The sequence below is a fragment of the Pseudomonas sp. PI1 genome, assembly GCF_000812405.1.
GTDB lineage: Bacteria > Pseudomonadota > Gammaproteobacteria > Pseudomonadales > Pseudomonadaceae > Pseudomonas > Pseudomonas citronellolis.
In genome coordinates, this window is record NZ_JWMC01000041.1 from 1 (window position 1) to 55582 (window position 55582).

Consider the following 55582-nt stretch of genomic DNA (forward strand, 5'->3'; position numbering starts at 1 on the left):
TTTGGGGCGCGGAAAGCCGGGGTGATCCCATCCACGCCATTGCATTCCCCTTGTAGGAGCGCGCCCTGCGCGCGAATCGCGGGCAGGGCCCGCTCCTACACGTGAAGCATGGCCATGGCGATGGGTATCGCTTCGCTCAACGCCATCCTACGAGGGTACGTCCTGCACCCGTAGGAGCGGACCTTGTCCGCGATTGCCGGCGGTCCCGGCGCGATTCGCGGATAAGATCCGCTCCTACGCCGCACCACTTGCGCCATTCCCTCTGTAGGAGCGCGCTCTGCGCGCGAATCGCGGGCAGGGCCCGCTCCTACAGGTGGGTTCAGGCCTCGAAACCCATCCTACGGGGCGTTTCTTCGGCGCTCGTTGCGATTGAAATATTCCGTAATAAATACCGTCACATTTCTTCTCCGAGCCTGTCGGTTTTCATCTGGCTGTCACATTGCTTTCATAGAGTCTGCTCGCGCCCCATGAGAGCGGCGCCGAATTCCAGCCAGTCGGCCTTTCCCCAAGGAGCAAGGCATGAAACTCAAGCGTTTGATGGCGGCGCTGACCTTCGCCGCCGCCGGCGTGGGCGCTGCCAGCGCTTTCGCCGCGATCGACCCGGCGCTGCCGGACTACCAGAAGACCAGCGGCGTCTCGGGCAACCTCTCCAGCGTGGGCTCCGACACCCTGGCCAACCTCATGACGCTGTGGGCCGAGGAGTACAAGCGCCTGTACCCGAGCGTGAACGTGCAGATCCAGGCCGCGGGCTCCTCCACCGCGCCGCCGGCGCTCACCGAGGGCACCGCCAACCTCGGCCCGATGAGCCGCAAGATGAAGGATGTCGAGCTGCAGGCCTTCGAGCAGAAGTACGGCTACAAGCCCACCGCCGTGCCCGTCGCGGTCGACGCCCTGGCCGTCTTCGTGCACAAGGACAACCCCATCAAGGGCCTGACCATGCAGCAGGTCGACGCTATCTTCTCCGCCACCCGCCTGTGCGGCGCCAAGCAGGACGTGAAGACCTGGAGCGACCTGGGCCTGGGCGGCGACTGGGCCAACAAGCCGGTGCAGCTGTTCGGCCGCAACTCGGTGTCCGGTACCTACGGCTATTTCAAGGAAGAGGCCCTGTGCAAGGGTGACTTCAAGCCCAACGTCAACGAGCAGCCGGGTTCCGCTTCGGTGGTGCAGTCCATCAGCCAGTCGCTCAACGGCATCGGCTACTCCGGCATCGGCTACAAGACCGCCAGCGTGAAGACCGTGGCCCTGGCCAAGAAGCAGGGCGACCCCTACGTCGAGGACAACGAGCAGAACGCCCTGAACGGCACCTACCCGCTGGCGCGCTTCCTCTACGTCTACGTGAACAAGGCGCCGAACAAGCCGCTGGACCCGCTGGAAGCCCAATTCCTGAAGATGGTGCTGTCCAAGACCGGCCAGGAAGTCGTGGTCAAGGACGGCTACATCCCGCTGCCGGCCAAGGTCGCGGCGAAGGCGGTCAAGGAACTGGGACTCTAGGTAGCGCCCCCGCCGGCCCCATGGGCTGAGCGGTAGGTGACCCAGCCCGTTGGCAGGCAACTGCCGACGGGCTTCGTCTCGTCATCTCTGTGTCATGTTTCTGTCATAGACTGCCGCAAGCGTGTCGCCCCCATGAATGACCTGGCCACTTCGTCGATGAGTAATTCCACCCCCGAGCGGATCGATTTCAATACCCCGACCCTGCGTCGCAAACGCCGCATGCGCGCCCTCAAGGACCGCCTGACGCGCTGGTACGTGCTGGTCGGCGGGCTGTCCGTGCTGGTGGCCATCACCCTCATCTTCTTCTACCTGGCCTATGTGGTGCTGCCGCTGTTCCGCGGTGCCGAGCTGGACGCCCGCGCGCCCCTGGCCCCGGCCTGGCTGAAGGAAGTACAGGCGCCCCTGCTGCTGAGCATCGAGGAGCAGAACCAGGTGGCCATGCGCGTGGCCGCCGACGGCCAGGTGCTGTTCTTCGACCTGGACAGCGGCGCCGAACTCAGCCGCCAGGCGCTCAAGCTGCCGGCCGGCAGCCAGGTGGTGTCCATCGCCGAGGACCAGCCGGGGCACCCGATGGTGGCGCTGGGCCTGTCCAACGGCCAGGCGCTGGTGTTCCGCCACGCCTACAAGGTCACCTACCCGGACAACCGCAAGACCATCACCCCGCAGATCGACTATCCCTACGGCGAGGCCCCCATCAGCCTCGACCCGCAAGGCCGCGCGCTGGAGCACGTGGCCCTGGCCTCGGACGACGACGGCCTGCTGCTGGCCGGCTCCAGCGGCAGCCAGATGCTGCTGCTGAGTTTGACCAGCCAGGAGAACATGCTCACTGGCGAGACCACCCTGGAGCAGGAGGCCGTGAACCTGCCGCAGATCGCCGACCCGGTGAAGGCGATCTACATCGACCCGCGCAAGCAGTGGCTGTACGTCATCAACGGCCGCGCCCAGGCCGACGTCTTCGACCTGCGCACCCGCCAGCTCAACGGCCGCTACAAGCTGCTCGACCATGCCAACCGCGAGGTCACCGCCAGCGCCCAGTTGCTGGGCGGCATCTCGCTGATGATCGGCAACTCCGACGGCGGCATCAGCCAGTGGTTCATGGCCCGCGACACCGACGGCGAACCGCGCTTGGCGCACGTGCGCGACTTCCAGCTGGGCAGCAAGCCGATCACTGCCATCGTTCCCGAGCAGCGTCGCAAAGGCTTCGTCGCCCTGGACAGCGCCGGCGAACTCGGCGTGTTCCACAGCACCGCGCACCGCACTTTGCTGGAACAGCAGGTGGCGCCGGGCAGCGGCGTGCTGGCCCTGTCGCCGCGGGCCAACCGCCTGTTGCTGGAGCAGGCTGGTCAACTGCGCGGCTTCGATCTGAGCAACCCGCACCCGGAGGTTTCCTGGAGCGCGCTCTGGGGCAAGGTCTGGTACGAAAGCTACGACAAGCCGCAGTACGTCTGGCAGTCCACCGCCGCCACCACCGACTTCGAGCCCAAGCTGAGCCTGGCGCCGCTGACCTTCGGCACCCTCAAGGCGGCCTTCTACGCAATGATCCTGGCCGCCCCGCTGGCCATCGCCGCGGCCGTCTACACCGCCTACTTCATGGCCCCGGCGATGCGCCGCAAGGTCAAGCCGGTGATCGAGCTGATGGAGGCGTTGCCGACGGTGATCCTCGGCTTCTTCGCCGGCCTGTTCCTCGCGCCCTACGTCGAAGGCCACCTGCCGGGGATATTCAGCCTGCTGCTGCTCACCCCGCTGGGCATCCTGCTCGCCGGCCTGCTCTGGAGCCGCCTGCCCGAGCGCATCCGCCTGGCGCTGCCGGACGGCTGGGAAGCGGCGATCCTGATTCCCGTGGTGCTCGGCGTCGGCGCCTTCGCCCTGTGGCTCAGCCCGCACCTGGAAACCGCCTTCTTCGGCGGCGACATGCGCCTGTGGATAAGCCATGACCTGGGCATCACCTACGACCAGCGCAACGCCCTGATCGTCGGCCTGGCCATGGGCTTCGCGGTGATCCCGAACATCTTCTCCATCGCCGAGGACGCCATCTTCAGCGTGCCCCGCAGCCTCACCTACGGCTCCCTGGCCCTGGGCGCCACGCCCTGGCAGACGCTGACCCGCGTGGTGATCCTCACCGCCAGCCCGGGCATCTTCTCGGCGCTGATGATCGGCATGGGCCGCGCCGTGGGCGAGACCATGATCGTGCTGATGGCCACCGGCAACACCCCGGTGATGGACATGAACATCTTCCAGGGCATGCGCACCCTGGCGGCGAACGTGGCGGTGGAAATGCCCGAGTCGGAGGTGGGCGGCACCCACTACCGCGTGCTGTTCCTTTCGGCGCTGGTGCTGCTGACCTTCACCTTCGTGATGAACACCCTGGCCGAGCTGATCCGTCAGCGGCTGCGGAAGAAATACGCGTCGCTCTGAACGGCGTCTGAAGAGGCACTTTCCAAGTGAAACAGAAGCAGGAAACGCTGAAAGCCTGGTTCGCCAGCGGTTCTCCCTGGGTGTGGATGAACGCCGGCGCGGTTTCCATCGCGGTGATCATGACCCTCGGCCTGCTGGCCGTCATCGCTGTGCGCGGCCTCGGCCACTTCTGGCCGGCCGACGTGCTGGAGGCGCGCTACAGCGTGCCCGGGCAGGAGGCGAAGGTGCTGATCGGCGAAGAAGTGCAGGTCGAGGAAGTGCCGCGCGAACGCCTGCGCGGCGCCGGCCTGCCAGTACCGGCCGAAGGCCCCGAATTCATGACCCGCGAGCTGCTCAAGCTGGGCAACCGCGACCTCTACGGCAGCGACTTCTCCTGGGTGATCGGCGACTGGCTCGCCGAGCGGCGCTGGCCGCAGGAGCTGGTGACCCTGGAGCGCCGTGAGTGGGGCAACTTCTACGGCTACCTGGTCAGCGTGAAGCAGGACGGCCAGGTGGTGGCCCAGGGCGCCGCTGCCATGCCTGAACTGCAGCAGCGCCTGCGGCGAGTGGAAGGGTTGTACGACCAGCTCTATCAGCTGGAGAAGAAGGATATCGGCAGCATCAACCACGAGCTGGAGCGCCTGCGCCTGAAGGAGCGCCGCCTGCAACTGCACGGCGAGCTGGATGCCACCGCCCAGGCCGACCTCGCCGCTGCCCGCGCCGAGCTGCAGGGACGCTACCGCGAGTACGAAGACCGGCTGGGCGAGCTGCGCCAGCAGTTCAACCGCGACAGCGTGGTGATGCGCGAGGCCGGCGGCCGCGAGACCGAGATCAGCCTCGGCAAGCTGGTCCACGCCTACCAGCCCAACGCCATGGGCTTCGGCGCTAAGCTGTCGTTCTACTTCAAGAAACTCTGGGAGTTCCTCAGCGAGGACCCGCGCGAGGCCAACACCGAGGGCGGCATCTTCCCGGCGATCTTCGGCACCGTGATGATGACCCTGGTGATGGCGGTGATCGTCACCCCGTTCGGCGTCATCGCCGCGGTCTACCTGCGCGAGTACGCGCGCCAGGGCCTGCTGACGCGGGTGATCCGCATCGCCGTGAACAACCTCGCCGGGGTGCCGGCCATCGTCTACGGCGTGTTCGGCCTGGGCTTCTTCGTCTACGTGCTGGGCGGCTCGATCGACCGGCTGTTCTTCCCCGAGGCCCTGCCGGCGCCGACCTTCGGCACCCCGGGGCTGTTCTGGGCCTCGCTGACCCTGGCGATCCTCGCCGTGCCGGTGGTGATCGTGGCCACCGAGGAAGGCCTGTCGCGCATCCCGCGGGCGATCCGCGAGGGCTCCCTGGCCCTGGGCGCGACCAAGGCCGAGACGCTGTGGAAGATCGTCCTGCCCATGGCCAGCCCGGCCATGATGACCGGCCTGATCCTCGCCGTGGCCCGCGCCGCCGGCGAAGTGGCGCCGCTGATGCTGGTGGGCGTGGTGAAACTGGCGCCGTCGCTGCCGGTGGACGGCAACTACCCCTACGTGCACCTGGACCAGAAGATCATGCACCTGGGCTTCCACATCTACGACGTCGGCTTCCAGAGCCCCAACGTCGAGGCCGCGCGGCCGCTGGTGTACGCCACCGCGCTGCTGCTGGTGCTGGTGATCGCCCTGCTGAACTTCTCCGCCATCGCCATCCGCAACCGCCTGCGCGAGAAGTACAAGGCGCTGGAAAACTGATCCGCGGCCTCCGCCTGCGCAGGCGGCGGCCCGAACCTCCAACGGGAGAGACGAGATGCAACAAGAACCCCATCGCCATGGCATCGACCTCGCCGCCCTCGGCCGGCCGATCCGCGAGGGCATGCGCCTGGACAAGGAGACCGTGGCCCTGGAAGTGCCCGGCCTGAACCTGTTCTACGGCCAGAAGCAGGCGCTGTTCGACGTCGCCATGCAGATTCCCAAACAGCGCGTGACCGCCTTCATCGGCCCGTCCGGCTGCGGCAAGTCGACCCTGCTGCGCTGCTTCAACCGCATGAACGACCTGGTCGACGACTGCCGCGTGGAAGGCGAGATCCGCCTCGACGGCCACGACATCTTCGCCCGCGGCGTGGACGTGGCCGAACTGCGCCGCCGCGTCGGCATGGTGTTCCAGAAGCCCAACCCCTTCCCCAAGACCATCTACGAGAACGTGGTCTACGGCTTGCGCATCCAGGGCGTGAACAAGAAGCGCACCCTCGACGAGGCCGTGGAATGGGCGCTCAAGGGCGCGGCATTGTGGGACGAGGTGAAGGACCGCCTGCACGAGTCGGCCCTGGGCCTGTCAGGTGGTCAGCAGCAGCGCCTGGTGATCGCCCGGACCATCGCGGTGGAGCCGGAAGTGCTGCTGCTCGACGAGCCCTGCTCGGCGCTGGACCCGATCTCCACGCTGAAGATCGAGGAACTGATCTACGAACTGAAATCCAAGTTCACCATCGTGATAGTCACCCACAACATGCAGCAGGCCGCGCGGGTCTCCGACTACACGGCGTTCATGTACATGGGCAAGCTGATCGAGTTCGGCGACACCGACACGCTCTTCACCAACCCGGCGAAGAAGCAGACCGAGGACTACATCACCGGGCGCTACGGCTAAGGGCCAGGCGGCGGTCGCATCATAAATCTGCAACCTTCGGCGCGTAGCCTGCAGCTTTCGCGGAGCGAAACCACATGATCAACAAAGAAAGTCTCAGCCATCACATCTCCCAGCAGTTCAACGCCGAGCTGGAAGACGTGCGCAGCCACCTCCTGGCCATGGGCGGGCTGGTGGAGAAACAGGTCAACGACGCGGTCACCGCGCTGATCGACGCCGACTCGGGCCTGGCCCAGCAGGTGCGCGAGATCGACGACCAGATCAACCAGATGGAGCGCAACATCGACGAGGAATGCCTGCGCATCCTCGCCCGTCGCCAGCCGGCGGCCTCCGACCTGCGCCTGATCATCAGCATCTCCAAGTCGGTGATCGACCTCGAGCGCATCGGCGACGAAGCCTCGAAGATCGCCCGCCGCGCCATCCAGCTGTGCGAAGAAGGCGAGTCGCCGCGCGGCTACGTCGAGGTGCGCCACATCGGCGGCCAGGTGCGCAAGATGGTGCAGGAGGCGCTGGACGCCTTCGCCCGCTTCGATGCCGACCTGGCGCTGTCGGTGGCGCAGTACGACAAGACCGTCGACCGCGAGTACAAGACCGCCCTGCGCGAACTGGTGACCTACATGATGGAAGACCCGCGGGCCATCTCCCGGGTGCTCAACGTCATCTGGGCCCTGCGCTCGCTGGAGCGTATCGGCGACCACGCGCGCAACATCGCCGAACTGGTGATCTACCTGGTGCGCGGCACCGACGTCCGCCACATCGGCCTGACGCGCATGAAGGAAGAAGTGCAGGGCAAGTCCGATAGCTGAGCCGCACCTGGGCTCATGGCGGCGCTCGCCGAAACGCCAACCCTGCTGCGCCGAGCCGCTTTTCGTAGGATGGGTTGAGCCTGCGAAACCCATGCGGTGGTGGCGATGGGTATCGCTTCGCTCAACACCATCCTACGAGGGGCCGTGCCCGTCCGTAGGGGGTAGGAGCGGACCTTGTCCGCGATAGCCGGGCGTCCCGGCGCGATTCGCGGATAAGATCCGCTCCTACGCTGCCCCGCCCGCGCCATTCCCCTGTAGGAGCGCGCCCTGCGCGCGAAATCGCGGGCAGGGCCCGCTCCTACAGGTTGCCGGGAGGCACGGTATTCCTCCTCCGTAGCGGACCTTGTCCGCGATAGCCGGGCGTCCCGGCGCGATTCGCGGATGAGATCCGCTCCTACGCTGCGCCACCCGCGCCATTCCCCTGTAGGAGCGCGCCCTGCGCGCGAAATCGCGGGCAGGGCCCGCTCCTACAGGTTGCCGGGAGGCACGGTATTTCTCCTTCGTAGGAGCGGACCTTGTCCGCGATAGCCGGATGTCCCGGCGCGATTCGCGGATAAGATCCGCTCCTACGCTGCGCCACCCGCGCCATTCCCATGTAGGAGCGCGCCCTGCGCGCGAAATCGCGGGCAGGGCCCGCTCCTACAGGTTGCCGGGAGGCACGGTATTTCTCCTTCGTAGGAGCGGACCTTGTCCGCGATAGCCGGATGTCCCGGCGCGATTCGCGGATAAGATCCGCTCCTACGCTTCGCCACCCGCGCCATTCCCCTGTAGGAGCGCGCCCTGCGCGCGATTCGCGGGCAGGGCCCGCTCCTACAGGTTGCCGGGAGGCACGGCATTTCTCCTTCGTAGGAGCGGACCTTGTCCGCGATAGCCGGGCGTCCCGGCGCGATTCGCGGATAAGATCCTACGCTGCCCCACCCGCGCCATTCCCATGTAGGAGCGCGCCCTGCGCGCGATTCGCGGGCAGGGCCCGCTACGAAATCGGTCTTGGCCCCTCCCTCAGAAACTCAACCTCACCATCTCCGCCAGCTGCCGGCCCGCGGGATCGCGGGCGCGGCTGTTGTCTTTCAGCGCCTGCTGCAGGCAGTGGATGAAGTGCCGGGAGGTCGCGTCCAGCCCTTGGTCGCGCAGGCGGATGATGCTGATGTCCCCATCCGGCAATGGCTCCTCCAGCGCCAGGGCCCGTGCGCCGCTGCGCAGCGGTTCGCAGAGCATCATCGGCTGCGGCGCGTAGCCGAGCAGGCCGGCGTCGACGATCAGGCTGCTGAGCATGCCCGCGGAATGGGCGCAGACGATGCGTTCGCGGGCGATCTGCAGGCCATGCTGGCCGAACAGTTCATGGGTGGTCTCGGCGTAGCGGTCGGCGGTGAAGTTCATCGTCCAGTCGTGCTCCAGCAACTGCCTCAGCGAGCGCGCCGAGGCCAGCGGGTGGCCGTTGCGGGCCACCACCTGCATGCGGTAGTGCGCCAGCGGCTGGTGCACGAAGTCCGCGCCCTGGAGGATGCCCGCCGGGCCCAGGGCGAACTGCATGCGGCCCGTGCGCAGCAGCGGCAGGATCACCGCCTGCAGCCCCTCGTACAGCTCCAGGTGGACCTGCGGCATGTCCCTGCGAAAGGCCTGCAGGGCGTTGCCCAGCAAGGTCTGGCCGAACCAGGGGGTGACGCCGACGCATAGCGTCGCCGCGCCTTCGCCACGCAAGGCGGCCAGTTCCTGGCGGGCGCTGTCGAGCTGGGTGGCGATCTGCCGGGCGCGGGGCAGCAGCACCTGCCCGGCGGTAGTCAGCCGGGCGCCGCCGGCGTGACGCATCAGCAGCGGCAGCCCCTGTTCCTCCTCCAGCTCGCGCAGGGCACGGGTCACCGCGGCCTGGCTGAGGCCCAGGCCACGGGCCGCGGCGCGGATGCCGCCGCCGTCGGCCACGGCTATCAAAGCCTGTAACTGATGCAGTTTCAACGCTCGCCTCCCCTCCGAACACCGGAGGTCGTCACGACAACATTTTTTTGGCTTATGCGCATGCGGCGCCGACGCTAGGGTAATCCACGCCCAGCATACCGGCCGGTCACGGGCATCGATCCAGTCCAATCCCACAAGAAAAACAGGAGCGAGCCGATGAACAGAGCCTGCATAGCGCCGGGCATAGCCGCCATCGTCCCGGAAATGGTCGAACTGCGCCGGGCCATCCACGCCGAACCCGAGCTGGGCTTCGAAGAGTACTCCACCCGCGAGCGCGTCATCGAACGGCTGCGCGCCTGGGGCTATGAGATCGCCGAGATGGCCGGCACCGGGGTGATCGCCACGCTGCGCAACGGCCCCGGCCCGGTGCTGGGCCTGCGCGCCGAGCTGGACGCGCTGCCGATCCACGAGCAGAGCGGGCTGCCCTGGAGCAGCCGGGTGCCCGGCAAGATGCACGCCTGCGGCCATGACGGGCACACCGCCATGCTCCTCACCGCGGCCTGCGAGCTGGCCCGCGAGCGCAGCTGGCGCGGCACCCTGCACCTGTTCTTCCAGCCCGCCGAGGAAGGCCATGGCGGCTCCGGGGCCAAGCGCATGCTCGACGAAGGCCTGCTGCAACGCTTCCCCTGCGACGCCCTGTTCGCCATGCACAACCTGCCCGGCCTGGCCGAGGGGCGCTTCATGGTCATGCCGGGGCCGTGCATGGCCTCGGCCGACGACGTGACCATCCTCATCCACGGCCGCGGCGGCCACGGCGCCATGCCCGAGCAGACGGTGGACCCGATCCTGGCCGGCGCCGCGCTGGTCAGCGCCCTGCAGAGCCTGGTGTCGCGCAACGTGCCGCCGTCCGAGGCGGCGGTGCTGACCGTGGGCGCCTTCCTCGCCGGCGACGCCAGCAACGTCATCCCCGACAGCGCCGAGCTGCGCCTGAGCGTGCGCGCGCTGAGCCCGCAGGTGCGCGAGCTGCTGTTGCGGCGCATCCATGAGCTGGCGCAACAGCAGGCCGCCAGCTTCGGCGCCCGCGCCGAAGTCCTGGTGGCGGCGGACGGCTATCCGGTGCTGGTCAATGACCCCGGCTGCGCGGGGCTGGTCCGCGAACTGGTGCTCGACTGGCTCGGCGACGAGGGCCTGGAGCCCGAGCCGCGGCCCATCCATGCCAGCGAGGACTTCGCCTTCTGGCTGGAACAGGCGCCCGGCTGCTACCTGATGATCGGCAATGGCGACGGCGAGGGCGGCTGCGCGGTGCACAACCCCGGGTACGACTTCAACGACCGCATCCTGCCGCTGGGCGCGACCTTCTGGGTCCGCCTGGCGCAGCGCTTCCTGGCCTGAATCCTTCCCGCGGGGAATCCCAGCATGACAACAAGAACGACATCCTTCGCTGCGAGTGCCGAACCTTCCCGTGCCGGGCGCACCCGCGCCATCGCCGCGGTGTGCCTGGGCAACGCCCTGGAGTTCTACGACTTCCTCGTCTACAGCCTGCTGGCCACGCTGATGGCGCGGCTGTTCTTCCCCTTCGGGGAAAACCCGCTGACTTCGCTGATGCTGTCCTTCGCGGTGTTCGGCACCGGCTTCATCATGCGCCCGCTCGGCGGCCTGCTGATCGGCCTGTACGCCGACCGCGCCGGGCGCAAGGCGGCCATGCGCCTGACGCTGTGGCTGATGGCCCTGGGCGCGCTGCTGTTCACCGTGGCGCCGACCTATGCCCAGGCCGGGCTGGTCGGGCCGCTGGTGATCATAGTCGCGCGCCTGCTGCAGGGCTTCGCCGTCGGCGGGCAGGTGGGCACCGCCACCACCATCCTGATGGAATACGCCGGCTCGGGCTCGCGGGCCTACTACTGCAGCTGGCAGGTGTTCAGCCAGAGCCTGGGCACCATCATGGGCGCGCTGGTGGTGCTGACGCTGAGCAACCTGCTGAGCCCCGAGGCCATGGACAGCTGGGGCTGGCGGGCGGTCTTCGCGGTGGGCATCCTGGCCATCCCGGTCAGCGAATACATCCGCCACCGCCTGGAGGAAACCCTGCCGGCCGCCGCCCAGGGCGACAGCCGGCAAGCGCGGGAAGGCGGCCTGGCGCTGCTGTGCCGGCATCCGCGGCAGCTGGTCACCGGCGTGCTGCTGGTGATCGGCGTTTCGGTGCCGGTCTACATCACCCAGTTCTACCTGGCCAACCACGCCATCAGCGTGCTGGGCATGCCGCTGGGCGTCGCCACCTGGGCCGCGGTGGTGAGCAGCCTGCCGTCGCTGCTGCTGGCGCCCCACGCCGGGCGCTTGAGCGACCGCATCGGCCGGCGCCGCTCGATCTTCTGGCCGCTGCCGATCCTGCTGCTGGCGACCTACCCGGCGTTCCTGCTGCTCAACCAATGGCCCAGCATCGGCCTGCTGTTGCTGATCGTGGGGTTGCTCAACATCCCGCTGACGTACGGCATGGTGGCGTCCCTGGCGATCCTGCCGGAGCTGTTCCCGGCGGCGATCCGCGCCACCGGCCTGTCGGTCACCTACTGCGTCGGCGTCGCGCTGTTCGGCGGCTTCGCGCAGTTCTTCGCCGCCGGGCTGATCGACCTCACCGGCAGCCCGAACGCGCCGGCCTGGTACCTGGTGGGCGCCATCCTGCTATGCCTGGCCGGGTTGCGGATGGCTCCGGAAACCGTAGGGCGAACGCTGGATTGATTGACGGATGTGTCCGACCGGTCACGTCGGCATGGCATCCTGCCAGTGCCCGAGGCTATCCTTCGCCTTGGCGTTCCAGGGAGTCGACGATGAGCAAGGTCAGTGTTCTGGTCGTGGATGATGCACCTTTCATCCGCGACCTGGTGAAGAAGGGATTGCGCGACCATTTTCCGGGGTTGCGCATCGAGGAGGCGGTGAACGGCCGCAAGGCCCAGCAGCACCTCGCCCGCCACGCGGTCGACCTGATCCTCTGCGACTGGGAGATGCCGGAGATGTCCGGCATCGAACTGCTCGGCTGGTGCCGCGCCCAGGCGCCGTTGAAGGACGTGCCCTTCATCATGGTGACCAGCCGCGGCGACAAGGAGAACGTGGTCCAGGCCATCCAGGCCGGGGTGTCGGACTACATCGGCAAGCCCTTCTCCAACGACCAGTTGGTGAGCAAGGTGCGCAAGGCCCTGAGCCGCGCCGGCAAGCTCGATGCGCTGCTGGCCTCGGCGCCGCAGCGGAGCCTGGCCAGCGGCCCGCCGAACGACTCCCTCGCCGCCCTCACCGGCGGCAAGGCCGAGGTGGTGCGTACCCCGGCTGCTCCAGCCGCAGCTCCTGCTCCCGCCCGTCCGGCCCCCGCTGCCGCGCCGGCTCCTGCGCCTGCGCGCAGTGGCGCCCAGGGCAAGGGCCAGGGGCAGTTGCGCCTGCCCAATGCCAGCCTGCCCTGCGTGATCCGCGGGCTCAGCCTGAAGGAGGCGCAGCTGGTGGTGAAGCGCGGCCAGGTGCTGCCGCAGGTGCTGGAAACCGCAGTGCTCGACCTGGAGGAAGACAACGAGGTGGCGCGCCTGAACGGCTACCTGCACTCGGTGGCGGCGCTGGAGCCCAAGCCCGACAGCGAGTGGCTGCTGCTGTTGCTGCGCTTCGTCGACCGCGACCCGCAAAAGCTCGACTACCTGTCGCGCCTGATCGCCCGCGGCAGCACCCAGAAACACTACGTCCCCGGCGCCTGAGGCCTGCTTCACAGCCCGACGGCCGGCGGCTCGCCGCTGCCGGTCTCGGCTGCTAGTCTTGCTGGCGTCGAATACCTATAACCAGAGTCGACATGCTAGGGCGCTTTTTCTTCCTCTGCAGTCTATGGATGGCTGCGGGGCCGGCTGCGGCCGTGACCATCTACAAGTACGTCGACGCCAATGGCGTGGTCACCTACACGGACAAGGCCGTGGCGGGTGCGCAGGTGTTCGTCTTCCGCGACCGCATGGTCGAGCACCTGGAGCAGCAGGTGAAGCTGCAGACGCTCAGGCACGACGGCTTCGAAACCCTGCAGGTGCGCAACGACCTCTACGCCCCGGTGGAAGTGGAGCTGAGCGTGAGCGCCGCGCAGAACGCCGTGGGCGTGCCGGAGAAGCCGATCCGCTGGGTGCTGGCGCCGCGCAGCGCCATCCGCCTGGCCACGCTGAGCCCGCGTGACGCGTCGCGGCCGATGCAGTACAAGCCCAAGCTGCGCTACGCCCTGGGCGACCCGCGCCTGCAACCGGTGGCCTACGACTATCCGCTGCCCTGGCGCGGCGGGCCCTTCCGCCTGAGCCAGGGCGCCAACGGCAAGTACAGCCACTTCACCCCCAAGAGCCGCTACGCGCTGGACATCGCCATGCCCGAGGGTACGCCCATCGTGGCCGCCCGCGGCGGCACCGTGGTGAAGGTGGAGAACGCCCAGAGCGGGCGCGGCAACAACCCCTCCGGCAACTTCGTGCGCATCCTCCACGACGACGGCACCATGGGCGTCTACCTGCACCTGATGCGCGGCTCGGTGCTGGTCAGCGAGGGCCAGCGCGTCGGCGTCGGCACGCCCCTGGCGCGCTCGGGCAACACCGGCAACAGCAGCGGTCCGCACCTGCACTTCGTGGTGCAGCACAACGTCGGCCTGGCGCTGGAATCCATCCCCTACGACTTCGCCCAGCCGGTGGGCACCCTGCCGAACTTCGCGGTGGTCAAGGAATAGCCAGCTTCCCGGCGAAGGCCGCGCGCAGGTCGGTGGTCGGCGGCGGGGCGAAGCGCAGGCGTTCGCCCACGCCGCGCAGGTAATTCTCCAGGCAGGCGCAGGCGCGCTCCGCGTCGCCTTCAGCCAGGGCTTCGAGCATCTCGGCCTGTTGCCGGCAGCTGTCCGCGGTATGGGCCTGGCCGCGGCCCAGGGCAATGCTCACGGCCAGGCGCTCCAGCAGCGGCCCCAGCAGATCGGGCAACAGGGGATTGGCCGACAGCTGGGCCAGGCGCAGGTGCAGGTTCCGGGCCCATTCCTGGGCGCCCAGCGCGTCGTCCGCTGCCAGGCAGCGGCGCTGGGCGGCGAGCATTTCCCGCAGTTCCGCCAGGTTTTGCCCGTCCAGCCTTCCGGCCAGGCGCCGGAGCATGTCGCTTTCCAGCAGCAGGCGGGTTTCCAGCAGTTGGCGCAGGCGCTGCGGATCGGCGCGGGCGACGCTGGCGATGCGCCGTGGCGCCAGTTCTACCGCGCCTTCCCGGGCCAGGCGCTGCAGGGCGCGACGCACGCTGCTGGGGCCGGCGTGGAAGATCCGCCCGAGGGTTTCCTGGCTGAGCGGCGCGGCCGGCCGCAGGCGCCGCGAGAGGATGGCGGCGTGCAGGTCCTCGTAGATCCGCTGGGCCTGGCCGCGGCGGCGCGGGCCGGTTTCGCCGTTCATCGCCCGGTCCCCGCTTCCGGCACGCGCAGCGCCAGGTTCAGGCGCAGGCCTTCGTTGAGGATGTGCTGGCGCATGGCCTGGCTGGCGCCTTCGCTGTCGTGCTGGCGGATGGCGCGGACGATGGCCTCGTGCTCGGCCAGCAGTTCCTCGGCGTGAGCGGCGTTGCGCTGGATGAGGTGGTCGCTCTGCTCCAGGGCGCCGGCGATCTGTTGCGAAACGCTGAGGAAGATCGGGTTGGAGGTCAGCGCCACCAGCTTGCGGTGGAAGCTGTTGTAGGCCTCGACCACGGCGGCGGCGCGGCCGTCCTCCACCGCTTCGCGCATGTCCAGCAGCAGCAGGCGCAGGCGGCCGAGGGAGTCGCCGTCGATGCTCTGCGCCACCAGCCCGGCGATGAAGGGTTCCAGGGCGTAGCGCAGTTGCAGCACGTCTTCCAGGGTGGCCGTGGCTGGGGCGCGGATCTCGCGCAGGGCGTTTTCGTCACGCTGCAGCACCATCACGCCCTTGCCGGGCAGCGAGCGCACCACGCCGAGGGTCTCCAGCACGGTGATGGCCTCGCGCAGGCTGGGCCGGCTGATTTCCAGCTGCTCGGCCAGTTCGCGCTGGCCCGGCAGCATCTGGCCGGCCGCCCAGCGCCCTTGCTCGATGGTCTCGAGCAGTTTCTGAACCACTGAATTGACCAGTTTGGATGAGGAAAACATGGTTGCTCCTGAGGCAGTTAAGGCGCGCGCCGCGCCTGTTGGAGCGGCGCGCGCGGCGGCTGTCGTCAGCCGCGCAGTTCGCCCTTGCCGGGCGTGGCGACCAGGGTCTTGTTCGCCCCGGGTTCGCCGTTGAGTACCGAACGTGTGCGTTGCAGGTCGATGTCGTTTTCCCAGCGGGCGATGACCACGGTGGCGACGCAGTTGCCGATCAGGTTGGTCAGCGCCCGGCCGATGCCCATGAACCAGTCCACCGAGAGCACCAGCACCAGGCCCGCGGCGGGGATGGCCGGCACCGCGGCGAGGGTGGCGGCGAGGATCACCAGGGCCGAGCCGGGGATGCCGTGGGCGCCCTTGGAGGTCACCAGCGACACCAGCAGGATGGTCAGCAGGTCGCTGATGGCCAGCGGCGTGCCGGTGGCGTGGGCGATGAACACCACCGCCAGGGTCAGGTAGATGGAGAAGCCGTCGAGGTTGAAGGAGTAGCCGGTGGGGATCACCAGGCCCACGGTGGAGCTGCGGATGCCCATGTTCTCCAGCTTGCGCATCACCTGCGGCAGCACGGCGTCGGAAGAGGCGGTGCCGAGGACGATCAGCAGTTCCTCGCGGAAGTAGCGCAGGAACGGCCGCAGGCGCACGCCGCTCAGGCGCAGCACGGTGCCCAGCACCAGGCATACGAAGAGGATGCAGGTGAGGTAGAACACCAGCACCAGCGCGCCCAGGTGGCTCAGCGACTCCAGGCCGTAGCGGCTGGTGGTGAAGGCCACGGCGCCGAACACGCCCAGCGGCGCCAGGCGCACGATCATGCCCATGATGCGGAAGACCACGTGGCTGAACTCGTTGACCAGCCGCGCCACGCCGCTGGCCTGCTCGCCCACCAGGTTCAGGGCGCTGCCGAACAGCACGGCGAACACCAGCACCTGGAGGATGTCGTTGTTGGCGAAGGCACTGAACACCGAAGTGGGAATCAGCCCCATGATGAAGTCCACCGGCCCGTGAATGTCCTTGGTGTGCGCGGCGTAGGTCGCGGCATCGCCGGCGGAGAGGCCGTTCAGGTCGATGTTGGCGCCGTTGCCCAGGCCGCTGCCGTAGGCCACCAGCAGGCCGAGGAGCAGGGCAATGGTGGTGAGGATCTCGAAGTAGACCACCGACTTCAGGCCGATGCGTCCGACCTTCTTCAGGTCGCCGGCGCCGGAGATGCCGTTGACCACCACGCAGAACACGATGAGCGCGATGAGCATCTTGATCAGCTTGATGAAGCCGTCGCCCAGGGGCTTGAGCTGGGACGAAAGCTCCGGCAGGCCGACACCGAACAGCACGCCGAGGGCCAGGCCGAGCACCACTTGCAGGAAGATCGAGCGGGAACAGCGGTGGATGAGCATTGAAGGTCTCCGTTGTCTGCGCCCGTCCGCATCCACGGGGGAGGGCTGAGGCGCGCAGTTATTGTTCTGGTATTACCGGTCAGACCAGTGCAACTTATGCCCATGTGGCGCCGCTGGCAAGAGCGAATGCGGCGATGGGGCGACGAGTGGTTTTGGGGAGTGGCCTTTGAGTAGGACGTGGAAGCTCTAGGACGGAGCTTCCAACGAGGTGCTGGGGGTGGGGATTTTTTAGTTGGCGATGGGAGAGGGCTTGTGGGGGGAACGCAACTGGTCAGGCCGGTGCGTTGGCTATCCCAATCGCGGACGGAGTCCGCTCCTACACCTTCCGGCAAACACAACACCCGTAGGATGGGTTGAGCGAAGCGATACCCATCACCGCAACAGCATGGGTTTCGCAAGCTCAACCCATCCTACGAAAAGCGCTTCGGCGCAGCTTGCCGCCGCTTTCAATCCAGCTTGACCACCTTGGCCAGGACGATCTTCGGGCCCTTCATCTTCTTCACGATGATGCGCAGGCCTTCGGCTTCCAGCACTTCTTCCTCTTCCGGCACGCGCTTCAGGGTCTCGTAGACCAGGCCGGCGAGGGTGTCCGCCTCTATGTGGTCGAGGTCGATGCCCAGCAGGCGCTCCAGCTTGAACAGCGGGGTGTCGCCGCGCACCAGCAGCTTGCCCGGCTGGTAGGCGAGGATGCCGCGCTCGGTCTTGCGGTGCTCGTCCTGGATGTCGCCGACCAGCACTTCCAGCACGTCTTCCATGGTCAGGTAGCCGATCACCTTGTGGTCGGCTTCCTCTACCAGGGCGAAGTGCGCGCCGCCCTGGCGGAACTGCTCCAGCAGGCGCGACAGCGGCATGTGCTTGGTCACCAGCTCCAGCGGATGGGCCAGTTCGTCCAGGTCGATGGTTTCCGGCTGGCTGTCGGTGGTCGCCAGTTCCAGCAGCAGGTCCTTGATGTGCAGCAGGCCGGTGAACTCGCCCTTCTCGGCGTCGAACACCGGGTAGCGGCTGTACTTGTGCCGGCGGATGGTCGCCAGCACGTCGGCCAGCGGCGCGTGGCGCTCCAGGTAGACCAGGTCCTCGCGGGAGTTGGCCCAGTCCACCACTTCCAGCTCGCCCAGTTCCACCGCCGAGGCCAGCACGCGCATGCCCTGGTCGCTGGGGTCCTGGCCGCGGCTGGAGTGCAGGATCAGCTTGAGTTCCTCGCGGCTGTAGTGGTGCTCGTGGTGCGGCCCCGGCTCGCCCTGGCCGGCGATCTTGAGGATGGTGTTGGCGCTGGCGTTGAGCAGCCAGATGGCCGGGTACATCGCCCAGTAGAACAGGTACAGCGGCACCGCGGTCCACAGCGACAGCAGCTCCGGCTTGCGGATCGCCCAGCTCTTGGGCGCCAGCTCGCCGACCACGATGTGCAGGTAGGAGATGATGAAGAAGGCGCTGAAGAAGGACACGCCGCGGATGATTTCCTCGGAGTGCACGCCCACCGCGGCCAGCAGCGGCTCCAGCAGCTCGGCGAAGGCCGGCTCGCCGACCCAGCCCAGGCCCAGGGAGGCCAGGGTGATGCCCAGCTGGCAGGCGGAGAGGTAGGCGTCGAGCTGGTTGTGCACCTTGCGCAGGATGCTGCCGCGCCAGCCGTGCTGCTTGGCGATGGTCTCCACGCGGGTGGCGCGCAGCTTGACCATGGCGAACTCGGCGGCGACGAAGAAGCCGTTGAGCAGGACGAGGAGAAGGGCGAAGAGTACGAGGCCGAAATCGGCGAAATAGGTCAGCAATTCGCTACTGGGGGAAGGGTCCATGGTTCTGTTGGCTGATGAATGAGCGAGTAAGCATGGCGGCAGCGTGCGGCGCTGGCAAGATGACCTTGGTTCAGGCGACCTGCTGCCGCGGGAAGTGGCAGACGAAGCTGCTGCCCTTGCCCAGCACGCTGCTGATGTCCAGGGTGGCGCGATGGCGGATCAGCACGTGCTTGACGATGGCCAGGCCCAGGCCGGTGCCGCCGGTGCTGGCGTTGCGGCTGGAGTCCACGCGGTAGAAGCGCTCGGTCAGGCGCGGCAGGTGCTTGGGGTCGATGCCGATGCCGCTGTCCTGCACCGACAGGTGCGCGCCCTGCTCGTCGCCCCACCAGCGGATGCGGATCTCGCCGCCCTCGGGGGTGTACTTGACCGCGTTGAACACCAGGTTGGAGAAGGCGCTGCGCAGCTCGGCCTCGCTGCCCTTGAGCTTCACCCTGGGGTCGGCCTCCAGGCTGATGCGGTGCTCGCGGGCGCCGGACAGCGCCTGGGCGTCGTTGCGGATGGCCAGCAGCATCAGGTCTACCGCCACCGGCTTGTTGTCCGCCGGGTAGTCGGTGGCTTCCAGCTTGGCCAGCAGCAGCAGATCGTTGAGCAGGCCCTGCATGCGCGCGGCCTGCTGCTGCATCTGCTGCAGGGCGCGGGCCCAGCGCGGGTTGATGTTCTCGGCGTTGTCGAGGAAGGTCTCCAGGTAGCCGGCGATCACCGTCAGCGGCGTGCGCAGCTCGTGGGAGACGTTGGCGACGAAGTCCTTGCGCATCTGTTCCAGACGCTGCACGCGGGTCACGTCGCGGACCAGCATCAGGTGCTCGCCGTTGCCGTAGAGGGTGATCTGGAACTGCAGCAGCAGCTTGTCGTCCACCGGCGAGGGCATGTCCAGCGGCTCCTGGTAGTCGCCGCGGGCGAAGTATTCCTTGAAGCGCGGGTTGCGGATCAGGTTGGTCACCGCCTGGCCGCCGTCCTGCGGGCTCTTCAGGCCGAGCAGGCGTTCGGCGGCGAGGTTCCACCATTCCAGGTTGCCGTCGGCGTCGAGCATGACCACCGCATCGCGCAGCGCCGCGGTGGATTCCTGCATGCGGTCGATCACCGCCTGCAGGCGCCCGCGGGCGCGCTGGTTGCGCCGCTGCAGGTGGTAGATGCTGTCGAACACCTCGCCCCACAGGCCGTAGCCGTCCGGCGGCGGTTCGTCCTCGCGGTGGTTCTTCAGCCATTTGTGCAGGCGCAGCACCTGCCAGAGGGTCCAGCCGAGGTAGACGCCCAGGCAGCCTGCCAGGGCCCAACCGTATTGCCCGCTCACCGCGCCGATCAGCGCGGCGGCGACTATCAACAACAGCAGATGGCGGATCAGGGCGCCACGCCAGTCTTGGTTCACCAGGTCCTTTCCTTGTGAATATCAGGCGCGGGGGCGCGGTCAGCTCTTGGTGGAGAAACGATAGCCGGTTCCGCGGACCGTCTGCACCAGGTTCTCGTAGACCTCGCCCAGGGCCTTGCGCAGGCGGCGGATGTGCACGTCGACGGTGCGTTCCTCCACGTAGACGTTGCCGCCCCACACCTGGTCCAGCAACTGGCCGCGGGTGTAGGCGCGCTCCTGGTGGGTCATGAAGAACTGCAGCAGGCGGTATTCGGTGGGGCCCATCTCGGCCGGCTTGCCGTCGATGGTGACGCGGTGGCTGATGGGGTCGAGCAGCAGGCCGCCGACCTCGATCGGCGTCTCGCTGTCGCCGGCGCCGGTGCGGCGCAGCACGGCCTTCAGGCGGGCCACCAGCTCGCGCGGCGAGAAGGGCTTGGTGATGTAGTCGTCGGCGCCGACTTCCAGGCCCTGGATCTTGTTGTCCTCCTCGCCCTTGGCGGTGAGCATGATGATCGGGATGCCCTGGGTCATCTCGTCGCGCTTCAGGCGCCGCGCCAGCTCGATGCCGGAGGTGCCCGGCAGCATCCAGTCGAGCAGGATCAGGTCCGGCTTGCGGTCGACGATGGTGGCGTGGGCCTGCTGGGCGTTCTCCGCCTCCAGGCATTCGTAGCCGGCCATCTCCAGGGCCACGGCGATCATCTCGCGGATCGGCGCTTCGTCGTCAACGATGAGGATTGTCTTGCCAACCATGGTCTTGCCTCGGGAATTCTGTACTGCGCCGCATTAGATAACGGAATTATTACAGCGATGTGACGCGGGCATGTTAGCCGAGGCAGGCGCCCGGCGGGGAACGGGGCGCTCTACTATGCTGTCGTGACCGCCCTGTTCCGGGCGGCCCCATGCGCGCCACCGGGGCCGTTGTGACGGCCTGCCCGACCTGCCGCCGTTCCCGCCGCGCCTTCCTTGCGAGTCCTACCTCAGAAGAGGAGATTCACGATGAACTGCAAACACCTGGCGCTGGCCCTGGGCCTGGCGCTGCCGGCCCTGGCCGCGCAGGCGACGGAACCGGCGATGACCAAGAACGGCATGCTGGTCGATGCCAAGGGCATGACGCTGTACACCTTCGACAAGGACAGCGGCGGCAAGTCGGTGTGCAACGACAAGTGCGCGCAGAACTGGCCGCCCCTGGCCGCCGAGACCGGCGCCATGGCCAGCGGCGACTGGAGCGTGATCACCCGCGACGACGGCACCCAGCAGTGGGCCTACAAGGGCAAGCCGCTGTACACCTTCGTCCAGGACAAGGCCGCGGGCGAAGTGAAGGGCGACGGCAAGATGAACGCCTGGCACATCGCCAAGCCGTGATACGGAGGGGATCCGTGTAGGAGCGGGCCCTGCCCGCGATTCGCGCGCAGGGTGCGCTCCTACAGGGAGCCGTTTCTTGCCCGCAGGGTAGGCGCCCGGATCAGCGCAGCGCGTAATCCACCACCGTGCCGACGAAGATCGCCAGGCCCGCCCAGTGGTTGTGCAGGAAGGCCTTGAAGCAGGCCTGCGGGTCGCGGTCGCGGGTGGAGTGGAATTCCCAGGCGAAGCAGCCGGCGGCCACCACCAGGCCGGCGTAGAACCACAGGCCCATGTGCAGCTTGCCGGCGGCCAGCACCAGCAGCAGGAGCATCAGGCCCTGCAGCGTCAGGTTGATCACCCGGTCGGCGTCGCCGAAGAGGATGGCGGTGGATTTCACCCCGATCTTCAGGTCGTCCTCGCGGTCGGTCATGGCGTAGTAGGTGTCGTAGGCCACCGTCCACAGCACGTTGGCGAAGAACAGCAGCCAGGCCGCGGCCGGCAGGGTGCCGCTGGCGGCGGTGAAGGCCATGGGGATGCCCCAGGAGAAGGCCGCGCCCAGCACCACCTGCGGGTAGTAGGTGTAGCGCTTCATGAAGGGGTAGAGCGCGGCGATGGCGGCGCCGCCGAAGGACAGCCAGATGGTCTGCTCGTTGGTGCACAGCACCAGCACGAAGCTGCTGGCCAGCAGGGTGAAGAAGGCGATCCAGGCCTCGCTCACGCTGATCTTGCCGGTGGCCAGGGGGCGCGCCTTGGTGCGCGCCACGTGGCCGTCGAAGTCGCGGTCGGCGAAGTCGTTGATCACGCAGCCGGCGGCGCGCATCAGCACGGTGCCGAGGACGAAGATCACCAGGTTCTTCAGGCTGGGCAGGCCGCCGCTGGCCATCCACAGCGCCCACAGCGTCGGCCACAGCAGCAGGTAGATGCCGATGGGCTTGTCCATGCGCGTCAGCAGGATGAAGTCCCAGGCGCGGGGGTGCAGGCGGGCGAGGGGTTTGATCAGGGCGGCGAACATGGCGGGCTCCGGCGGTCGACCGGAGGGATTATACGGCCTCGACTCCGGCGGCGCGCCACAGGCGCGGCAGGAACACCTCGGCCACCAGCACGCCCAGGCGCTCGCGGCGGAAGCACGAGCGGCGGCCCCAGAGCAGCGCGCGGCGCACCTCCAAAGGCAGGAAGGGCGCGGGGTACAGGCACACCTCGATGACGTCGCGGCGGAAGGCGCTGTCGCTGAACAGCAGCTCGCCCAGGGAGCGGCTGCCGAGCTGCGCCAGGTCGAAGCCCGAGGCCTCCAGGGCCGAGCGCGGCGCCACGCTGCGGGCGAAGACCCACGGCTGGCCGTGGCCGCGCAGGTAGACCTCGCGCACCCAGCCCTGGCTGTGGCTGGGCACGCCCAGCGCCTTGCATTCGTCGTCGCGCAGCACCTGCCAGCCCTCGGCCAGCGGTTCGACGCTGAAGGCGCCTTCGGCGAGGGCGGTGAGGCGGCGGGTCAGGGAGCCCTGGTCGAACAGCCAGTCGTGCACGGCGGGCTCGACGTTGGCCGGCAACTGGTCTTCGTTGAGCCAGTTCGGCAGAGGTACGGAAAGGTCGGACACGGGAATTCAACGCTGACGTAGGACCGCCGCAGGGTACCACGGAACGCCGATCGTTAGCCTGCGACCTATCGCCCCGAGCGCCGCCCGCGGCTCATTCCCAGCCCTGCAGGCGCATGGTGGCGCGGACCAGGCGCTGCTCCTCCTGCTCGATCTCGCGCAGGTTGTCGCGGATGCTGTGGATATGTTCGCGGGCGGCGCGCTGGGCCTGGTCCGGCAGGCGTTCGACGATGGCGTTGTACAGGCGCGTGTGCTGGCGGTCGATCTGCCGCTTCTGCACCGGCCGGTGGTAGAGGTTGTTCACCGAGGCGAACACGGTGCTGAGCATCAGTTCGCTGAGCGACTGCAGGGTGTGCACCAGCACCGGGTTGTGCGAGGCCTCGCTGATGGCGCGGTGGAAGGCGTGGTCGCGGCGGGCGTGTTCGCGCGGGTCCGGCGGCGGCGTCTCGCTCTGCGCCAGGAGCATTTCCTCGTAGCGGCGCTTGAGCAGGATCAGGTCGGCGTCAGTGGCGCGCAGCGCGGCCAGGCGCGCGGATTCGCCCTCCAGCAGGGCGCGCACCTCCAGCAGGTCGTAGAGGGTGCGCGGCTGCGAGGCGAACAGATGCATCAGCGGCGTGGCGTCGTTGGCCCGGCTGAGGTCGGCGACGAAGGAGCCGCGGCCCTGCTCGGTGTCGATGATGCCGCGCCCGCGGAGGATGCGCAGGCCCTCTCGCAGCGCCGAGCGCGAGCAGCCGAGCTTGTCCACCAGGCGCCGTTCCGAGGGCAGCGCCTGGCCGACCTTGAGCACGCCGTCGACGATCAGCCGCTCGATGCGCTCGGCCACCTGGTCGGCCACCCGGGCGCGGGTGGCCGTGCTTTCGCCTTCCATTCGTCCTCCAACTGGTCCTACCAGTTCGAATGTCTGGCGCCACTGTAGAACACCCGGAGCGCTTTGATAAGGCCGCTGAGCGGCATCTTGGCCGAAAGTCCAAGGGCTAAACTGGTAGGACCAGTGCTGCGGCAACTGGACGCAGCCCCGCCCGGCGGTCCAGTCTGCGCCGACCTGAGACCCGTCAGTCCAGCAGCCGCCCGGCCCGCCGGGCGGCGCCACCCATAAGAAAAACCACCGTGTGAGACCCGATGAACATCCTCTACGATGAGCGCCTCGACGGCGCACTGCCGAAGGTGGACAAGGCCGCGCTGCTCGCCGAACTGCGCGCCGCGCTGCCGGACCTGGAGATCCTCCACGAGGCCGAGGACCTGCGCCCCTACGAGTGCGACGGCCTCTCCGCCTACCGCAGCACGCCGATGCTGGTGGTGCTGCCCGAACACGTCGAGCAGGTGCAGAGCCTGCTGCGCCTGTGCCACCGCATGCAGGTGCCGGTGGTCGCCCGCGGCGCCGGCACCGGGCTGTCCGGCGGCGCGCTGCCGCTGGAGCAGGGCGTGCTGCTGGTGATGGCGCGCTTCAAGCGCATCCTCGAAGTGAACCCCGAAGGCCGCTACGCCCGCGTGCAGCCCGGCGTGCGCAACCTGGCCATCTCCCTGGCCGCCGCGCCCCACGGCCTGTACTACGCGCCGGACCCGTCGTCGCAGATCGCCTGTTCCATCGGCGGCAACGTCGCCGAGAACGCCGGCGGCGTGCACTGCCTGAAGTACGGGCTGACCGTGCACAACCTGCTCAAGGTGGAAATCCTCACCGTCGACGGCGAGCGCCTGACCCTCGGCTCCGACGCCCTCGACAGCCCCGGCTTCGACCTGCTGGCGCTGTTCACCGGCTCCGAGGGCATGCTCGGCGTGGTGGTCGAGGTGACCGTCAAGCTGCTGCCCAAGCCGCAGGTGGCCAAGGTGCTGATGGCCAGCTTCGACGATGTCGAGAAGGCCGGCCGCGCGGTGGGCGACATCATCGCCGAGGGCATCATCCCCGGCGGCCTGGAGATGATGGACAACCTGTCGATCCGCGCCGCCGAGGACTTCATCCACGCCGGCTACCCGGTGGACGCCGCGGCCATCCTGCTGTGCGAGCTGGACGGCGTGGAGTCCGACGTGCACGAGGACTGTGCGTTGGTCGACGCCGTGCTGCGCAAGGCCGGCGCCACCGACGTGCGCCTGGCCCGCGACGAGGAGGAGCGCGCCAAGTTCTGGGCCGGGCGCAAGAACGCCTTCCCGGCGGTGGGGCGCATCTCGCCGGACTACTACTGCATGGACGGCACCATCCCGCGCCGCGAGCTGCCGCGGGTGCTCAACGGCATCGCCGAGCTGTCCGACGAGTACGGCCTGCGGGTGGCCAACGTGTTCCACGCCGGCGACGGCAACATGCACCCGCTGATCCTCTTCGATGCCAACGTCCCCGGCGAACTGGAACGCGCCGAAGCCCTGGGCGGGAAGATCCTCGAACTCTGCGTGGCGGTGGGCGGCAGCATCACCGGCGAGCACGGCGTGGGCCGCGAGAAGATCAACCAGATGTGCGCCCAGTTCAACAGCGACGAGCTGACCCTGTTCCACGCCGTGAAGGCCGCCTTCGACCCGCAGGGCCTGCTCAACCCGGGCAAGAACATCCCGACCCTGCACCGCTGCGCCGAGTTCGGCGCCATGCACATCCACCACGGCCAACTGCCGTTCCCGGAACTGGAGCGCTTCTGATGGACAAACAGCACTTCGACCCCCGGACCGGCCACGACCGCAGCGCCGAGCTGCTCGAACAGGTGCGCCAGGCCCTGGCGGAAAAGACCGCCCTGGCCATCCGCGGCGGCTCCAGCAAGGCCTTCCTCGGCCGCTGGGTGGAGGCCCGCCCGCTGGACGTGGCCGGGCACACCGGCATCGTCTCCTACGACCCCACCGAACTGGTGATCACCGCCCGCGCCGGCACCCCGCTGCGCGAGCTGAACGCCGCGCTGGACAGCGCCGGGCAGATGCTCGCCTGCGAGGCGCCCTGCTTCACGGAAAACGCCACGGTCGGCGGCATGCTCGCCGCCGGGCTGTCCGGCCCGCGCCGGCCCTGGGCTGGCGCGGTGCGCGACTTCGTCCTCGGCACCCGGCTGATCAGTGGCCTGGGCACCCACCTGCGCTTCGGCGGCGAGGTGATGAAGAACGTCGCCGGCTACGACCTGTCGCGCCTGCTGGCCGGCAGCTTCGGTTGCCTGGGCGTGATCACCGAGGCCTCGTTCAAGGTCCTGCCCAAGCCGCGCTGCCGCATCAGCCTGCGCCAGGCAATCCCCCTTGAGCGCGCCCTGCTGCGCCTCGGCGAATGGGGCCAGCAGCCGCTGCCGCTGAGCGCCGCCGCCCACGACGGCGAGCACCTGTTCCTGCGCTTCGAGGGCAACGAAGGCTCGGTGCGCGCCGCCTGCGACCGCATCGGCGGCGACGCCCTGGACGACGCCTGGTGGGACGACCTGCGCGAACAGCGCCTGGACTTCTTCCGCGACCCGCGGCCGCTCTGGCGCCTGTCGCTGCCGGCGCTCAGCGCGCCGCTGGCGCTGCCCGGCGAGCAGCTGCTGGACTGGGGCGGCGCGCAGCGCTGGCTGAAGTCCGAGGCCAACGCCGCGGAAATCCGCCAGGCCGTGAGCGCCGTCGGCGGCCACGCCAGCTGCTTCACCCCGGGCCACGTCGACGAGCCGCTGCACCCGCTGCCGGCGCCCCTGCTCAAGCTGCACCGCTCGCTGAAGCGCCAGCTCGACCCGCAGGGCATCTTCAACCCCGGGCGCATGTACGCCGACTTCTGACGCGGATAGACCTATGCAGACCAACCTGAGCGAAGCGGCCAAACGCCTGGCCCACGCCGAGGAAGCCGAACGCATCCTGCGCAGTTGCGTGCACTGCGGCTTCTGCAACGCCACCTGCCCGACCTACCAGGAGCTGGGCGACGAACTGGACGGCCCGCGCGGGCGCATCTACCTGATCAAGCAATTCCTCGAACAGGACCAGGTCAGCGAGAAGACCCAGGAGCACCTGGACCGCTGCCTGACCTGCCGCAACTGCGAAACCACCTGCCCCTCCGGGGTGGAGTACCACAAGCTGCTGGACATCGGCCGCGCCGCCATCGAAGTGCGCGTGCCGCGGCCGCTGGGCGAGCGCCTGCTGCGCGGCGGCCTGCGCGCCATAGTGCCACGCCCGGCGCTGTTCAAGGCGCTGGTGAACACCGGCGAGGCGTTGCGGCCGATCCTTCCCGTGGCCCTGCGCAGCCACCTGCCGCGGGCCATCGCCCCGGCCGGCGTGCGCCCGGCCCAGCGCCACAAGCGCCGCGTGCTGATGCTCGAAGGCTGCGTGCAGCCGGCGCTGTCGCCCAACACCAATTCGGCCACCGCGCGGGTGCTGGACCGCCTCGGCATCAGCATCACCGCGGCGGCCCAGGCCGGCTGCTGCGGCGCCGTGGACTACCACCTCAACGCCCAGGACACCGGCCTCGACCGCGCCCGGCGCAACATCGACGCCTGGTGGCCGGCCATCGACAACGGCGCCGAGGCCATCGTGCAGACCGCCAGCGGCTGCGGCGCCTTCGTCAAGGAATACGGCTACCTGCTGCGCGACGACCCGCAGTACGCGGCCAAGGCCAGGCGTGTCAGCGAACTGGCCAAGGACCTGGTGGAAGTGATCCGCGCCGAACCGCTGGAAAGCCTCGGCCTGAACTGCGACCAGACCCTCGCCTTCCACTGCCCCTGCACCCTGCAGCACGCGCAGAAGCTCGGCGGCGCCGTCGAGGCGGTGCTCAAGCGCCTGGGCTTCAACCTCACCGCGGTGCCCGACAGCCACCTCTGCTGCGGCTCGGCCGGCACCTATTCACTGACCCAGCCGGAGCTCTCGCACAAGCTGCGCGACAACAAGCTGGACGCCCTGGAAAGCGGTCGGCCCGACCTGATCGCTACCGCCAACATCGGCTGCCAGACCCACCTCGACGGCGCCGGGCGCACCCCCGTCCGGCACTGGATCGAACTGGTCGACCACGCCCTCAGCACCGGAAACTGACGCCATGCAAAGCAAAGCCGTACTCACCCAGCAAGAAGTCACCCGCATCCTCGCCGCCGCCCGCGCCGAGGCCCAGGCCAACCAATGGGCGGTGGCCATCGTAGTGGTGGACGATGGCGGCCACCCGCTGGCCCTGGAGCGCCTGGATGGCTGCGCGCCGGTCGGCGCCTACATCGCCACCGAGAAGGCCCGCAGCGCCGCCCTGGGCCGCCGCGAAACGCGCCTGTACGAAGAAATGATCAACAACGGCCGCACCGCCTTCCTCTCCGCCCCCGTGCTGCAGGGCACCCTGGAAGGCGGCGTGCCGGTCATCCACGACGGCCAGGTGATCGGCGCGGTGGGTGTCTCCGGCGTGCAGGCCGCGCAGGATGCCCAGGTGGCCAAGGCCGGCGTGGCCGCGCTCTAAGCACTCGACGAAACACAGGAGAACCTTGCGATGACCCAACGAATCACCCGCCAGCGCCTGCAGGTCGCCGACGTGCTGCAACGCTTCATCGAGGAAGAAGCCCTGCCGGGCACCGGCGTGCAGGCCGAGGCCTTCTGGAAGGGCTTCGACGCCCTGGTCCACGAGCTGGCGCCGAAGAACCGCGCGCTGCTCGCCGAGCGCGACCGCCTGCAGACCGAGTTGGACAACTGGCACCGCGCCCACCCGGGCCCGATCCAGGACATGCCGGCCTACCGCGCCTTCCTCGAATCCATCGGCTACCTGCTGCCGGCGCCCGCCGCCGTGCAGGCCAGCACCGCCAACGTCGACAGCGAGATCACCCGGCAGGCCGGCCCGCAGCTGGTGGTGCCGGTGATGAACGCCCGCTACGCGCTGAACGCCGCCAACGCCCGCTGGGGCTCGCTGTACGACGCGCTCTACGGCACCGACGCCATCAGCGAAGACGACGGCGCCGAGAAGGGCAAGGGCTACAACCCGCGCCGCGGCGAGAAGGTCATCGCCTTCGCCCGCGCCTTCCTCGACCAGGCCGCGCCCCTGGCCCAGGGCAGCCACGCCGACGCCAGCGCCTACCGCATCGAGCAGGGCCAACTGCGCGTGACCCTGGAGGACGGCAGCGTCAGCGGCCTGGCCGAGCCGGCGAAATTCGTCGGCTACCAGGGCGAGCCGCTGTCGCCCAAGGCCGTGCTGCTGAAGAACAACGGCCTGCACTTCGAGATCCAGATCGACCCCACCAGCCCCATCGGCCAGACCGACGCCGCCGGGGTGAAGGACGTGCTGGTCGAGGCCGCGCTGAGCACCATCCTCGACTGCGAGGACTCGGTGGCCGCGGTGGATGCCGAGGACAAGACCCTGGTCTACCGCAACCTGCTGGGCCTGATGAAGGGTGACCTCAGCGAAGCGGTGGAGAAGGGTGGCCAGAGCTTCGTCCGGCGCATGAGCCCGGACCGCCAGTACACCGCCGCCGACGGTTCCAGCCTGACCCTGCACGGCCGCTCGCTGCTGTTCATCCGCAACGTCGGCCACCTGATGACCACCCCGGCGATCCTCGACGAGAGCGGCGCGGAAATCCCCGAAGGCATCATGGATGCGGTGCTCACCGGCCTGGTCGCCATCCACGACCTGCAGCGCAAGGGCAACTCGCGCACCGGCAGCGTCTACATCGTCAAGCCGAAGATGCACGGCCCCGCCGAAGTGGCCTTCGCCGACGAACTGTTCGGCCGTGTCGAGGACGCCCTCGGCCTGCCGCGCAACACCCTGAAGATGGGCATCATGGACGAGGAGCGGCGCACCAGCGTCAACCTCCAGGCCTGCATCGGCGCCGCCGCGGCGCGGGTGGTGTTCATCAACACCGGCTTCCTCGACCGCACCGGCGACGAGATGCACAGCGCCATGGAAGCCGGCCCGATGCTGCGCAAGGGCGACATGAAGGGCACCAAGTGGATCGCCGCCTACGAGCGCAACAACGTGCTGGTCGGCCTGGCCTGCGGCCTGCGCGGCCGCGCGCAGATCGGCAAGGGCATGTGGGCCATGCCGGACCTGATGGCGGCCATGCTGGAACAGAAGATCGGCCACCCGAAATCCGGCGCCACCACCGCCTGGGTGCCGTCGCCCACCGCCGCCACCCTGCACGCGCTGCACTACCACCAGGTGGACGTGCAGGCGGTACAGGGCGAGCTGCAGAAGGTCGACCTGGCCAGCGTGCGCGACGAACTGCTCGACGACCTGCTGACGATTCCAGTGGCCGCGTCCGCCGACTGGAGCGCCGAGGCGCGCCAGGAAGAGCTGGACAACAACTGCCAGGGCATCCTCGGCTACGTGGTGCGCTGGGTTGAACAGGGTGTGGGCTGCTCCAAGGTGCCGGACATCCATGACGTCGGCCTGATGGAAGACCGCGCAACGCTGCGCATCTCCAGCCAGCACATCGCCAACTGGCTGCACCACGGCGTGGTCGGCGAGGCTCAGGTGCGCGAAACCCTGGAGCGCATGGCCAAGGTGGTCGACCAGCAGAATGCGGGGGATCCGGCCTACCGCCCGATGGCTGCGGACTACCAGGGTTCGGCGGCCTTCCAGGCGGCCAGCGACCTGGTGTTCAAGGGCCGCGAGCAGCCCAGTGGCTATACCGAGCCGCTGCTGCATGCCTGGCGCTTGCGGTACAAGGCGTAGCACTGAGGCTGCCCCTGTAGGAGCGAGCTTGCTCGCGAACGGTGCTCACCTGAGGCTTCGGTGTCCTGCTGTGACTCCGCTCCCTCTCCCTAACCCTCTCCCTGAAGGGAGAGGGGACCGTTCGGCGTGCTCGGATATTTCAGAGTCAGCCGGCAGCTCTGCAGTTTCCGGCTGAAACCATTCCTTCTCTCGGCACGGGCTAGCCCCCTCTCCCTTCAGGGAGAGGGCTGGGGAGAGGGGCTCTTCCGGACGCGCACCGATCCCAGCCGGCAGAACACCGTTCGCGAGCAAGCCAACCCCCACCCACGCACCACCCATCTTTGGTTGGCCCCCAACGCCCGCCCAACCGCCCGATGGCGTCTTGGCGCACGCCGGGAATTGCGTTAGCGTGCGGCCGCAACCGTGGTAACCCGCCCGAGGGGTAGACAATGAAAAAGTGGCAATGCGTAGTCTGCGGACTCATCTATGACGAATCCCAAGGCTGGCCGGAAGAAGGCATCGCAGCGGGTACCCGCTGGGAAGACGTGCCCGAGGACTGGCTGTGCCCGGACTGCGGCGTCGGCAAGCTGGACTTCGAGATGATCGAGATCGGCTGAGCCGTCCCGGCATCCCTGCGAGCGGCGGCCAGTGGCCGCCGTTTTCGTGTCCGGCCCCGTGCTTGAGCGCTTCGCGCGCTTGGCCGGGCTGCCGCCGGGCGCCGGCAACCCTGCCCTTGGCGGGGGGCGGAAAAGTGCGCTAGGTTGCCCTGGCAACCCGCAGGAGGTTCGACGATGCGCAAATGGCAATGCGTGGTCTGTGGCTTCATCTACGACGAGGCCCTCGGCCTGCCCGAGGAGGGCATCGCCCCCGGTACCCGCTGGGAAGACATTCCCGCCGACTGGGTCTGCCCCGACTGCGGCGTGGGCAAGATCGACTTCGAGATGATCGAGATCGCCTGACAGGCCCCGCGAAACCCTGAATTCCACCGAGCCGGCCAAGCCGCTCGGTCCCGTTCGATGTGGAGAATCCAATGAGCGAGAACGCACCGCTGGTGATCATCGGCACCGGCCTGGCCGGCTACAACCTGGCGCGCGAATGGCGCAAGCTGGATGCGCAGACCCCGCTGCTGCTGATCACCGCCGACGACGGCCGCTCCTACTCCAAGCCGATGCTCTCCACCGGCTTCTCCAAGGACAAGGACGCCGACGGCCTGGCCATGGCCGAGCCGGGCGCCATGGCCGAGCAACTGAAGGCGCGCATCCTCACCCACACCCGCGTCACCGGCATCGACCCGGGGCACAAGCGCATCTGGATCGGCGAGGAACAGGTCGAGTACCGCGACCTGGTGCTGGCCTGGGGCGCCGAGACGATCCGCGTGCCGGTGCAGGGCGATGCCCTGGACGCCATCTTCCCGATCAACGACCTGGAGGACTACGCGCGCTTCCGCGCCGCGGCCGCCGGCAAGCGCCGCGTGCTGCTGCTGGGCGCCGGCCTGATCGGCTGCGAGTTCGCCAACGACCTGTCCGCCGGCGGCTACCAGGTCGACGTGGTCGCCCCCTGCGAGCAGGTCATGCCCGGCCTACTGCACCCCGCCGCCGCGGCGGCCGTGCAGGCCGGCCTGGAAGGCCTGGGCGTGCGCTTCCACCTGGGTCCGGTGCTCAACCGCCTGGAGCGCGCCGGTGAGAGCCTGGAGGCGCACCTGTCGGATGGCCAGGTGATCCCCTGCGACCTGGTGGTCTCGGCCGTCGGCCTGCGCCCGCGCATCGACCTGGCCGCCGAGTCGGGCCTGGAGGTCAACCGCGGCGTGGTGGTGAACCGCGAGCTGCGCACCTCCCACGCCAACATCTACGCCCTGGGCGACTGCGCCGAGGTCGACGGCCTCAACCTGCTGTACGTGATGCCGCTGATGAGCTGCGCCCGCGCCCTGGCCCAGACCCTGGCGGGCAAGCCGACAGCGGTGTCCTACGGCCCCATGCCGGTCACCGTGAAGACCCCGGTGTGCCCGCTGGTGGTCTCGCCGCCGCCCCGCGGCAGCGATGGCCAATGGCTCGTGGAAGGCTCTGGCGCGGACCTCAAGGTGCTGTGCCGGGATACCGCCGGTCGCTTGCTCGGATACGCCCTGACCGGCGCGGCGGTCAGCGAAAAACTCTCGCTGAACAAGGAGTTGCCGGCACTTCTGGCTTGAAAGTCCTCGGTTATGGCGCTTCTGTCGTGGGAATGTATCCGCAAATTGTCAGACGATACTGGCGTACCAGCCTGCGGCGTGCCATCCTCCCCCCGTCTGCCGCAGCCTAGAGCCTGTAGGGCCTGGGCCGCGGTGCCTTAGGCGCTGTTGGGAAGACAGCACGGACACAAAAACAACAAACCGTCAAAGAGGCATCTATGCGTAAACCAGAACTCGCCGCCGCGATCGCCGAGAAGGCCGACCTCACCAAAGAACAAGCCAACAAGGTGCTGAACGCGCTGCTGGATGAGATCACCGGCGCGCTGAACCGCAAAGACAGCGTCACCCTCGTTGGTTTCGGCACCTTCATCCAGCGCCACCGTGGCGCCCGCACCGGCAAGAACCCGCAGACCGGCCAGCCGGTGAAGATCAAGGCCAGCAACACCGTTGCCTTCAAGCCGGGCAAGGCCCTGAAGGACGCCGTCAACTAAGGCTGTTCCCAGCCCCGGAGCCAGAGCGGCTCCGGGCTACTCCCGCAGTTACATTTCCCTTCGAAAGTACGGATGTAGTCCTTTCGGCTAATCGCTACAATGCGCAGTCATTTGTCTCGAACGCCGAGGTCTGTGCATGAAATTCCGTCTTCTGTTGTGGTTCCTCGGCCGTATGATGGCCAAGTCCTCGCGCGACAACCCGGCCTTCCGCCAGCAGCTCGAAGGCAAGGACCTGGTGTTCCAGCTGCACAGCCTGGACGGCAAGGTCGCCCGCCACTACATCGTCCGCGACCAACGCGTCAGCGCCCGCCGCGGCGTGCACCCGCAGCCGGCCTTCGCCATCGGCTTCCGCGACAGCGCCTACGGCTTCGCCACCCTCACCTCGAAGAACCCGCAACTGGCCTTCATGCAGGGCATCCAGAGCAAGGACATCCAGATCCAGGGCAACCCGGCGCTGGTGATCTGGTTCCAGGGCCTGGTGAAGTACCTCAAGCCGAAGAAGAAGGCCGCGGCCAAGGCGGTGGAGAAGGAAGCGGCCTGAGGCTGCCCTTGTCCCGCGAGGCACGGCATTCCTCATGTAGGAGCGGACCTTGTCCGCGATAGCCGGACGGACATATCTGCGCGATTCGCGGATGAGATCCGCTCCTACGCTGCGCCACCCACACCGTCCCCATGTAGGAGCGCGCCCTGCGCGCGAAATCGCGGGCAGGGCCCGCTCCTACAGTTCGCTGGGATGCATGGCATTCTCCTTGTAGGAGCGGACCTTGTCCGCGATAGCCGGACATATCGGCGCGGATCGCGGATGAGATCCGCTCCTACGCTGCGCCACCCGCGGCATTCCCTGTCTTGCCGGCTGCGCCAAGGCGCTTTTCGTAGGATGGGTTGAGCCTTGGCGAAACCCATGCGGTCGTGGCGATGGGTATCGCTTCGCTCAACGCCATCCTACGGGTCTTGTGTTTGCCGGAGGGCCCGCTCCTACAGGTCTGCCCGCAGCCAGATCAGTGCGGGCTGTTCATCTGCGAGGCCAGCTCGCGCAGCACGGCTTCGGCGTCCAGTACCTTGCGCACCGCGTCCTCGGCCCTTTCCCGGGGGATGTCCAGGCGGTCGAGCAGGGCTTGCGGCACGCCCTGCTGCGGGCCGCTGCCGATGCCGTTCTGGCGCAGCAGGCGGGTGGCCAGGCACACCAGGTTGGCGTAGGCGGCATTGGGGCCGGCGTAGTCCGGGTCGTGCTGGAAGCGCAGCGCGGTGTAGATCTCTTCGGGCATGTCCCAGGCGCGCATCAGCCAGGCGCCGATCTGCTCGCGGGTGATGCCCAGCAGGTGCTGCTCGACGAGGTTGTGCGGCACGTGCGGGTTGACCTCCAGGTGGCGGCAGATCAGCGAGAAGTGCGGCGGGAAGATGTGCGCCAGGACCAGGTAGCCGATGCTGTGCAGCAGCCCGCCGAGGTAGGTCAGGCCGGCTTCCGGGCGCTCGGCGCGGGGCACGGCGCGGGTCAGGCCCTCGATCACCGCGGCGGTGTAGATCGCCTGCTGCCAGTAGGGCGTGGCGTGCTGCGGCTGGTCCTTGGGCAGGCTCAGGGTCTTGCCCAGGGCCAGGCCGAGGGCCAGGTTGATCACCAGGTCGAAACCCAGCACGCGGACGATGGCGTCTTCCACCGAGCGGATCTTGCCGGGCGCGGCGTAGTAGGGCGAGGCGGCCCAACTGACCACCTGGGCGGCCAGCGCCGGGTCGGTCTCGACCACGCCGGTGATGTCGTCCACGGTGGCGTTGGGGTCCACCCGCAGCTTGATGATCTTCTGCGCGGTCTTGGGCAGCGGCGGGATCTCGATGGTCTCTTCCAGGCGCTGCTGGATGCGCCGCGCGGTGAAGGCCTGCACCGCCTGGGTGATCTCGGCGCGATCGTCGTTGGGGCGGTCGAGGTTCGGCCGGATCTGCTCCAGGGGCACGCCGAAGCGCGCCGCGCTGGCCTTCTCCAGCACCTGGCGGAAGTCGCCGGTGGCGATCTCCAGCAGGGTGCCGGGGTTGCCGGATTCGATCAGCAGCTGCGGCTCCTGCAGCAGGCGCTCGTCGTACAGGCAGGGCGAGCTGGTCAGCGGCGGCAGCGCCGGCAGGCGGCTGAGCTGGTGCTTGCCGAGCATGCGCTCCAGGCGCTCCGGCTTGATCGCCAGCAGCTTGCGCCCGGTCAGCTCGGTCAGGCGGTTGAGGTCCAGCAGCTGGTTCTGCGGGAAGAGCACCAGCAGGGTGCCCACCGAGTCTTCCAGCAGGCTCGCCTGCACGCGGCGGGCGCTGGGCAGCTGGTCGTCGTCGGGCAGTTCGCGGCAGGGCACGCCGAGGCGGCCGAGCAGCTGGAGGATGACCGATGGGGCGGGGAGGGCTTCGGCGAGTGCGGCTTCGCTCATGGGCTTTGTGATCCGGTTAGCAACTGCAGCCGGGAGTATACCCAGCGGCTATTCGTGACTGGCCAGTCATCCGACCGGTGAAATTGAAGCAGGTCACACTTGACCGTATTGCTGGCCATGTCGGAGCCAACGCTCCAGCAGCGGGCCGACGTGCTGCGGCCAGCGCGCCAGCAGAGCCTGGGCGGCGTCGCGCACCGCCGGCAGCAGGTCGGCGTCGCGCATCAGGTCCGCGACCTTGAACTGTAGCAGACCGGTCTGCCGCGTCCCGAGCATCTCGCCGGGGCCGCGCAGTTCTAGGTCGCGCTCGGCGATGACGAAGCCGTCGCAGGTCTCGCGCATGATCGCCAGGCGCTCGCGGCCGATCTGCGACAGCGGCGGGTGGTAGAGCAGCACGCAGTGGCTCGCCGCGCTGCCGCGGCCGACGCGCCCGCGCAGCTGGTGCAGCTGGGCCAGGCCGAGGCGCTCGGGGTTCTCGATGATCATCAGGCTGGCGTTGGGCACGTCCACGCCGACCTCGATCACCGTGGTCGCCACCAGCAGTTGCAGCAGGCCTTCCTTGAAGGCCTCCATCACCGTGGCCTTCTCCGCCGGCTTCATGCGCCCGTGGATCAGGCCCACGCGCAATTCGCCCAGGGCCGAGGCGAGCTCCTCGTAGGTGGTCTCGGCGGCCTGGCAGGTGAGTTCTTCGGATTCTTCGATCAGCGTGCACACCCAGTAGGCCTGGCGGCCTTCGCGGCAGGCGGCGCGGACGCGCTCGATCACCTCGATGCGGCGGCTGTCGGCGACCAGCACGGTGTTCACCGGCGTGCGCCCGGGCGGCAGCTCGTCGAGGATCGAGGTGTCCAGGTCGGCGTAGGCGCTCATCGCCAGGGTCCGCGGGATGGGCGTGGCGGTCATGATCAGCTGGTGCGGGCAGAGCCGGCCGTCGACGCCCTTCTGGCGCAGGGCCAGGCGCTGCTGCACGCCGAAGCGGTGCTGCTCGTCGATGATCACCAGGGCCAGGCGCTTGAACTTCACCTCGTCCTGGAACAGCGCGTGGGTGCCGACCACCATGGGCACGCCGGCGGCGATCTGCTCCAGCGCGGCGGCGCGCGCCTTGCCCTTGAGCTTGCCGGCCAGCCAGGCGACCTCGATGCCCAGCGGCTGCATCCACTTGCTGAAGTTGAGGTAGTGCTGTTCGGCGAGGATTTCCGTGGGCGCCATCAGCGCTACCTGGTAGCCGGCCTCCAGGGCCTGCAGCGCGGCCAGGGCGGCGACCACCGTCTTGCCGGCGCCGACGTCGCCCTGCACCAGGCGCAGCATGGGTTCGGGCTGCGCCAGGTCGTAGGCGATCTCCGCGCCCACGCGCTGCTGCGCGCTGGTGGGGGCGAAGCCGAGGTTGGCCAGGAAGCGCTGCGGCAGTTTCTTCGCCGGCGGCAGCTCGGGCGCGTGCTGGGCGCGCAGGCTTTCGCGCAGGCGCTGCAGCGACAGCTGGTGCGTCAGCAGTTCCTCGAAGGCCAGGCGGTGCTGGGCCCAGTGGCGACCCTCGGCGAGTTCTTCCAGGTTGGCGTCCGGCGGCGGCCGGTGCAGGTAGCGGATGGCTTCGTCGAGGGGCGCCAGGCGGTAGTCGCGGGCCAGTTCCTCGGGCAGCCAGTCGGGCAGGCTGTTCGGCCCCAGGCGCGCCAGGGCCTGCTGGCTGAGGGTGCGCAGGCGCTGCTGGGTGAGGCCTTCGGTGGTCGGGTAGATGGGCGTGAGGGTCTGCTCCACCGGGGCCGGCGCGGCGTCGTTCAGCGCGCGGTACTCGGGGTGGTAGATCTCCAGGCCCGAGGCGCCGGGGCGGGCCTCGCCGTAGCAGCGCAGGTGGGTGCCGCGCTTGAGGCCTTCCTTCTGCGCCTGGCTGAAGTGGTAGAAGCGCAGGCTCAGGGTGCCGCTGCCGTCCTGCAGGCGCACCAGCAGGCTGCGGCGCTTGCCCATGACCACGTCGGCGCCGGAGACCACGCCCTCGACCACCGCGTCCTGGCCCGGGCGCAGCGCGCCTATGGGGGTGACGCGGGTGCGGTCCTGGTAGCGCAGCGGCAGGTGGAAGAGGATGTCCTGGAGGTTTTCCAGGCCCACCCGCGCCAGCTTTTCCTCCAGCGCGGCGCCGACGCCCTTGAGCGCCGTGACCGGGACGTTGGCCAGCTCGGTCATGCCGGTTGGGCGTCGCCCTTGGCGGTCGGCCGGGCCACCGAGCACAGGCGGATGGAATCGGCCAGCACTTCGATGGCGCGCGGCCGCGGGAAGCTGGCGCGCCAGGCGATGGCCACGGTGCGCAGCGGCGCCGGCGGGGTGAACGGGCGAATCTCGATCACCCCGGGGGCGTAGTGGTGGCTGTCCACCGCCGAGAACGGCAGCACCGATACGCCCAGGCCGGAGGCGACCATGTGGCGGATGGTCTCCAGCGAGCTGGATTCCACGGTGGTGTGGCGGTTTTCCTCGCCCCTGCGGGTGGTCGGGCAGGCTTCCAGCACCTGGTCGCGGAAGCAGTGGCCCTCGCCGAGCAGCAGCAGGCTCTTGTCGTTGAGCATCTCGGCGTCGATGGTCTGCCGGGCGGTCCAGGGGTGGTCGGCCGGCATCAGCACGTAGAAGGGCTCGTCGAACAGCGGCAGGGTGAGGACGTCGGCCTCCTGGAACGGCAGGGCGATGATGATCGCGTCCAGCTCGCCGGTGCGCAGCTTGTCGCGCAGGATGTGGGTGAAGTTCTCTTCGATGTACAGCGGCATCTGCGGCGCCACCCGGTGCAGCTGCGGGATCAGGTGCGGGAACAGGTAGGGGCCGATGGTGTAGATGGCGCCGACCTTCAGCGGCGAGGTCAACTGGTTCTTGCCGGCCTGGGCCAGCTCGCGGATGCCCTGGGCCTGCTCCAGCACCTTCTGCGCCTGGGCCACGATGCCTTCGCCCACCGGGGTCAGGCGCACCGCGCTCTTGCTGCGCTCGAAGATCAGCACGCCGAGCTCGTCCTCCAGCTTCTTCACGCCGACCGACAGGGTCGGCTGGCTGACGTGGCAGCGCTCGGCGGCGCGGCCGAAATGCTGCTCCTGGGCGAGCGTGACGATGTAGCGCAGTTCGGTGAGGGTCATGGCGACTAATCCGTTGAGTTGGGCCAAGCATAGCGGCTGCGCGGTTGCGAACCAACCGCGCTAAACTCCGGGGCCCTGTCTTTAGGAGGCGAAGATGCCTGCGAATGTTCTGATCGCCGGTTGCGGCGACGTCGGCAGCCGCCTCGGCCGCCAGTTGGCCGCCGAGGGTTGGCGCGTGTACGGGCTGCGCCGCGATGCCGCCGCACTGCCCGCGGGCATCCTGCCGGTGGCCGGCGACCTGGGCTGCGCCGAGTGCCCGCCGGCCTGGCCCGAAGGCGAACTGGACTATGTGGTTTACGCCGCCGCCGCGACCCAGCACGACGAGGCCGGCTACCGCGCCGCCTACGTCGAGGGCCTGCGCCACTGCCTAGGCTGGCTGCAGCAGCGCGGGCAGCGGCCCAAGCGTGTGCTGTTCGTCTCCAGCAGTGGCGTCTACGCCCAGGCGGACGGCGAGTGGATCGACGAGAACTCGCCCGCCGAGGCCCGGCAGTATTCCGGACGGATCATGCTCGACGCCGAGCGCGTGGCGCTGGTCAGTGGCATCCCCGCTACCGTGGTGCGCTTGACCGGCATCTACGGCCCCGGCCGCGAGTGGCTGCTCAAGCAGGTGCGCGAAGGCTACCGGGTGGCCGTCGAGCCGCCGCTGTACGCCAACCGCATCCACGCCGAGGACGCCGCCGGGTTGCTGGCCTGCCTGCTGCGTGCCGATGCCGAGGGCAAGCCGCTGGAAGACTGCTATATCGGCGTGGACGACGCGCCGGCGCCGCTGGCCGAGGTGGTGGGCTACCTGCGCGAGCTCATGGGCGTCAGCCACTGGGCGGACGAGCAGAGCGTGCGCCGCACCGGCAGCAAGCGCTGCAGCAACGCCCGCGCCAGGGCGCTGGGCTGGGTGCCGCGCTACCCCAGCTACCGCGAGGGCTACGCCGCCATCCTCGCCGGGCGCGAGGACTGAGGTGGACGCCAACCGGCTGCTGGCGCGCCCCTGGCTGCCCGGGGTGGAGCTGTTCCATGCGGACTTCTCCGGCCAGCCGTTCGGCCGCCACAGCCACGACGCCTTTGCCATCGGCGCCATCCTCCACGGCGCCGGCGGCTACCAATGCCGCGGCGCGCGCCACGTGCTGCCGGCCGGCACCCTGTCGCTGATGAATCCGGAGGAGCCGCACACCGGCAACGCCGAGAGCGAGCGGCTGGTCTACCGCATGCTCTACATCGAGGAGTCGCGGTTGCTGCCGTTGCTGGGCCGCAAGCAGTTGCCGCGCGGCTTCCAGGAATTGAACCCGGGCGACGATGGCTTGGTCGCGCAAGCCCTGGCGCGGGTGGCCGGCGAATTCGAGCGCAACGACGCGTTGGGCCTGGAAAGCGAGCTGCTGGCGCTGCTGGAGCTGGTCTTCGTGCGCCACGGCGGCATGCGCCCGGCGGCCTCGGCGAGCCGCGACGGCGGCGTCACCGCGCGGCTGCGCGACTACCTGGAAAGCCATTACCGCGAGGCGGTGAGCCTGGAGCAACTGGCCGCCCTGGTGCAGCGCCACCCGCGTCACCTGATCGAAAGCTTCCGCCGCGCCTACGGCGTGCCGCCGCACACCTACCTGCTGCAGCGCCGGGTGCGCGAGGCCAAGCGCCTGCTGGTGGAGGGCGCCACGCCCATCGAGGCGGCGTTGGAGCTGGGCTTCTGCGACCAGGCGCATTTCTCCGGCACCTTCCGCCGCTTCACCGGCGTGACCCCGGGGCGTTTCCGCAGCGCCACGCGCACCTGAGTTTCCTACAAGACCGCCGCCGCGCCGCCTGGCCAGACTGGCCTCCCGCCACTTCCGGGAGAACGCCATGTTCGCCGCCTTCGCGCTGGTCGCCAGCACCCATTTCGCCGCCCTGCTGTCGCCGGGGCCGGACTTCTTCCTGCTGATCCGCGCCGCCCTGCTGCGCGGTCGCCGCCATGCCGACGGCTGCGCCAGCGGCATCGCCCTGGCCAACCTGGCGAGCATGGGGCTGGTGCTGCTGGTTCTCGGCCAACTGCCCGACCTGGCGAACCACGGCCTGCGGGTGGTGCAGCTGCTGGGCGGGGCCTACTTCGTCTGGCTGGGCGCCCAGGCGGTGTTGGCGCGGCGCGAACTGGAGATTCCCGGGGAAAGCGCTGGGCAGCGCGCTGGAGGTTTCTTCCACGGCCTGCGCGAAGGCTTCCTGGCCAGCAGCCTGAACCCCAAGCTGCCGATCTTCTACACCGGGCTGTTCGGCGTGCTCGGGCCCTTCCACCTGCCGGGTTGGGCGCTCGGCGCCTGCGTGCTGTGGATGGGCGCGGTGGTGCTGTTCTGGGACCTGGCCCTGGTGCGCCTGCTGGATCGGCGGCGCTGGCGCGGCTGGCTGCAGCGCCGGGTGCGCGCGCTGGACCGTACCTGCGGCGCCCTGCTGCTGGCGCTGGGCGGCTGGTTGCTCTGGCTGGGCGTGCGCTGAAGGCGCCGCGCGGGGCGGCGCCGGCGGCTCAGTCGCGTTCCAGCAGCCAGACGCGCTTGCCCGGGGCGTATTCGGGCATTTCGTCGGCCTGGGCGCGGTTCACCGCTTCGAAGAGTTCCAGCTTGTCGTCCTCGCGCTGGAACAGGTATTCGCGGCCCTGGCGGCCCTGCTGCAGCCAGATGCTGTCGCTGTCGCCGCTCATGGCCGCGCAGTCGCCGGCCAGACACAGGGCGTAGCGGTCGGCGCTGGGCATGCCCTCCACGCGGCCGTCGGCCTGGAAGGTCACCTTGCTGCCCTGGCCCGGGCCTTCCTGGATCACCCAGGTGCCCTTGAGGAAGCTGCCGTACAGGGCGCGCTGGAAGCTGGCGCCGATGGGCGCCGGGCCCTGCTGTTCGGGGCGGGCGAAGCGCTGTTCCGGCCAGTTCTCGCTGCCCACCTGCACCAGTTGCTTGCCGTCCACCGCCAGCTCTTCCTGCTTGCTGCCGTAGAAGGCCACCTGCCAGTGCTTCTTGTCCGCCGGGTCCTGGCTCAGCTGGCCTTCGCCCTGTTCGAAGCCGTTGCTGTAGGTCGCCTGCTGGCGCTTGGTGTCGAGCCGCCATTCCAGGTTGGGCCCGTAGGCCAGCAGCGCCTCGCGCAGCTTGCCGCTCTTGCTGGCGGCGTCGATGGCGGCCTGGTTGATCCAGGTGCCGGACGGATCGGGGGTGCCGGCACAGCCGGTCAGCAGGCCAAGCAGGGCGCTCAGGACGAGGGCGCGACGCATGCGGGTGCTCCTTGCGGACGAACGGGGAAAAACGAACGGGGCCGCGAGGGCCCCGTTCGGGAGTGGAGGATTACTCCAGGACGACGATGGCGTCCATCTCGACCTGGGCACCCTTGGGCAGGGCGGCCACGCCGATGGCGGCGCGCGCCGGGTAGGGCTGGGTGAAGTAGCGGCCCATGATCTCGTTGACCTTGGCGAAGTGCGACAGGTCGGTGAGGAAGATGTTCAGCTTGGCCACGTCGTGCAGGTAGCCGCCGGAAGCCTCGATCACCGCCTTGAGGTTCTCGAACACCTGGACGACCTGCTCCTCGAAGCCCTCGACCAGTTCCATGGTCTGCGGGTTCAGCGGGATCTGCCCGGAGACGTAGACGGTGTTGCCGGCCTTGATCGCCTGGGAGTAGGTGCCGATGGCCGCGGGGGCCTTGTCGGTGTGGATAACGGTCTTGGTCATGTCGACTCCTTGCGAGGGGTGGGATCAGCTGCGCACGCGGGTGATCCGGACCACCCCCTTGAGCGCGCGCAGCTTCTTGATGACGCGGGCCAGGTGCACGCGGTCGTGCACGCTGACCACCAATTGGACCACGCTGACGCGACCGTCGCGCTCGTCCATGCTGATCTTCTCGATGTTGCCGTCGGCGGCGTTGACGCTGGTCGCCAGCAGGGCGATCAGGCCGCGCTGGTGTTCCAGCTCGACGCGCAGCTCGACGTTGAACTCCCCGGTGACATCCTTGGCCCAGCTGAGCTGGATGCATTTTTCCGGGTTGTTGCGGATTTCGCTGATGTTCCTGCAGCTTTCCAGGTGCACCACCATGCCCTTGCCGGCCGACAGGTGGCCGACGATGGGGTCGCCGGGGATCGGCGTGCAGCACTTGGCGTAGCTCAGCACCAGGCCCTCGGTGCCGCGGATCGCCAGCGGCCCCTCGGCGTTGGTGGCGGCGGCGTCGCCTTCGCTGGAGAGCAGGCGGCGGGCGACCACGTAGGCCATGCGGTTGCCCAGGCCGATTTCTTCCAGCAGGTCCTCGAAGACTTCCATGCGGTACTCGTTGAGCACGCCCTGGATGCGTTCGGCGGGGATCTTCTCCAGGTGGCTGTCGAAGCCGGCGAGGGTTTTGTTCAGCAGGCGCTCGCCAAGGCTGATGGACTCGGAGCGGCGCTGCTGCTTGAGCGCGTGGCGGATGTGCGTGCGCGCCTTGCCGGTGACCACGAAGTTGAGCCAGGCCGGGTTCGGCCGGGTGCCCGGCGCGGTGACGATCTCCACCGTCTGGCCGCTCTGCAGCGGTTCGGACAGCGGCGCCAGGCGGCGGTTGATGCGGCAGGCGATGCAACTGTTGCCCACGTCGGTGTGCACCGCGTAGGCGAAGTCCACTGCCGTGGAGCCCTTGGGCAGCTCCATGATGCGGCCCTTGGGCGTGAAGATGTAGACCTCGTCCGGGAACAGGTCGATCTTCACGTTCTCGATGAATTCCAGCGAGTTGCCGGCGCGCTGCTGCAGTTCGAGGATGCCCTTGACCCATTGGCGGGCGCGGGCGTGGGTGCCTTTCTGCACCTCGTCCTCGTTGGACTTGTACAGCCAGTGCGCGGCGATGCCGTGGTTGGCCATCTCTTCCATCTCGCGGGTGCGGATCTGGATCTCGATGGGCACGCCGTGCATGCCGAACAGGGTGGTGTGCAGCGACTGGTAGCCGTTGGCCTTGGGAATCGCGATGTAGTCCTTGAAGCGACCGGGGAACGGCTTGTACAGGTTGTGCACGGCGCCGAGCACGCGGTAGCAGGTGTCGACCTTGTCGACGATGATGCGGAAGGCGTAGACGTCCATGATCTCGTTGAACGCCTTGCGCTTGCCGCGCATCTTCTTGTAGATGCTGAACAGGTGCTTCTCGCGGCCCAGGACCTGGCCTTCCATGCCTTCGCGGGCGAGGCAGTTGACCAGCGATTCCTGGATCTTGCCGACGATCTCGCGACGGTTGCCGCGGGCCTTCTTCACCGCCTGGCGGATGCGCTCGGAGCGCATCGGGTGCATGGCCTTGAAGCCCAGGTCCTCGAATTCCACGCGCATGCTGTGCATGCCCAGGCGGTTGGCGATGGGCGCGTAGATTTCCAGGGTTTCCTTGGCGATGCGCCGGCGCTTCTCGCCGGACAGCACTTCCAGGGTGCGCATGTTGTGCAGGCGGTCGGCCAGCTTGACCAGGATCACGCGGATGTCGCGGGCCATGGCCATGGCCATCTTCTGGAAGTTCTCGGCCTGGGCCTCGGCCTTGGACTCGAAGTTCATCTGGGTCAGCTTGCTGACCCCGTCCACCAGTTCCGAGACGGTTTCGCCGAACTGCGCGGTAAGCGCTTCCTTGGCGATGCCGGTGTCCTCGATCACGTCGTGCAGCATGGCCGCCATCAGGCTCTGATGGTCCATGTGCATGTCGGCGAGGATGTTGGCGACGGCGAGCGGATGGGTGACGTAGGCCTCGCCGCTGCGGCGGCGCTGCCCGTCGTGGGCCTGCTCGGCGTAGTAGTAGGCACGGCGGACCAGGTTGACCTGGTCCGGACCGAGATAGCTCGAGAGCCGGTCGGCGAAGGCGTCTATGCTCGGCAAGGCATCACCCCCTGCCGAGTGGACGGCGCCTGTGGTCGTCGGCCGGTCATCGAATTACAGGGCCTCGTTGTTGGCCTCGTCTTCGAAGGCGGCGAACAGCGGTTCTTCTTCAACCACGTCCTCCTGCTGAACGACTTCAGCATCGACCAGGCCGGAAGCGATCTCGCGCAGGGCGACCACGGTGGGCTTGTCGTTTTCCCAGGCTACCTTCGGCTCCTTGCCGCCGGTGGCCAGCTGGCGCGCGCGCTTGGTGGCGAGCATGACCAGCTCGAAACGGTTATCGACGTTGTCCAGGCAGTCTTCGACGGTGACGCGGGCCATGGTGTTCCTCGTTGCGGAAAATGGAGCCCGGGTTTCCGGGCGGACTGAATAGTCTAAAAAATCGCCAATCTTTATGGAAGGGCCGTTTGTTATGCCGACGGCTGCAACAGCTCTTCGAGCAACCGCTCGTGGCGCTTCTGCTGGGCGTCCTGGCGCAGCTGGCGGGCACGGAAGATCGACTTGAGGTCTTCCAGAGCATGGGCGAAATCGTCGTTGATCACCAGGTGATCGTATTCGACGTAGTGACTCATTTCGTTGACCGCCTCGCGCATGCGCCGCTCGATCACCTCGTCGCTGTCCTGGCCGCGGTTGGTCAGGCGCTGGCGCAGGGCGTGCCGGCTCGGCGGCAGGATGAAGATCGACTGCGCGTGGGGCATCAGCCGTCGCACCTGCTGGGCGCCCTGCCAGTCGATCTCGAGGATCAGGTCGAGGCCTTCGGCGAGGGTCTTTTCCACCCAGCGCTGCGAGGTGCCGTAGAGGTTGCCGAAGACTTCGGCGTGCTCGAGGAACTCGTCGCGTTCGAGCATGGCGGTGAAGGTGTCGCGGCCGACGAAGTGGTAGTTCACCCCGTCCACCTCGCCCGGGCGCATGCCGCGGGTGGTGTGGGAGACCGAGACGCGCACGCTGGGCATGGCCTCGAGCAGCGACTTCACCAGGCTGGTCTTGCCGGCGCCGGAAGGCGCGGAAACGATGTAGAGGGTGCCGGACATGACTGAATCCTGGGGCTATGGGTGGAAAGCGAGCGCGCGGCTCACTCGATATTCTGGACCTGCTCGCGCATCTGTTCGATGAGCACCTTGAGGTTCACCGCGGCCTGGGTCGAGCGCGGGTCGAAGGCCTTGGAGCCGAGGGTGTTGGCCTCGCGGTTGAGTTCCTGCATGAGGAAATCCAGGCGGCGGCCGGCGGCGCCACCGGCCTTGAGCACGCGGCGCACCTCGGCGACGTGGGTGCTCAGGCGGTCGAGCTCCTCGGCGACGTCGCTCTTCTGCGCCAGCAGGACCATTTCCTGCTCCAGGCGCTGCGGGTCGGCTTCCAGCTTCAGTTCGGCGAAGCGGTCGAGGATCTTCTGCCGCTGGTTGCCGAGCATCTGCGGCACCAGTTCGCGCAGGTTGGCCACTTCTTCCTGCATGGCGCCCAGGCGCTCGTCGATGATCCGCGCCAGTTCCGCGCCTTCGCGGGCACGGCCGGCCTTGAGCTCGTCCAGCGCCTGGTTGAAGGCGGTCATGGCCTCGGCGTTGAGCGCCTGCGGGTCGGCGGCATCGCCCACCAGCACGCCCGGCCAGGCCAGCACGGCCAGCGGGTCGATGGGCGCCGGCTGCTTGATCAGCGCGGCCACGCCCTCGGCGGCGGCCACCAGTTGCGCGGCGCGCTCGCGGTCGACCTGCAGCGGCTTGCCGGCGGTGTCCTCGTTGAAGCGCAGGGTGCATTCCACCTTGCCGCGCGACAGGCCCTGGCGCAGCGCCTCGCGCACCGGGCCTTCGAGGTCGCGGAAGGTTTCCGGCAGGCGCAGGTTCGGCTCCAGGTAGCGGTGGTTCACCGAGCGCAGTTCCCAGCTCAGGGTCCCATTGGTCCCGGCCCGTTCGACGCGGGCGAAGGCGGTCATGCTGTGAACCATGGGGCTACCTCGCTGTGATTCGACTGAAAGCGATGAAATGTCATCGTGAACCGGCAATTGTACCCCAGCGGGGCCGGCCGCCGCACGCCGGCGGTGGTTGCCTGGCTGCCGGGGCCTCTATAATGGCGGCCAGTATCCGATTCAATCTCGCATAGGAAGTCTCGATGAACCGTCCCAGTGGCCGCGCCGCCGACCAGTTGCGCCCGATCCGCATCACCCGCCACTACACCAAGCATGCCGAGGGTTCGGTTCTGGTGGAGTTCGGCGACACCAAGGTGATCTGCACCGTGAGCGCCGAGAGCGGCGTGCCGCGCTTCCTCAAGGGCCAGGGGCAGGGCTGGCTGACCGCCGAGTACGGCATGCTGCCGCGCTCCACCGGCGAGCGGAATGCCCGCGAGGCCAGCCGCGGCAAGCAGGGCGGCCGCACCCTGGAGATCCAGCGCCTGATCGGCCGTTCGCTGCGCGCCGCGCTGGACCTGACCAAGCTGGGCGAGAACACCCTGTACATCGACTGCGACGTGATCCAGGCCGACGGCGGCACCCGCACCGCGTCCATCACCGGCGCCACCGTGGCGCTGATCGACGCCCTGGCGGTGCTGAAGAAGCGCGGCGCGCTCAAGGGCAACCCGCTCAAGCAGATGGTCGCCGCGGTCTCCGTGGGCATCTACCAGGGCGTGCCGGTGCTCGACCTGGACTACCTGGAGGATTCCGCCGCCGAGACCGACCTGAACGTGGTGATGACCGACGCCGGCGGCTTCATCGAGGTGCAGGGCACCGCCGAAGGCGAGCCGTTCAAGCCCGCCGAACTGAACGCCATGCTGGAACTGGCGCAGCAGGGCATGCAGGAAATCTTCGAACTGCAGCGCGCCGCGCTGGCCGACTGACGCGGGAGGGGCGGGGATGAACGACGAACTGCAAGCGCGGCCGAGCCAGGAAGCCCGGCAGTGGGCGATGTTCTGCCACTTCTCCGCCTTCCTCGGGCTGGTCTTTCCCTTCGGCAACCTGCTGGGGCCGCTGATCGTCTGGCAGATCAAGCGCGAGTCCGATCCCTTCGTCGACAGCCAGGGCAAGGAAGCGCTGAACTTCCAGATCACCGTCAGCCTGGCGATGCTGGTCAGCTTCTTCCTCTGCCTGCTGGTGATCGGCTTCCTGCTGCTGGCGCTGGTCTGCGCCGGCGCCCTGGTGCTGACCGTGATTGCCGGGGTCAAGGCCAACGAGGGCCGCGACTACCGCTATCCGTTCACCTGGCGGCCATTGAAGTAGCTGCTAGAAGCTGGAAGCGTGGCGGCTTTTGCTTCCAGCTTCAGGCTTCTAGCTTCCAGCTCTCAAATACTGAGCGTCCAGTCGTAGTCGATGATCAGCGGCGCGTGGCGCGAGAAGCGCGGCTGCCGCGGCAGCTTGGCGTTGCGCACGAAGCGGCGCAGACCCGGGGTGAGGATCTGGTAGTCGAAGCGCCAGCCCAGGTTCAGCATTTCGGCCTGCTCGCTGTCCGGCCACCAGCTGTACTGGTCGCCTTCGCGGTTGACCTCGCGCAGGGCATCGACGTAGCCCATGTTGCCGAACACCTCGTCCATCCAGCCGCGCTCGGGCGCGAGGAAGCCGGGCATCTGCTGGCATTCGCGCCAGTTCTTCACGTCCAGCTTGTTGTGGGCCAGGTACAGCGACCCACAATAGATGTACTCGCGGCGCTTGCGGCGCTGCTTGTTCAGGTAGGCGGCGAAGTCTTCCATGAACTTGAACTTCTGGTTCAGGTTCTCGTCACCCTCCTGCCCGCTCGGCAGAAGAATGCTGGCAATACTCACCTTATCGAAATCGGCTTGCAGGTAGCGCCCGTAACGATCGGCCATCTCGAAACCCAGCCCGCTTATGACGGCCTTGGGTTGCAGACGACTATAGATTGCGACGCCACCCTGGCTGGGCACTTCGGCGTCGCAGGCGTACAGGAAGTAGCCGTCCAGCTGGTAGGACGGGTCGTCCAGATCGAAAGCGGAGGCGCGGGTATCCTGCAAGCAGATCACGTCGGCATTCTGGGCTTGCAACCAGCTGAGCAATCCCCGCTCGGCTGCAGCCTGAATACCATTCACGTTCACACTGATGATCCGCATAAATGGCCCCCAAAATCACGTGTGTGTATGATACCCGAGCTCAAACGGTTTAGCTAAATTCATACCGGCCGGTTCTATTCCCATGCAGGCATATCAACGCGATTTCATCCGTTTCGCCATCGAGCGCGGCGTACTGCGCTTCGGCGAATTCACGCTCAAGTCCGGGCGCACCAGCCCCTATTTCTTCAATGCCGGCCTGTTCAACAGTGGCCTGGCGTTGGCCAAGCTGGGGCGCTTCTACGCCGCCGCGGTCGTCGACAGCGGCATCGATTTCGATGTCCTGTTCGGCCCGGCCTATAAAGGAATCCCGCTGGCGGCCGCTACAGCGGTGGCGCTGGCCGAGCAGCACGGGCGCGACCTGCCCTGGTGCTTCAACCGCAAGGAAGCCAAGGACCACGGCGAAGGCGGCACCCTGGTGGGCGCGCCGCTGGCCGGCCGGGTGCTGATCGTCGACGACGTGATCACCGCCGGCACCGCGATCCGCGAGGTCATGCAGATCATCGAGGCCCAGGGCGCCAGGGCCGCCGGCACGCTGATCGCGCTGAACCGCCAGGAGCGCGGCCGCGGCGAGCTGTCGGCGATCCAGGAAGTGGAGCGCGACTTCGGCATGCCGGTGGTCAGCATCGTGTCCCTGGAGCAGGTCCTCGAATACCTGGCCGGCGACGCCGAGCTCAAGCGTCACCTGCCGGCGGTCGAGGCCTATCGCGCGCAGTACGGAATCTAACCAGAACAGGGTGTCCGGCATGGCCAAGCAGGGTGCTTTACGCCGTGGTGCATTGATGGGGTTGCTGGCCTTCGGGCTGGCCGGGCCGGCGCTGGCGGCGAACGCCGCCGGCAATCCCTCGTCCGGCGGCGCCGTCGAGATGTACCGCTACGTCAACGACAAGGGCGTGACCGTCATCGATCGCCTGGGCGTGCCGTCGCAGTACATCGGCAAGGGCTACGAGGTGCTCAACGAGCAGGGGCGGGTGATCCGCGTGGTGCCGCCGGCGCCGACCGCGGAGGAAATCCAGCAGCGCAAGGCCGCTGCCGCCCAGGCCAGTTCCGATGCCCAGCTGCTGCGCCTGTACACCAGCGTCGAGGACGTCGACCGCGCCCGCGAGCGCAAGCTGTCCGAGCTGGATGGCCTGAGCAGCGTGGCCCGGGGCAACCTGCAGTCGCTGAAGACGCAGCAGGGCAACCTGCAGGCCCAGGCCGCCGACGCCGAGCGCGCCGGGCGCCAGGTGCCGCAGCAACTGGTCGAGCAGTTGGCCAACCTGAAGGACGAGGAGCAGCGCCTGCTGCGCGACATCGCCCACTACCAGCAGCTGCGCGCCCAGGCCAAGGCTGCCTTCGAGGCGGACCGCGCGCGCCTCGCGCAATTGCTCGGCGCCTCCCGCTAGTCCGTCAGTCGACGGGCAGGTGCTCGAATTTCGCGATGCGCTCGCGCAGCCAGCCCGGTAGGGGCTGGCTCTGCCGCTGGTCGTTGGCGTAGGCGTAGATCAGCTCGCCGAGGGTCAGCGGCTGGCCCTCGCACCAGATCGCCACCTGGAAGGTCAGGCTGCTGCGCCCCAGGCGCGCGACGCGCACGCCCATGTCCAGCCAGTCGTCGTAGCGCGCCGGGGCGAAGTACTCCAGGCTGCTCTTCACCGCGAACAGGTCGCCGCCGCCGCGCAGCAGGTCGGCCGGGTAGCGGATCTCCAGGTTGCGGTAGTACTCGGTGGTGGCGACGTCCGCGTAGGTCAGGTAGTTGCCGTTGAAGACGATGCCCTGCGGGTCGACCTCCGACCAGCGCACGCGCAGGCTGTGGAAGAAGTGGAACTGGTGGCGTTCAGGGAAGACTGAAGGCATTGCGGCCTCCGGAAGGAAGAGGGAACCGCCACGGCGGGCGCCGTGGCGGGTAGTGCTCAGTGACGCGGCTTGCGGTTGCTGATCAGGGTGCCGACGCCGCTGTCGGTGAAGATTTCCAGCAGCACGGCGTTGGGCACGCGGCCATCGATGATGTGCGCGCTGGTCACGCCGCCCTGTACCGCTTCCAGGGCGCAGCGGATCTTCGGCAGCATGCCGCCGTAGATGGTGCCGTCGGCGATCAGGCTGTCGACTTGCTCGGTGGTCAGGCCGGTGAGCACCTGGCCCTGCTTGTCCATCAGGCCGGCGATGTTGGTCAGCAGCATCAGCTTCTCGGCCTTCAGCGCCTCGGCCACCTTGCCGGCCACCAGGTCGGCGTTGATGTTGTACGACTCGCCGTTGGCGCCCACGCCGATGGGCGCGATCACCGGGATGAAGTCGCCCCTGACCAGCATGTTCAGCAGCTCGGTGTTGACCCCGGTGACCTCGCCGACGTGGCCGATGTCGATGATTTCCGGCTTGGTCATCTCCGGCGTCTGGCGGGTGACGGTGAGCTTCTTCGCGCGGATCAGCTCGGCGTCCTTGCCGGTCAGGCCGATGGCGCTGCCGCCGTGGCGGTTGATCAGGTTGACGATGTCCTTGTTCACCTGGCCGCCGAGGACCATCTCCACCACGTCCATGGTCTGCGCGTCGGTGACGCGCATGCCGTCGATGAAGTGGCTCTCGATGGACAGGCGGTTGAGCAGGTCGCCGATCTGCGGGCCGCCGCCGTGCACCACCACCGGGTTGATGCCGACCGCCTTCATCAGCACCACGTCGCGGGCGAAGCTGTTCTTCAGCTCGTCGGTCTCCATGGCGTTGCCGCCGTACTTGATGACCAGCGTCTTGCCGACGAAACGGCGGATGTAGGGAAGCGCTTCGGCAAGGACGCGGGCTACCTGGGCTGCGTCATCGCGGCTCTGGGACATGGTGCTGGGCTCCGGCATGGTCAGGTCAGAAGGGGATGGTCAGGGCGGGGTCGACCGCCTTGAGCTGGTTGCGGAACACGTCCTTGATGCGTTCCAGTTCGGCTTCGGAATCCGCCTCGAAGCGCAGCACCAGCACCGGCGTGGTGTTGGAGGCGCGTACCAGGCCCCAGCCCTTGGGATAATCGACACGCACGCCGTCGAGGGTGGTGAGGTTGGCCTCGCCCCACTGGCCGTCGCGCTGCAGCGCTTCGATCAGGGCGAACTTGCTCTCGTCGGTGACGGTGATGTTGATTTCCGGTGTTGAGACGTCCAGCGGGAAGGCCGAGAACACATGCTCGCTGTCGCGTTTGTCGAGGCTGATGATCTCCAGCAGGCGGGCGGCGCTGTAGATGCCGTCGTCGAAGCCGTACCAGCGCTCCTTGAAGAAGATGTGGCCGCTCATCTCGCCGGCCAGCAGCGCGCCGGTTTCCTTCATCTTCTTCTTGATCAGCGAGTGGCCGGTCTTCCACATCACCGGGCGGCCGCCGTAGCCGCTGATGAGGGAGATCAGGCGGCGGGTGCACTTGACGTCGAAGATGATGTCGGCGCCCGGGTTGCGCGAGACCACGTCCTTGGCGAACAGCATCAGCAGGCGGTCGGGGTAGATGATGGTGCCTTCGTTGGTCACCACGCCCACGCGGTCGCCGTCGCCGTCGAAGGCCAGGCCGAGGTCGGCGCCGGTTTCCTTGACCTTGGCGATCAGGTCTTCGAGGTTCTCCGGCTTGCCCGGGTCCGGATGGTGGTTGGGGAAGGTGCCGTCGACGTCGCAGTACAGCGGGATGACGGTGCAGCCCAGGGCCTCGATCAGTTGCGGGGCGATCACGCCGGCGACGCCGTTGCCGCAGTCCACCACCACTTTCAGCGGCTTGGCCAGGGCGATGTCGTCACGGATCTGCTGGAAGTAGCGCGGCAGGATGTCCACCTGCTGCACCTTGCCCACGCCGCTGGCGAGGTCATTGTTCTCGATGCGCTCGCGCAGGGCCTGGATCTGCTCGTTGGCCAGGGTCTCGCCGGCGACGACGATCTTGAAGCCGTTGTAGTCCGGCGGGTTGTGGCTGCCGGTGAGCATCACGCCCGACTTGCCCTCCAGGACGTTGGCCGCGTAGTACAGCACCGGGGTCGGCACCATGCCGATGTCGGTGACCTGGCAGCCGCAGTCGAGCAGGCCCTGGATCAGTTGCTGGACCAGCTCCGGGCCCGACAGGCGGCCGTCGCGGCCGACGCTGACGCAGGGCTCGCCGCGGGCCAGGCTCTCGGAACCGATGGCGCGGCCCACCCAGTAGGCGGTCTCGGCGGTCAGGGTGTCGCCGACCACGCCGCGGATATCGTAGGCGCGGAAGATGCTGGCGGGCAGTTGCGGGGCTTTGGGCGTGCTCATGGCGGGGGTTTGCTCCAATCCCAGGAGGTCCTGGTCTTCATCAAGAATGTCGATGTCCAGAATGTCGGTGTTCTGGAACAGTGGGTCGACCAGCTGCGTCTCGGCGCTGGCCGGCTTGTCGATCTTCGCCGCCACTGGGCGGGGCTCGGGGGCCGGTGCGGGGCTGGCGGGGGCCGGGGGCTCGGCCTTGCGCCTGGGCTGCCGCGCCAGCGCCTGGGCCAGCGGTTGCAGTGCGGCGAGGCCGACTTCAGGTGCTTTGGCAGTGCGCTGGCCACCGAGTTCCTGCAAGTACTGACCGATGGCCTGGGCGTCCTGGCGCAGGCGCCGTTGCAGGGCGCTTTGCGCGAGGTACACGCCCAGCAGCGCGCCGGCCAGCGCCAGCAGTGCGGCGCAGCCCAGCAGAGCCGGGGGATACAGCGCGGCGGTCAGGGCCGGGCCGGGGGTGAAGCTGAGTTTCCAGTTCGGGTTGCCGCTGGCCAGGTTCAGCGGCGCGGCGTTGCCGGCCTCGCCGCGTTGCAGCAGGACCTGCGCCGGCGAGCTGCCGAACTGCTGGGCCAGCTGCAGCTGGCCGGTGTCGGCGGGCATGTCCGGCAGGGCCTTGAGCAGGCGCTGCAGGTCGAAGACCAGCATCAGGCTGCCCTGGATGGCGTTGTCCGGGCCGCGCAGCGCGGTGACGCTGTAGAGCAGCCAGCGCTGGCCGACGCGGTAGGCCTCGGGGGCGACGTTCTGCCCGCTCTCGGCGCGGCGCAGCATGTCCAGGGCAGCGTAGTTCAGCGGGCCGGGGCGCTGGTTGTCCTGGCTGGCCTGGCCGCTGGCGTTGAGATGGACGTCCACCAGGCCGTCCTGGTGCCAGTGGGCGAGGGTGGCCTCCAGGGCGCGGGCGCTGTTGGCGTCGGCCAGCGCCGGCAGCAGCGCGGGGTTGGCGGCGGCGCTACGGGTGTCGGCGGCGAGCTGGAGCAGGGCCTGGCGCAGGGCGCCGGACTGGCTTTCGCCCCAGGCGCCGGCCAGCTGCTGGCGGTGCATCTGCTCGGCGCTGCCGAACAGCGTCAGCCACAGCAGGGCGCCGGCGGCGGCCACGCCGAGGGTCGCCACACCCAGGGCCGGCAGCAGCGACTTGAGTTCCGGCCGGGCCGCCGGGCCTGCCGAAGCCTTCGGCGGCGGGGCGACTTCCGGCAGGTCGGCCGTTCCCTTGGCACTGCGTTGGAAAAGTTTCATGCAACATCTCCTCGGCGAATCGTCCTGGAGGATTGTGTCAGTGGCTGCCCGAGTGCCCGAAACCGCCGGCGCCACGCTGGCTTTCGTCGAAGCTGTCGACCAGCTCGAAATGCGCCTGCACCACCGGCACCAGCACCAGCTGGGCGATGCGCTCGCCGATGGCGATGGTGAAGGGGGTGTTGCCGCGGTTCCAGCAGGAGACCATCAGCTCGCCCTGGTAGTCCGAGTCGATCAGCCCGACCAGGTTGCCCAGCACCACGCCGTGCTTGTGGCCCAGGCCCGAGCGCGGCAGCACCAGCGCGGCCAGGCCCGGGTCGGCGATGTAGATGGACAGGCCGGTGGGGATCAGCAGCGTCTGGCCGGGTTCGAGGACGGTGTCCTGCTTGAGCATGGCGCGCAGGTCCAGGCCGGCGGAACCGGGGGTGGCGTACTGCGGCAGGGGGAATTCGGCGCCCAGGCGCGGGTCGAGGATCTTGGCTTGCAGGGAATGCATCGGGTTCTCAGTGTCGTTTCAGGCGGTCGGCGATGAAGGCGATCAGCTGGCGGGCGATCTTGCCCTTGCTGGTCTGGGCGAAGGCAGTTTCGTGCAATTCGCGGTCGATCACGGTGATCGCGTTCTCTTCGCTGTTGAAACCGATCGAGGGGTTGGCCACGTCGTTGGCCACGATCAGGTCGAGGTTCTTGTCCTTGAGCTTGCGCGAGGCGTACTCCAGCAGGTTCTCGGTCTCCGCGGCGAAGCCCACGCTGAACGGCCGGTCGGCGCGCTGGGCGAGGGTGGCGAGGATATCCGGGTTGCGCACCAGCTGCAGCAGCAGGCCGTCGCCCGTGGTCGGGTCCTTCTTCAGTTTCTGCGTGGCGACCAGCTCGGGGCGGTAGTCGGCCACCGCGGCGGCGGCGATCAGCAGGTCGGCCGGCATCGCGGCTTCGCAGGCGGCGAGCATGTCGCGGGCGCTGACCACGTCGACGCGGCTCACCCGGTCGGGCGTCGGCAGGTGCACTGGGCCGGTCACCAGGGTCACCCGCGCGCCGGCTTCGGCGGCGGCCTCGGCCAGGGCGAAGCCCATCTTCCCGGAGCTGTGGTTGGTGATGTAGCGCACCGGGTCGATGTTTTCCTGGGTCGGGCCGGCGGTGATCAGCACGTGCTGGCCGGTCAGCGAGAGGAACTGGAAGCAGTCGGCGGCGCGCTGGGCCAGCTCCTCGGCCTCGAGCATGCGCCCGGGCCCGACGTCGCCGCAGGCCTGGCTGCCGGCGGCCGGGCCGAAGAAGTGCAAACCGCGGCCACGCAGCAGTTCGGCATTGGCCTGGGTGGCCGGGTCGCGCCACATGGCCTGGTTCATCGCCGGGGCCAGGGCGACCTGGGCATCGGTGGCCAGCACCAGGGTGGTCAGCAGGTCGTTGGCCACGCCCTGGGCCAGGCGCGCCATGACGTCGGCGGTGGCCGGGGCGATCAGCACCAGGTCGGCCCAGCGGGCCAGCTCGATGTGGCCCATGGCCGCTTCGGCGGCGGGGTCGAGCAGGTCCAGGTGCACCGGGTGGCCGGACAGCGCCTGGAGCGTCAGCGGGGTGATGAACTCACGGCCGCCCTGGGTCATCACCACGCGGACTTCCGCGCCCTGGTCGCGCAGGCGGCGGACCAGTTCGGCGCTCTTGTAGGCCGCAATACCGCCGCCCACGCCGAGGACGATGCGTTTTCGATAGAGCCGCTGCATAGGCCCGCCTTATCTTCGGAATTGGATGACGCGCGTCAGGGCCGGAGACGCCTCCCCAGGCCTCCGGTCGCGCGAAAGGGACGGGCTAAGATAGCACAGCGCCCGCCCCGGCACAGCGGGCGGCTCGACAGGGAGGTTGCATGAGCATTCGTCACTGGCCCGCAGCAGAACGCCCGCGGGAAAAACTCCTCGAACGCGGCG

At 68.5% G+C, this 55582-nt stretch carries 53 protein-coding genes (1 of these 53 cut by a window edge); 28 read left to right on the top strand and 25 right to left on the bottom strand.

Annotated elements, in window-relative coordinates:
* Positions 1-519 precede the first annotated feature (519 nt).
* The 5 genes from RN02_RS13770 (at position 520) to phoU (ending at position 7304) form a co-directional block, all read left to right on the top strand.
* On the top strand, positions 520-1491 hold the full coding sequence (locus RN02_RS13770; protein ID WP_009614214.1) for a phosphate ABC transporter substrate-binding protein PstS: 972 nt from the start codon (positions 520-522) through the stop codon (positions 1489-1491).
* 438 nt (positions 1492-1929) lie between these two features.
* Positions 1930-3906, top strand: coding sequence for an ABC transporter permease subunit (locus tag RN02_RS13775; protein ID WP_407733546.1), 1977 nt, complete (start codon positions 1930-1932; stop codon positions 3904-3906).
* 26 nt (positions 3907-3932) lie between these two features.
* On the top strand, positions 3933-5609 hold the full coding sequence (pstA, locus tag RN02_RS13780) for a phosphate ABC transporter permease PstA (protein ID WP_043314987.1): 1677 nt from the start codon (positions 3933-3935) through the stop codon (positions 5607-5609).
* A gap of 55 nt (positions 5610-5664) precedes the next feature.
* A complete protein-coding gene (gene pstB / locus RN02_RS13785; RefSeq protein WP_043268067.1) occupies positions 5665-6501 on the top strand; it encodes a phosphate ABC transporter ATP-binding protein PstB in 837 nt (278 codons plus the stop codon).
* Positions 6502-6575: 74 nt separating this feature from the next.
* Complete coding sequence (gene phoU, locus RN02_RS13790; RefSeq protein WP_009614205.1) at positions 6576-7304, top strand: phosphate signaling complex protein PhoU; 729 nt, start codon at positions 6576-6578, stop codon at positions 7302-7304.
* Positions 7305-8303: 999 nt separating this feature from the next.
* On the opposite strand, the gene RN02_RS13795 is transcribed toward phoU, so the two are convergent.
* Positions 8304-9254, bottom strand: a complete 951-nt coding sequence (locus tag RN02_RS13795) for a LysR family transcriptional regulator (RefSeq protein ID WP_043268069.1) — start codon at positions 9252-9254, stop codon at positions 8304-8306.
* Positions 9255-9410: 156 nt separating this feature from the next.
* Here RN02_RS13795 and RN02_RS13800 point away from each other — a divergent pair, with 156 nt between their 5' ends.
* The 4 genes from RN02_RS13800 to RN02_RS13815 all read left to right on the top strand — a co-directional run bounded on the left by RN02_RS13800 (position 9411) and on the right by RN02_RS13815 (position 13905).
* A complete protein-coding gene (locus tag RN02_RS13800) occupies positions 9411-10586 on the top strand; it encodes a M20 aminoacylase family protein (RefSeq protein WP_043314988.1) in 1176 nt (391 codons plus the stop codon).
* 24 nt (positions 10587-10610) lie between these two features.
* Entirely contained in the window at positions 10611-11921 is a 1311-nt protein-coding gene (locus tag RN02_RS13805; RefSeq protein WP_043314989.1) for an MFS transporter, read from the top strand.
* Positions 11922-12010: 89 nt separating this feature from the next.
* Complete coding sequence (locus tag RN02_RS13810) at positions 12011-12916, top strand: response regulator (RefSeq protein ID WP_043268073.1); 906 nt, start codon at positions 12011-12013, stop codon at positions 12914-12916.
* Between the two features lie 92 nt (positions 12917-13008).
* Entirely contained in the window at positions 13009-13905 is an 897-nt protein-coding gene (locus tag RN02_RS13815; protein ID WP_043314990.1) for a peptidoglycan DD-metalloendopeptidase family protein, read from the top strand.
* On the opposite strand, the gene RN02_RS13820 is transcribed toward RN02_RS13815, so the two are convergent.
* The 6 genes from RN02_RS13820 to phoB form a co-directional block, all read right to left on the bottom strand.
* Positions 13895-14596 (bottom strand): GntR family transcriptional regulator, encoded by a 702-nt coding sequence (locus tag RN02_RS13820; protein ID WP_043314991.1) that lies wholly within the window; start codon positions 14594-14596, stop codon positions 13895-13897. The genes RN02_RS13815 and RN02_RS13820 overlap by 11 nt on opposite strands.
* A complete protein-coding gene (locus tag RN02_RS13825) occupies positions 14593-15294 on the bottom strand; it encodes a FadR/GntR family transcriptional regulator (RefSeq protein ID WP_009614191.1) in 702 nt (233 codons plus the stop codon). The genes RN02_RS13820 and RN02_RS13825 overlap by 4 nt, the downstream gene beginning before the upstream one ends.
* A gap of 65 nt (positions 15295-15359) precedes the next feature.
* The gene (locus tag RN02_RS13830) at positions 15360-16673 is read right to left on the bottom strand and encodes a C4-dicarboxylate transporter DctA (protein WP_009614190.1); all 1314 of its coding nucleotides are present in this window, start codon (positions 16671-16673) and stop codon (positions 15360-15362) included.
* A 446-nt stretch (positions 16674-17119) separates the two neighbouring features.
* Positions 17120-18460, bottom strand: a complete 1341-nt coding sequence (locus RN02_RS13835; protein ID WP_043268083.1) for a hemolysin family protein — start codon at positions 18458-18460, stop codon at positions 17120-17122.
* A 70-nt stretch (positions 18461-18530) separates the two neighbouring features.
* Entirely contained in the window at positions 18531-19826 is a 1296-nt protein-coding gene (gene phoR, locus RN02_RS13840; protein WP_043314992.1) for a phosphate regulon sensor histidine kinase PhoR, read from the bottom strand.
* Positions 19827-19865: 39 nt separating this feature from the next.
* Positions 19866-20555, bottom strand: coding sequence for a phosphate regulon transcriptional regulator PhoB (gene phoB, locus RN02_RS13845; RefSeq protein ID WP_009614187.1), 690 nt, complete (start codon positions 20553-20555; stop codon positions 19866-19868).
* A 246-nt stretch (positions 20556-20801) separates the two neighbouring features.
* Here phoB and RN02_RS13850 point away from each other — a divergent pair, with 246 nt between their 5' ends.
* Entirely contained in the window at positions 20802-21167 is a 366-nt protein-coding gene (locus tag RN02_RS13850) for a COG4315 family predicted lipoprotein (protein WP_043314993.1), read from the top strand.
* 100 nt (positions 21168-21267) lie between these two features.
* Here the strand turns inward: RN02_RS13850 and ubiA are convergent, their stop codons facing one another.
* From ubiA to glcC, 3 genes are all read right to left on the bottom strand, one after another.
* On the bottom strand, positions 21268-22158 hold the full coding sequence (ubiA, locus tag RN02_RS13855) for a 4-hydroxybenzoate octaprenyltransferase (RefSeq protein WP_043314994.1): 891 nt from the start codon (positions 22156-22158) through the stop codon (positions 21268-21270).
* A gap of 28 nt (positions 22159-22186) precedes the next feature.
* Positions 22187-22744 carry a chorismate lyase gene (locus RN02_RS13860; protein ID WP_043314995.1) on the bottom strand — a complete coding sequence of 186 codons (558 nt, stop codon included), beginning with the start codon at positions 22742-22744 and terminating at the stop codon, positions 22187-22189.
* An 85-nt stretch (positions 22745-22829) separates the two neighbouring features.
* Positions 22830-23603, bottom strand: a complete 774-nt coding sequence (glcC, locus tag RN02_RS13865) for a transcriptional regulator GlcC (protein WP_043268087.1) — start codon at positions 23601-23603, stop codon at positions 22830-22832.
* Positions 23604-23854: 251 nt separating this feature from the next.
* Here glcC and glcD point away from each other — a divergent pair, with 251 nt between their 5' ends.
* The 10 genes from glcD to RN02_RS13915 all read left to right on the top strand — a co-directional run bounded on the left by glcD (position 23855) and on the right by RN02_RS13915 (position 33456).
* Complete coding sequence (gene glcD / locus RN02_RS13870; RefSeq protein ID WP_043314996.1) at positions 23855-25354, top strand: glycolate oxidase subunit GlcD; 1500 nt, start codon at positions 23855-23857, stop codon at positions 25352-25354.
* Positions 25354-26433, top strand: coding sequence for a glycolate oxidase subunit GlcE (glcE, locus tag RN02_RS13875; RefSeq protein ID WP_043314997.1), 1080 nt, complete (start codon positions 25354-25356; stop codon positions 26431-26433). Before glcD ends, glcE begins: the two co-directional genes overlap by 1 nt.
* Positions 26434-26446: 13 nt before the next feature.
* The gene (gene glcF, locus RN02_RS13880; RefSeq protein ID WP_043314998.1) at positions 26447-27673 is read left to right on the top strand and encodes a glycolate oxidase subunit GlcF; all 1227 of its coding nucleotides are present in this window, start codon (positions 26447-26449) and stop codon (positions 27671-27673) included.
* A gap of 4 nt (positions 27674-27677) precedes the next feature.
* Positions 27678-28079, top strand: coding sequence for a heme-binding protein (locus RN02_RS13885; RefSeq protein ID WP_009614175.1), 402 nt, complete (start codon positions 27678-27680; stop codon positions 28077-28079).
* A 30-nt stretch (positions 28080-28109) separates the two neighbouring features.
* Complete coding sequence (locus RN02_RS13890) at positions 28110-30281, top strand: malate synthase G (RefSeq protein WP_043314999.1); 2172 nt, start codon at positions 28110-28112, stop codon at positions 30279-30281.
* Positions 30282-30709: 428 nt separating this feature from the next.
* A complete protein-coding gene (locus RN02_RS13895; RefSeq protein ID WP_009614173.1) occupies positions 30710-30877 on the top strand; it encodes a rubredoxin in 168 nt (55 codons plus the stop codon).
* 174 nt (positions 30878-31051) lie between these two features.
* Positions 31052-31219 carry a rubredoxin gene (locus RN02_RS13900; protein WP_009614171.1) on the top strand — a complete coding sequence of 56 codons (168 nt, stop codon included), beginning with the start codon at positions 31052-31054 and terminating at the stop codon, positions 31217-31219.
* 71 nt (positions 31220-31290) lie between these two features.
* A complete protein-coding gene (locus RN02_RS13905; protein ID WP_043315000.1) occupies positions 31291-32445 on the top strand; it encodes an NAD(P)/FAD-dependent oxidoreductase in 1155 nt (384 codons plus the stop codon).
* A gap of 197 nt (positions 32446-32642) precedes the next feature.
* Entirely contained in the window at positions 32643-32915 is a 273-nt protein-coding gene (locus tag RN02_RS13910) for an HU family DNA-binding protein (RefSeq protein ID WP_009614168.1), read from the top strand.
* A 136-nt stretch (positions 32916-33051) separates the two neighbouring features.
* The gene (locus tag RN02_RS13915; RefSeq protein WP_043315001.1) at positions 33052-33456 is read left to right on the top strand and encodes a helicase; all 405 of its coding nucleotides are present in this window, start codon (positions 33052-33054) and stop codon (positions 33454-33456) included.
* Positions 33457-33913: 457 nt separating this feature from the next.
* Here the strand turns inward: RN02_RS13915 and RN02_RS13920 are convergent, their stop codons facing one another.
* From RN02_RS13920 to RN02_RS13930, 3 genes are all read right to left on the bottom strand, one after another.
* A complete protein-coding gene (locus RN02_RS13920; RefSeq protein ID WP_009614164.1) occupies positions 33914-35314 on the bottom strand; it encodes an aminoacyl-tRNA deacylase and HDOD domain-containing protein in 1401 nt (466 codons plus the stop codon).
* A gap of 93 nt (positions 35315-35407) precedes the next feature.
* On the bottom strand, positions 35408-37483 hold the full coding sequence (gene recG, locus RN02_RS13925) for an ATP-dependent DNA helicase RecG (RefSeq protein WP_043315002.1): 2076 nt from the start codon (positions 37481-37483) through the stop codon (positions 35408-35410).
* Positions 37480-38412, bottom strand: coding sequence for a hydrogen peroxide-inducible genes activator (locus RN02_RS13930; RefSeq protein ID WP_009614159.1), 933 nt, complete (start codon positions 38410-38412; stop codon positions 37480-37482). The genes recG and RN02_RS13930 overlap by 4 nt, the downstream gene beginning before the upstream one ends.
* Positions 38413-38506: 94 nt before the next feature.
* On the opposite strand from RN02_RS13930, the gene RN02_RS13935 reads away from it, so the two are divergent.
* From RN02_RS13935 to RN02_RS13945, 3 genes are all read left to right on the top strand, one after another.
* The gene (locus tag RN02_RS13935; RefSeq protein WP_043315003.1) at positions 38507-39364 is read left to right on the top strand and encodes an NAD-dependent epimerase/dehydratase family protein; all 858 of its coding nucleotides are present in this window, start codon (positions 38507-38509) and stop codon (positions 39362-39364) included.
* A gap of 1 nt (position 39365) precedes the next feature.
* Positions 39366-40166, top strand: a complete 801-nt coding sequence (locus tag RN02_RS13940; RefSeq protein WP_009614155.1) for a helix-turn-helix transcriptional regulator — start codon at positions 39366-39368, stop codon at positions 40164-40166.
* Positions 40167-40233: 67 nt separating this feature from the next.
* Positions 40234-40857: a LysE family translocator gene (locus tag RN02_RS13945; protein WP_043315004.1), complete on the top strand. Its 624-nt coding sequence runs from the start codon at positions 40234-40236 to the stop codon at positions 40855-40857.
* Positions 40858-40885: 28 nt separating this feature from the next.
* Here the strand turns inward: RN02_RS13945 and RN02_RS13950 are convergent, their stop codons facing one another.
* From RN02_RS13950 to RN02_RS13975, 6 genes are all read right to left on the bottom strand, one after another.
* Entirely contained in the window at positions 40886-41617 is a 732-nt protein-coding gene (locus tag RN02_RS13950) for a hypothetical protein (RefSeq protein ID WP_043315005.1), read from the bottom strand.
* Positions 41618-41687: 70 nt separating this feature from the next.
* The gene (locus RN02_RS13955) at positions 41688-42068 is read right to left on the bottom strand and encodes a RidA family protein (RefSeq protein ID WP_009614149.1); all 381 of its coding nucleotides are present in this window, start codon (positions 42066-42068) and stop codon (positions 41688-41690) included.
* Between the two features lie 24 nt (positions 42069-42092).
* Positions 42093-44204 carry a bifunctional GTP diphosphokinase/guanosine-3',5'-bis pyrophosphate 3'-pyrophosphohydrolase gene (gene spoT, locus RN02_RS13960; RefSeq protein WP_043268111.1) on the bottom strand — a complete coding sequence of 704 codons (2112 nt, stop codon included), beginning with the start codon at positions 44202-44204 and terminating at the stop codon, positions 42093-42095.
* Positions 44205-44258: 54 nt separating this feature from the next.
* Positions 44259-44525, bottom strand: a complete 267-nt coding sequence (gene rpoZ, locus RN02_RS13965; RefSeq protein WP_009614145.1) for a DNA-directed RNA polymerase subunit omega — start codon at positions 44523-44525, stop codon at positions 44259-44261.
* Between the two features lie 89 nt (positions 44526-44614).
* Positions 44615-45235 carry a guanylate kinase gene (gene gmk, locus RN02_RS13970; protein WP_043315006.1) on the bottom strand — a complete coding sequence of 207 codons (621 nt, stop codon included), beginning with the start codon at positions 45233-45235 and terminating at the stop codon, positions 44615-44617.
* Between the two features lie 41 nt (positions 45236-45276).
* Positions 45277-46140, bottom strand: coding sequence for a YicC/YloC family endoribonuclease (locus tag RN02_RS13975; RefSeq protein WP_043315007.1), 864 nt, complete (start codon positions 46138-46140; stop codon positions 45277-45279).
* A 164-nt stretch (positions 46141-46304) separates the two neighbouring features.
* Between RN02_RS13975 and rph the strand changes: the two genes are divergently transcribed.
* Entirely contained in the window at positions 46305-47024 is a 720-nt protein-coding gene (gene rph, locus RN02_RS13980; RefSeq protein ID WP_009614139.1) for a ribonuclease PH, read from the top strand.
* 16 nt (positions 47025-47040) lie between these two features.
* Entirely contained in the window at positions 47041-47403 is a 363-nt protein-coding gene (locus tag RN02_RS13985; RefSeq protein ID WP_043268113.1) for a DUF4870 domain-containing protein, read from the top strand.
* Positions 47404-47465: 62 nt separating this feature from the next.
* Here the strand turns inward: RN02_RS13985 and RN02_RS13990 are convergent, their stop codons facing one another.
* On the bottom strand, positions 47466-48245 hold the full coding sequence (locus RN02_RS13990; RefSeq protein ID WP_043315008.1) for an exodeoxyribonuclease III: 780 nt from the start codon (positions 48243-48245) through the stop codon (positions 47466-47468).
* Positions 48246-48327: 82 nt separating this feature from the next.
* On the opposite strand from RN02_RS13990, the gene pyrE reads away from it, so the two are divergent.
* Together pyrE and RN02_RS14000 are read left to right on the top strand one after the other, a co-directional pair.
* Positions 48328-48969: an orotate phosphoribosyltransferase gene (pyrE, locus tag RN02_RS13995; protein ID WP_009614134.1), complete on the top strand. Its 642-nt coding sequence runs from the start codon at positions 48328-48330 to the stop codon at positions 48967-48969.
* 19 nt (positions 48970-48988) lie between these two features.
* Complete coding sequence (locus RN02_RS14000; RefSeq protein ID WP_152623760.1) at positions 48989-49627, top strand: DUF4124 domain-containing protein; 639 nt, start codon at positions 48989-48991, stop codon at positions 49625-49627.
* Between the two features lie 4 nt (positions 49628-49631).
* On the opposite strand, the gene RN02_RS14005 is transcribed toward RN02_RS14000, so the two are convergent.
* From RN02_RS14005 to coaBC, 5 genes are read right to left on the bottom strand one after another with little or no spacing between them, the layout of a single operon-like run.
* The gene (locus tag RN02_RS14005) at positions 49632-50075 is read right to left on the bottom strand and encodes an acyl-CoA thioesterase (RefSeq protein ID WP_009614129.1); all 444 of its coding nucleotides are present in this window, start codon (positions 50073-50075) and stop codon (positions 49632-49634) included.
* Between the two features lie 56 nt (positions 50076-50131).
* Complete coding sequence (argB, locus tag RN02_RS14010; RefSeq protein ID WP_043315009.1) at positions 50132-51040, bottom strand: acetylglutamate kinase; 909 nt, start codon at positions 51038-51040, stop codon at positions 50132-50134.
* Between the two features lie 25 nt (positions 51041-51065).
* Positions 51066-53672, bottom strand: a complete 2607-nt coding sequence (locus RN02_RS14015) for a phosphomannomutase/phosphoglucomutase (RefSeq protein ID WP_043315010.1) — start codon at positions 53670-53672, stop codon at positions 51066-51068.
* A 37-nt stretch (positions 53673-53709) separates the two neighbouring features.
* On the bottom strand, positions 53710-54165 hold the full coding sequence (gene dut / locus RN02_RS14020; protein WP_009614122.1) for a dUTP diphosphatase: 456 nt from the start codon (positions 54163-54165) through the stop codon (positions 53710-53712).
* A gap of 7 nt (positions 54166-54172) precedes the next feature.
* Complete coding sequence (gene coaBC / locus RN02_RS14025) at positions 54173-55381, bottom strand: bifunctional phosphopantothenoylcysteine decarboxylase/phosphopantothenate--cysteine ligase CoaBC (protein ID WP_009614121.1); 1209 nt, start codon at positions 55379-55381, stop codon at positions 54173-54175.
* Between the two features lie 140 nt (positions 55382-55521).
* Between coaBC and radC the strand changes: the two genes are divergently transcribed.
* Positions 55522-55582, top strand: the 5' end (the start) of a protein-coding gene (gene radC, locus RN02_RS14030; protein ID WP_009614120.1) for a RadC family protein. It continues 614 nt past the right edge of the window; only the first 61 of its 675 coding nucleotides appear in the window; its start codon is at positions 55522-55524; its stop codon lies off the right edge, out of view.

Excerpts from the sequence above, each read along its gene's own strand:
- RN02_RS13770 (WP_009614214.1), top strand. The coding sequence starts at position 520 with ATGAAACTCAAGCGTTTGATGGCGGCGCTGACCTTCGCCGCCGCCGGC.
- RN02_RS13775 (WP_407733546.1), top strand. The coding sequence starts at position 1,930 with ATGCGCGTGGCCGCCGACGGCCAGGTGCTGTTCTTCGACCTGGACAGC.
- pstB (WP_043268067.1), top strand. The coding sequence starts at position 5,665 with ATGCAACAAGAACCCCATCGCCATGGCATCGACCTCGCCGCCCTCGGC.
- phoU (WP_009614205.1), top strand. The coding sequence starts at position 6,576 with ATGATCAACAAAGAAAGTCTCAGCCATCACATCTCCCAGCAGTTCAAC.
- RN02_RS13800 (WP_043314988.1), top strand. The coding sequence starts at position 9,411 with ATGAACAGAGCCTGCATAGCGCCGGGCATAGCCGCCATCGTCCCGGAA.
- RN02_RS13805 (WP_043314989.1), top strand. The coding sequence starts at position 10,611 with ATGACAACAAGAACGACATCCTTCGCTGCGAGTGCCGAACCTTCCCGT.
- RN02_RS13810 (WP_043268073.1), top strand. The coding sequence starts at position 12,011 with ATGAGCAAGGTCAGTGTTCTGGTCGTGGATGATGCACCTTTCATCCGC.
- RN02_RS13815 (WP_043314990.1), top strand. The coding sequence starts at position 13,009 with ATGCTAGGGCGCTTTTTCTTCCTCTGCAGTCTATGGATGGCTGCGGGG.
- RN02_RS13820 (WP_043314991.1), bottom strand. The coding sequence starts at position 14,596 with ATGAACGGCGAAACCGGCCCGCGCCGCCGCGGCCAGGCCCAGCGGATC.
- RN02_RS13825 (WP_009614191.1), bottom strand. The coding sequence starts at position 15,294 with ATGTTTTCCTCATCCAAACTGGTCAATTCAGTGGTTCAGAAACTGCTC.
- RN02_RS13830 (WP_009614190.1), bottom strand. The coding sequence starts at position 16,673 with ATGCTCATCCACCGCTGTTCCCGCTCGATCTTCCTGCAAGTGGTGCTC.
- RN02_RS13835 (WP_043268083.1), bottom strand. The coding sequence starts at position 18,460 with ATGGACCCTTCCCCCAGTAGCGAATTGCTGACCTATTTCGCCGATTTC.
- phoB (WP_009614187.1), bottom strand. The coding sequence starts at position 20,555 with ATGGTTGGCAAGACAATCCTCATCGTTGACGACGAAGCGCCGATCCGC.
- RN02_RS13850 (WP_043314993.1), top strand. The coding sequence starts at position 20,802 with ATGAACTGCAAACACCTGGCGCTGGCCCTGGGCCTGGCGCTGCCGGCC.
- ubiA (WP_043314994.1), bottom strand. The coding sequence starts at position 22,158 with ATGTTCGCCGCCCTGATCAAACCCCTCGCCCGCCTGCACCCCCGCGCC.
- glcC (WP_043268087.1), bottom strand. The coding sequence starts at position 23,603 with ATGGAAGGCGAAAGCACGGCCACCCGCGCCCGGGTGGCCGACCAGGTG.
- glcD (WP_043314996.1), top strand. The coding sequence starts at position 23,855 with ATGAACATCCTCTACGATGAGCGCCTCGACGGCGCACTGCCGAAGGTG.
- glcE (WP_043314997.1), top strand. The coding sequence starts at position 25,354 with ATGGACAAACAGCACTTCGACCCCCGGACCGGCCACGACCGCAGCGCC.
- glcF (WP_043314998.1), top strand. The coding sequence starts at position 26,447 with ATGCAGACCAACCTGAGCGAAGCGGCCAAACGCCTGGCCCACGCCGAG.
- RN02_RS13885 (WP_009614175.1), top strand. The coding sequence starts at position 27,678 with ATGCAAAGCAAAGCCGTACTCACCCAGCAAGAAGTCACCCGCATCCTC.
- RN02_RS13890 (WP_043314999.1), top strand. The coding sequence starts at position 28,110 with ATGACCCAACGAATCACCCGCCAGCGCCTGCAGGTCGCCGACGTGCTG.
- RN02_RS13895 (WP_009614173.1), top strand. The coding sequence starts at position 30,710 with ATGAAAAAGTGGCAATGCGTAGTCTGCGGACTCATCTATGACGAATCC.
- RN02_RS13900 (WP_009614171.1), top strand. The coding sequence starts at position 31,052 with ATGCGCAAATGGCAATGCGTGGTCTGTGGCTTCATCTACGACGAGGCC.
- RN02_RS13905 (WP_043315000.1), top strand. The coding sequence starts at position 31,291 with ATGAGCGAGAACGCACCGCTGGTGATCATCGGCACCGGCCTGGCCGGC.
- RN02_RS13910 (WP_009614168.1), top strand. The coding sequence starts at position 32,643 with ATGCGTAAACCAGAACTCGCCGCCGCGATCGCCGAGAAGGCCGACCTC.
- RN02_RS13915 (WP_043315001.1), top strand. The coding sequence starts at position 33,052 with ATGAAATTCCGTCTTCTGTTGTGGTTCCTCGGCCGTATGATGGCCAAG.
- RN02_RS13920 (WP_009614164.1), bottom strand. The coding sequence starts at position 35,314 with ATGAGCGAAGCCGCACTCGCCGAAGCCCTCCCCGCCCCATCGGTCATC.
- recG (WP_043315002.1), bottom strand. The coding sequence starts at position 37,483 with ATGACCGAGCTGGCCAACGTCCCGGTCACGGCGCTCAAGGGCGTCGGC.
- RN02_RS13930 (WP_009614159.1), bottom strand. The coding sequence starts at position 38,412 with ATGACCCTCACCGAACTGCGCTACATCGTCACGCTCGCCCAGGAGCAG.
- RN02_RS13935 (WP_043315003.1), top strand. The coding sequence starts at position 38,507 with ATGCCTGCGAATGTTCTGATCGCCGGTTGCGGCGACGTCGGCAGCCGC.
- RN02_RS13945 (WP_043315004.1), top strand. The coding sequence starts at position 40,234 with ATGTTCGCCGCCTTCGCGCTGGTCGCCAGCACCCATTTCGCCGCCCTG.
- RN02_RS13950 (WP_043315005.1), bottom strand. The coding sequence starts at position 41,617 with ATGCGTCGCGCCCTCGTCCTGAGCGCCCTGCTTGGCCTGCTGACCGGC.
- RN02_RS13955 (WP_009614149.1), bottom strand. The coding sequence starts at position 42,068 with ATGACCAAGACCGTTATCCACACCGACAAGGCCCCCGCGGCCATCGGC.
- rpoZ (WP_009614145.1), bottom strand. The coding sequence starts at position 44,525 with ATGGCCCGCGTCACCGTCGAAGACTGCCTGGACAACGTCGATAACCGT.
- gmk (WP_043315006.1), bottom strand. The coding sequence starts at position 45,235 with ATGTCCGGCACCCTCTACATCGTTTCCGCGCCTTCCGGCGCCGGCAAG.
- RN02_RS13975 (WP_043315007.1), bottom strand. The coding sequence starts at position 46,140 with ATGGTTCACAGCATGACCGCCTTCGCCCGCGTCGAACGGGCCGGGACC.
- rph (WP_009614139.1), top strand. The coding sequence starts at position 46,305 with ATGAACCGTCCCAGTGGCCGCGCCGCCGACCAGTTGCGCCCGATCCGC.
- RN02_RS13985 (WP_043268113.1), top strand. The coding sequence starts at position 47,041 with ATGAACGACGAACTGCAAGCGCGGCCGAGCCAGGAAGCCCGGCAGTGG.
- RN02_RS13990 (WP_043315008.1), bottom strand. The coding sequence starts at position 48,245 with ATGCGGATCATCAGTGTGAACGTGAATGGTATTCAGGCTGCAGCCGAG.
- pyrE (WP_009614134.1), top strand. The coding sequence starts at position 48,328 with ATGCAGGCATATCAACGCGATTTCATCCGTTTCGCCATCGAGCGCGGC.
- RN02_RS14000 (WP_152623760.1), top strand. The coding sequence starts at position 48,989 with ATGGCCAAGCAGGGTGCTTTACGCCGTGGTGCATTGATGGGGTTGCTG.
- RN02_RS14005 (WP_009614129.1), bottom strand. The coding sequence starts at position 50,075 with ATGCCTTCAGTCTTCCCTGAACGCCACCAGTTCCACTTCTTCCACAGC.
- argB (WP_043315009.1), bottom strand. The coding sequence starts at position 51,040 with ATGTCCCAGAGCCGCGATGACGCAGCCCAGGTAGCCCGCGTCCTTGCC.
- RN02_RS14015 (WP_043315010.1), bottom strand. The coding sequence starts at position 53,672 with ATGAAACTTTTCCAACGCAGTGCCAAGGGAACGGCCGACCTGCCGGAA.
- dut (WP_009614122.1), bottom strand. The coding sequence starts at position 54,165 with ATGCATTCCCTGCAAGCCAAGATCCTCGACCCGCGCCTGGGCGCCGAA.
- coaBC (WP_009614121.1), bottom strand. The coding sequence starts at position 55,381 with ATGCAGCGGCTCTATCGAAAACGCATCGTCCTCGGCGTGGGCGGCGGT.